The organism is Apibacter sp. HY039 (genome assembly GCF_004023655.1).
Classification (GTDB): Bacteria; Bacteroidota; Bacteroidia; order Flavobacteriales; family Weeksellaceae; genus Apibacter; species Apibacter raozihei.
Window position 1 is genome coordinate 519,044 of sequence record NZ_SAYM01000002.1, and the last position, 57,671, is coordinate 576,714.

General features: G+C 31.8%; 58 protein-coding genes (1 of these 58 cut by a window edge). 11 read left to right on the forward strand and 47 right to left on the reverse strand.

The features are described from left to right. The first annotated feature begins 12 nt into the window (after positions 1-12). Complete coding sequence (locus EQ921_RS06370) at positions 13-1,593, forward strand: SusD/RagB family nutrient-binding outer membrane lipoprotein (protein ID WP_128148726.1); 1,581 nt, start codon at positions 13-15, stop codon at positions 1,591-1,593. 84 nt (positions 1,594-1,677) lie between these two features. Here EQ921_RS06370 and EQ921_RS06375 read toward each other — a convergent pair whose 3' ends face one another. The 5 genes from EQ921_RS06375 to EQ921_RS06395 are packed head-to-tail and all read right to left on the reverse strand — an operon-like array spanning position 1,678 to position 5,483. Next, complete coding sequence (locus EQ921_RS06375; protein ID WP_128148728.1) at positions 1,678-2,208, reverse strand: adenine phosphoribosyltransferase; 531 nt, start codon at positions 2,206-2,208, stop codon at positions 1,678-1,680. Between the two features lie 28 nt (positions 2,209-2,236). Further along, entirely contained in the window at positions 2,237-3,382 is a 1,146-nt protein-coding gene (locus EQ921_RS06380; RefSeq protein ID WP_128331013.1) for a hypothetical protein, read from the reverse strand. 24 nt (positions 3,383-3,406) lie between these two features. Continuing rightward, the gene (locus EQ921_RS06385) at positions 3,407-4,231 is read right to left on the reverse strand and encodes a 3'(2'),5'-bisphosphate nucleotidase CysQ (RefSeq protein ID WP_128331014.1); all 825 of its coding nucleotides are present in this window, start codon (positions 4,229-4,231) and stop codon (positions 3,407-3,409) included. 9 nt (positions 4,232-4,240) lie between these two features. Then, a complete protein-coding gene (gene deoC, locus EQ921_RS06390; protein ID WP_128331015.1) occupies positions 4,241-4,984 on the reverse strand; it encodes a deoxyribose-phosphate aldolase in 744 nt (247 codons plus the stop codon). A 25-nt stretch (positions 4,985-5,009) separates the two neighbouring features. Then, positions 5,010-5,483: an Lrp/AsnC ligand binding domain-containing protein gene (locus EQ921_RS06395; protein WP_128148736.1), complete on the reverse strand. Its 474-nt coding sequence runs from the start codon at positions 5,481-5,483 to the stop codon at positions 5,010-5,012. 162 nt (positions 5,484-5,645) lie between these two features. Here EQ921_RS06395 and EQ921_RS06400 point away from each other — a divergent pair, with 162 nt between their 5' ends. Continuing rightward, complete coding sequence (locus EQ921_RS06400) at positions 5,646-6,716, forward strand: hypothetical protein (RefSeq protein WP_128331016.1); 1,071 nt, start codon at positions 5,646-5,648, stop codon at positions 6,714-6,716. 32 nt (positions 6,717-6,748) lie between these two features. Further along, entirely contained in the window at positions 6,749-7,720 is a 972-nt protein-coding gene (locus tag EQ921_RS06405) for a deoxyhypusine synthase family protein (RefSeq protein WP_128148740.1), read from the forward strand. A 35-nt stretch (positions 7,721-7,755) separates the two neighbouring features. Here the strand turns inward: EQ921_RS06405 and EQ921_RS06410 are convergent, their stop codons facing one another. The 9 genes from EQ921_RS06410 to EQ921_RS06450 form a co-directional block, all read right to left on the reverse strand. Next, a complete protein-coding gene (locus tag EQ921_RS06410) occupies positions 7,756-9,393 on the reverse strand; it encodes a hypothetical protein (protein ID WP_128331017.1) in 1,638 nt (545 codons plus the stop codon). Positions 9,394-9,447: 54 nt separating this feature from the next. Further along, positions 9,448-10,968, reverse strand: coding sequence for an NAD(P)/FAD-dependent oxidoreductase (locus EQ921_RS06415; RefSeq protein ID WP_128331018.1), 1,521 nt, complete (start codon positions 10,966-10,968; stop codon positions 9,448-9,450). Beyond that, positions 10,952-14,620 carry an MMPL family transporter gene (locus tag EQ921_RS06420; RefSeq protein WP_128331019.1) on the reverse strand — a complete coding sequence of 1,223 codons (3,669 nt, stop codon included), beginning with the start codon at positions 14,618-14,620 and terminating at the stop codon, positions 10,952-10,954. Before EQ921_RS06420 ends, EQ921_RS06415 begins: the two co-directional genes overlap by 17 nt. 63 nt (positions 14,621-14,683) lie before the next feature. Then, complete coding sequence (locus EQ921_RS06425) at positions 14,684-15,871, reverse strand: DUF2062 domain-containing protein (protein WP_128331020.1); 1,188 nt, start codon at positions 15,869-15,871, stop codon at positions 14,684-14,686. Positions 15,872-15,889: 18 nt separating this feature from the next. Further along, the gene (locus EQ921_RS06430; RefSeq protein ID WP_128148750.1) at positions 15,890-16,339 is read right to left on the reverse strand and encodes a hypothetical protein; all 450 of its coding nucleotides are present in this window, start codon (positions 16,337-16,339) and stop codon (positions 15,890-15,892) included. Next, a complete protein-coding gene (locus tag EQ921_RS06435; protein ID WP_255424445.1) occupies positions 16,336-16,746 on the reverse strand; it encodes a 3-hydroxyacyl-ACP dehydratase in 411 nt (136 codons plus the stop codon). The genes EQ921_RS06430 and EQ921_RS06435 overlap by 4 nt, the downstream gene beginning before the upstream one ends. 44 nt (positions 16,747-16,790) lie before the next feature. Beyond that, the gene (locus tag EQ921_RS06440) at positions 16,791-17,405 is read right to left on the reverse strand and encodes a hypothetical protein (protein WP_128331021.1); all 615 of its coding nucleotides are present in this window, start codon (positions 17,403-17,405) and stop codon (positions 16,791-16,793) included. Next, the gene (locus EQ921_RS06445; protein ID WP_128331022.1) at positions 17,386-18,018 is read right to left on the reverse strand and encodes an outer membrane lipoprotein carrier protein LolA; all 633 of its coding nucleotides are present in this window, start codon (positions 18,016-18,018) and stop codon (positions 17,386-17,388) included. The genes EQ921_RS06440 and EQ921_RS06445 overlap by 20 nt, the downstream gene beginning before the upstream one ends. A gap of 55 nt (positions 18,019-18,073) precedes the next feature. Further along, on the reverse strand, positions 18,074-18,442 hold the full coding sequence (locus tag EQ921_RS06450) for a helix-turn-helix domain-containing protein (RefSeq protein ID WP_128331023.1): 369 nt from the start codon (positions 18,440-18,442) through the stop codon (positions 18,074-18,076). 99 nt (positions 18,443-18,541) lie between these two features. On the opposite strand from EQ921_RS06450, the gene EQ921_RS06455 reads away from it, so the two are divergent. Next, positions 18,542-19,183 carry a peroxiredoxin-like family protein gene (locus tag EQ921_RS06455; RefSeq protein WP_128331024.1) on the forward strand — a complete coding sequence of 214 codons (642 nt, stop codon included), beginning with the start codon at positions 18,542-18,544 and terminating at the stop codon, positions 19,181-19,183. Positions 19,184-19,190: 7 nt separating this feature from the next. Here the strand turns inward: EQ921_RS06455 and EQ921_RS06460 are convergent, their stop codons facing one another. From EQ921_RS06460 to EQ921_RS06515, 12 genes are all read right to left on the reverse strand, one after another. Next, on the reverse strand, positions 19,191-19,946 hold the full coding sequence (locus EQ921_RS06460; RefSeq protein ID WP_128331025.1) for a polysaccharide deacetylase family protein: 756 nt from the start codon (positions 19,944-19,946) through the stop codon (positions 19,191-19,193). After that, a complete protein-coding gene (locus EQ921_RS06465; protein ID WP_128331026.1) occupies positions 19,943-21,001 on the reverse strand; it encodes a beta-ketoacyl synthase N-terminal-like domain-containing protein in 1,059 nt (352 codons plus the stop codon). The genes EQ921_RS06460 and EQ921_RS06465 overlap by 4 nt, the downstream gene beginning before the upstream one ends. A gap of 157 nt (positions 21,002-21,158) precedes the next feature. Then, on the reverse strand, positions 21,159-21,413 hold the full coding sequence (locus EQ921_RS06470) for a hypothetical protein (RefSeq protein ID WP_128331027.1): 255 nt from the start codon (positions 21,411-21,413) through the stop codon (positions 21,159-21,161). Between the two features lie 256 nt (positions 21,414-21,669). Next, entirely contained in the window at positions 21,670-21,924 is a 255-nt protein-coding gene (locus EQ921_RS06475; protein ID WP_128148766.1) for a hypothetical protein, read from the reverse strand. 334 nt (positions 21,925-22,258) lie between these two features. Continuing rightward, positions 22,259-22,513, reverse strand: coding sequence for a hypothetical protein (locus EQ921_RS06480; RefSeq protein ID WP_128148768.1), 255 nt, complete (start codon positions 22,511-22,513; stop codon positions 22,259-22,261). A gap of 219 nt (positions 22,514-22,732) precedes the next feature. Continuing rightward, positions 22,733-23,941 carry a beta-ketoacyl synthase gene (locus tag EQ921_RS06485; RefSeq protein ID WP_128331028.1) on the reverse strand — a complete coding sequence of 403 codons (1,209 nt, stop codon included), beginning with the start codon at positions 23,939-23,941 and terminating at the stop codon, positions 22,733-22,735. Further along, positions 23,942-24,196 carry a phosphopantetheine-binding protein gene (locus EQ921_RS06490; protein ID WP_370449501.1) on the reverse strand — a complete coding sequence of 85 codons (255 nt, stop codon included), beginning with the start codon at positions 24,194-24,196 and terminating at the stop codon, positions 23,942-23,944. After that, the gene (locus tag EQ921_RS06495; protein WP_128331030.1) at positions 24,193-24,810 is read right to left on the reverse strand and encodes a hypothetical protein; all 618 of its coding nucleotides are present in this window, start codon (positions 24,808-24,810) and stop codon (positions 24,193-24,195) included. Before EQ921_RS06495 ends, EQ921_RS06490 begins: the two co-directional genes overlap by 4 nt. Before the next feature lie 7 nt (positions 24,811-24,817). Beyond that, complete coding sequence (locus EQ921_RS06500) at positions 24,818-25,951, reverse strand: beta-ketoacyl synthase N-terminal-like domain-containing protein (RefSeq protein WP_128331031.1); 1,134 nt, start codon at positions 25,949-25,951, stop codon at positions 24,818-24,820. A gap of 123 nt (positions 25,952-26,074) precedes the next feature. Then, a complete protein-coding gene (locus tag EQ921_RS06505) occupies positions 26,075-26,491 on the reverse strand; it encodes a thioesterase family protein (protein WP_128331032.1) in 417 nt (138 codons plus the stop codon). 20 nt (positions 26,492-26,511) lie between these two features. After that, the gene (locus tag EQ921_RS06510; protein ID WP_128331033.1) at positions 26,512-27,804 is read right to left on the reverse strand and encodes an ABC transporter permease; all 1,293 of its coding nucleotides are present in this window, start codon (positions 27,802-27,804) and stop codon (positions 26,512-26,514) included. Beyond that, the gene (locus tag EQ921_RS06515; RefSeq protein ID WP_128331034.1) at positions 27,797-28,546 is read right to left on the reverse strand and encodes an ABC transporter ATP-binding protein; all 750 of its coding nucleotides are present in this window, start codon (positions 28,544-28,546) and stop codon (positions 27,797-27,799) included. Before EQ921_RS06515 ends, EQ921_RS06510 begins: the two co-directional genes overlap by 8 nt. A 314-nt stretch (positions 28,547-28,860) precedes the next feature. On the opposite strand from EQ921_RS06515, the gene EQ921_RS06520 reads away from it, so the two are divergent. Continuing rightward, entirely contained in the window at positions 28,861-30,195 is a 1,335-nt protein-coding gene (locus EQ921_RS06520; protein ID WP_128331035.1) for an NADP-specific glutamate dehydrogenase, read from the forward strand. 57 nt (positions 30,196-30,252) lie between these two features. Here EQ921_RS06520 and EQ921_RS06525 read toward each other — a convergent pair whose 3' ends face one another. The 15 genes from EQ921_RS06525 to hutH form a co-directional block, all read right to left on the reverse strand. Continuing rightward, positions 30,253-33,210 carry a PEP/pyruvate-binding domain-containing protein gene (locus EQ921_RS06525; RefSeq protein WP_128331036.1) on the reverse strand — a complete coding sequence of 986 codons (2,958 nt, stop codon included), beginning with the start codon at positions 33,208-33,210 and terminating at the stop codon, positions 30,253-30,255. A gap of 133 nt (positions 33,211-33,343) precedes the next feature. Further along, the gene (locus EQ921_RS06530) at positions 33,344-34,345 is read right to left on the reverse strand and encodes a BtrH N-terminal domain-containing protein (RefSeq protein WP_128331037.1); all 1,002 of its coding nucleotides are present in this window, start codon (positions 34,343-34,345) and stop codon (positions 33,344-33,346) included. Then, positions 34,342-34,761: a hypothetical protein gene (locus tag EQ921_RS06535; protein WP_128331038.1), complete on the reverse strand. Its 420-nt coding sequence runs from the start codon at positions 34,759-34,761 to the stop codon at positions 34,342-34,344. The genes EQ921_RS06530 and EQ921_RS06535 overlap by 4 nt, the downstream gene beginning before the upstream one ends. Beyond that, positions 34,761-35,213, reverse strand: a complete 453-nt coding sequence (locus EQ921_RS06540; protein WP_128331039.1) for a hypothetical protein — start codon at positions 35,211-35,213, stop codon at positions 34,761-34,763. Before EQ921_RS06540 ends, EQ921_RS06535 begins: the two co-directional genes overlap by 1 nt. Before the next feature lie 3 nt (positions 35,214-35,216). Further along, a complete protein-coding gene (locus tag EQ921_RS06545; RefSeq protein WP_128148795.1) occupies positions 35,217-35,645 on the reverse strand; it encodes a hypothetical protein in 429 nt (142 codons plus the stop codon). Between the two features lie 4 nt (positions 35,646-35,649). Next, complete coding sequence (locus tag EQ921_RS06550) at positions 35,650-36,783, reverse strand: beta-ketoacyl-ACP synthase III (RefSeq protein ID WP_128331040.1); 1,134 nt, start codon at positions 36,781-36,783, stop codon at positions 35,650-35,652. Beyond that, positions 36,783-37,706 (reverse strand): dialkylrecorsinol condensing enzyme DarA, encoded by a 924-nt coding sequence (locus tag EQ921_RS06555; RefSeq protein WP_128331041.1) that lies wholly within the window; start codon positions 37,704-37,706, stop codon positions 36,783-36,785. The genes EQ921_RS06550 and EQ921_RS06555 overlap by 1 nt, the downstream gene beginning before the upstream one ends. Before the next feature lie 6 nt (positions 37,707-37,712). Continuing rightward, entirely contained in the window at positions 37,713-38,576 is an 864-nt protein-coding gene (locus EQ921_RS06560; protein WP_128331042.1) for a lipid A biosynthesis acyltransferase, read from the reverse strand. Between the two features lie 11 nt (positions 38,577-38,587). Then, a complete protein-coding gene (locus EQ921_RS06565; protein ID WP_128153259.1) occupies positions 38,588-38,827 on the reverse strand; it encodes a phosphopantetheine-binding protein in 240 nt (79 codons plus the stop codon). Positions 38,828-39,034: 207 nt separating this feature from the next. Further along, positions 39,035-40,387 carry a hypothetical protein gene (locus EQ921_RS06570; RefSeq protein ID WP_128331043.1) on the reverse strand — a complete coding sequence of 451 codons (1,353 nt, stop codon included), beginning with the start codon at positions 40,385-40,387 and terminating at the stop codon, positions 39,035-39,037. Positions 40,388-40,405: 18 nt separating this feature from the next. Further along, on the reverse strand, positions 40,406-42,811 hold the full coding sequence (locus tag EQ921_RS06575) for a TonB-dependent receptor plug domain-containing protein (protein ID WP_128331044.1): 2,406 nt from the start codon (positions 42,809-42,811) through the stop codon (positions 40,406-40,408). Between the two features lie 411 nt (positions 42,812-43,222). Further along, positions 43,223-43,852 (reverse strand): hypothetical protein, encoded by a 630-nt coding sequence (locus EQ921_RS06580; protein ID WP_128331045.1) that lies wholly within the window; start codon positions 43,850-43,852, stop codon positions 43,223-43,225. Between the two features lie 53 nt (positions 43,853-43,905). Next, entirely contained in the window at positions 43,906-45,123 is a 1,218-nt protein-coding gene (locus EQ921_RS06585) for a beta-ketoacyl synthase (protein WP_128331046.1), read from the reverse strand. Further along, entirely contained in the window at positions 45,120-45,857 is a 738-nt protein-coding gene (fabG, locus tag EQ921_RS06590; RefSeq protein WP_128148813.1) for a 3-oxoacyl-ACP reductase FabG, read from the reverse strand. The genes EQ921_RS06585 and fabG overlap by 4 nt, the downstream gene beginning before the upstream one ends. Before the next feature lie 12 nt (positions 45,858-45,869). Further along, positions 45,870-47,387 (reverse strand): histidine ammonia-lyase, encoded by a 1,518-nt coding sequence (gene hutH, locus EQ921_RS06595; protein ID WP_128331047.1) that lies wholly within the window; start codon positions 47,385-47,387, stop codon positions 45,870-45,872. Between the two features lie 77 nt (positions 47,388-47,464). Here hutH and EQ921_RS06600 point away from each other — a divergent pair, with 77 nt between their 5' ends. From EQ921_RS06600 to EQ921_RS06615, 4 genes are all read left to right on the forward strand, one after another. Then, positions 47,465-48,703 carry an NAD(P)/FAD-dependent oxidoreductase gene (locus EQ921_RS06600; protein ID WP_128331048.1) on the forward strand — a complete coding sequence of 413 codons (1,239 nt, stop codon included), beginning with the start codon at positions 47,465-47,467 and terminating at the stop codon, positions 48,701-48,703. Positions 48,704-48,911: 208 nt separating this feature from the next. Continuing rightward, positions 48,912-50,393 carry a C45 family peptidase gene (locus EQ921_RS06605; RefSeq protein ID WP_255424451.1) on the forward strand — a complete coding sequence of 494 codons (1,482 nt, stop codon included), beginning with the start codon at positions 48,912-48,914 and terminating at the stop codon, positions 50,391-50,393. Continuing rightward, positions 50,393-51,694 carry a phenylacetate--CoA ligase family protein gene (locus tag EQ921_RS06610; protein ID WP_128331050.1) on the forward strand — a complete coding sequence of 434 codons (1,302 nt, stop codon included), beginning with the start codon at positions 50,393-50,395 and terminating at the stop codon, positions 51,692-51,694. Before EQ921_RS06605 ends, EQ921_RS06610 begins: the two co-directional genes overlap by 1 nt. An 11-nt stretch (positions 51,695-51,705) precedes the next feature. Continuing rightward, positions 51,706-52,290: a hypothetical protein gene (locus EQ921_RS06615; RefSeq protein ID WP_128331051.1), complete on the forward strand. Its 585-nt coding sequence runs from the start codon at positions 51,706-51,708 to the stop codon at positions 52,288-52,290. Between the two features lie 326 nt (positions 52,291-52,616). Here EQ921_RS06615 and EQ921_RS06620 read toward each other — a convergent pair whose 3' ends face one another. Continuing rightward, positions 52,617-53,234 carry a cysteine hydrolase family protein gene (locus tag EQ921_RS06620; RefSeq protein ID WP_255424446.1) on the reverse strand — a complete coding sequence of 206 codons (618 nt, stop codon included), beginning with the start codon at positions 53,232-53,234 and terminating at the stop codon, positions 52,617-52,619. Positions 53,235-53,390: 156 nt separating this feature from the next. Here EQ921_RS06620 and EQ921_RS06625 point away from each other — a divergent pair, with 156 nt between their 5' ends. Beyond that, the gene (locus EQ921_RS06625) at positions 53,391-53,732 is read left to right on the forward strand and encodes a helix-turn-helix domain-containing protein (RefSeq protein WP_128331053.1); all 342 of its coding nucleotides are present in this window, start codon (positions 53,391-53,393) and stop codon (positions 53,730-53,732) included. A 90-nt stretch (positions 53,733-53,822) separates the two neighbouring features. Here the strand turns inward: EQ921_RS06625 and EQ921_RS06630 are convergent, their stop codons facing one another. From EQ921_RS06630 to EQ921_RS06645, 4 genes are all read right to left on the reverse strand, one after another. Next, positions 53,823-54,368, reverse strand: a complete 546-nt coding sequence (locus tag EQ921_RS06630) for an RNA methyltransferase (protein WP_128331054.1) — start codon at positions 54,366-54,368, stop codon at positions 53,823-53,825. Positions 54,369-54,437: 69 nt separating this feature from the next. Next, on the reverse strand, positions 54,438-55,205 hold the full coding sequence (locus EQ921_RS06635) for a class I SAM-dependent methyltransferase (protein WP_128148830.1): 768 nt from the start codon (positions 55,203-55,205) through the stop codon (positions 54,438-54,440). A gap of 6 nt (positions 55,206-55,211) precedes the next feature. Continuing rightward, on the reverse strand, positions 55,212-56,030 hold the full coding sequence (gene map / locus EQ921_RS06640; protein ID WP_128148832.1) for a type I methionyl aminopeptidase: 819 nt from the start codon (positions 56,028-56,030) through the stop codon (positions 55,212-55,214). Further along, positions 56,027-56,470, reverse strand: a complete 444-nt coding sequence (locus EQ921_RS06645) for a BT0820 family HAD-type phosphatase (protein WP_370449502.1) — start codon at positions 56,468-56,470, stop codon at positions 56,027-56,029. The genes map and EQ921_RS06645 overlap by 4 nt, the downstream gene beginning before the upstream one ends. Before the next feature lie 266 nt (positions 56,471-56,736). On the opposite strand from EQ921_RS06645, the gene EQ921_RS06650 reads away from it, so the two are divergent. Then, on the forward strand, positions 56,737-57,270 hold the full coding sequence (locus EQ921_RS06650) for a DUF4136 domain-containing protein (protein ID WP_128148834.1): 534 nt from the start codon (positions 56,737-56,739) through the stop codon (positions 57,268-57,270). Between the two features lie 46 nt (positions 57,271-57,316). Here EQ921_RS06650 and EQ921_RS06655 read toward each other — a convergent pair whose 3' ends face one another. Beyond that, positions 57,317-57,671, reverse strand: the end of a protein-coding gene (locus EQ921_RS06655; protein WP_128331055.1) for an alpha/beta hydrolase. 710 nt of this gene lie beyond the right edge of the window; the window shows 355 of its 1,065 coding nt (coding positions 711-1,065); its start codon lies off the right edge, out of view; its stop codon occupies positions 57,317-57,319.

Sequence of the window (57,671 nt, forward strand, 5' to 3'; positions counted from 1 at the left end):
ACTTTATCTATCATGAAAAAAATAATTACATATATTACATCTATCGTAATGCTATCATGTACGATATCGTGCGATAATGATTTTGAAAATATTAATAAAAATCCAAATCAGCCTGAAAAAGTACCGGGCTACACAACATTTAGTTTCGGAACCCGATATTTCGTTGATAATACACGTGATGAATGGGGCTCTGGGCGTATGGTTCTGCCTTGGGTTCAATATTGGGCTCAAAACAATTATACAGAAGAAGATCGCTATCAATATAGAGAAGGTTCTAATTCCAATTTGTGGAAATCATACTACATGGCAGCTAATAATATAAAACAATCAATATTATTGGTTGAAGCAGATCCAGAAGCTAACTCTTTGTATGGTGCTCCCCAAAATCAAATTGCAGCAGCTAGAATTATGCTTAGCTACATATTTATGCAATTAACAGATACTTACGGGAATGTACCTTACTGGTCTTACGGAGGACGCGACAATTCTGATTTTCAAGCTCTTCAAGTAGCTTTGTATAAAACTCCCAAATTCGCAACTCAAGAAATTATTTATACAGATATATTGAAAGAGCTTAAAGAAGCTTCTTTACAATTAGATGTATCTAAAACTGTATCGACAGGAGATAACATTTATAAAGGAAATGCCTTGAAATGGAAAAAATTTGCGAACTCACTTCGTTTAAGGATAGCCAATAGACTTAAGGAGGTTCTTCCAGATGCACAAACAGAAATAAATAATGCGCTTAGTGAAGGAGTATTTACTTCTAATGATGATAACGCTATTCTTAGTTATGGTACATCAAGTCAAGATGCCAACCCTATGTGGTATGCGTATTTTGTAAATAATCGTACTGACTTTAATGTAGCTAATACTTTTGTAGATTTATTAAAAGGAAAATTAGGTAACTTTGGACCAGATCCTAGATTACAAAAATTTGTTTCTCCTAAATCTGCATCTATTACAGATGTTAAAAATAATTCATATACAAGTTCAACAAACGTTGACGATTATGAGGGAATGCCTTATGGTGTAAATAGTGCAATGGCAACAGAAGTATATACTGCATCTACCATTTCCTTTCCTAGCTACGATATTTTAAATATTAGCAGAGGAGAAGTTTTAATGGAGTATGCAGAAGTTCAATTTATTCTTTCTGAACTTACTGGATGGAGTGATTCTTATTATAAAGCAGGAGTACAAGCATCATTGGAAAAATGGGGAGTATCATCAGCGGATATCACTACGTACGTAAGTGCCTTACCAGCAGTATCTCAAGAAAACGTTTTAACTCAAAAATATATAGCTTTATATATGCAGCCTCATGAAGCTTGGGCTGAATATAGAAGAACAGGCTATCCTAAAACCTTACTACTACCCAATAAAACATATACTTTACCAGCGAATCCAACATATCCTACTGGAACTGTATATACCTTTACATCTTTGGTGTCAGGTATGACAGATTTGCCAACAAGGATACCTTATCCAACTCATTTAGCAACCCAAAATACGGTTAATTACAATGAAGCAATTAAACAAATGGGAGGTAACGATATGAAAACAGTCAAACTTATTTGGGATAAAAATTAATTCTCTTAGAAATTAATTTCATAAATAAAAAACCTGTTGCAATTGCAACAGGTTTTTTATTTTATAATCATAATCGAACTAAAGTTAATAGTCTAATATAACTTGGATATCATTTGTATATTTTAGTAGTTCTTCTTTTCCATTCAAAAATGACAAAGCAATTAAAAAACTAAACTGTGAAACTGTTCCCCCGCATTTTTCAATTAATTCAGCACAAGCCTGAGCTGTTCCTCCTGTGGCCAATACATCATCATGAACTAAGATCCTTTGTCCGGATTTGATGTAGCCTTCTTTTATCTCAATTTTAGCCTTTCCATATTCCAATTCATATTCCTGAGATACTACAGGCGGCGGTAACTTCCCCGCTTTTCTAACTAATATAAAAGGAACATTTAATTCTCTGGCTATTTGTATTCCGAATAAAAATCCCCGGCTTTCAATTCCACATACAGCATCCACTTTTCCCCGGCTGTAATCAGCAAACAATTGAATTACCTGAGTACATAATTCCGGATTTAAAAATAAAGGAGATATATCTTTATATCCTATTCCCTGTTTAGGGAAATCCTGAACTCTTGCAATATGATTATCAATTTCTTTAAGTAAGTCTTTCATTTAATATGTTTGTTTAACTTTTTCAAATTTATTTCCAGGAATCTTCCTTAATTTCTTTTGTTTCAGTATCGGTAATCAACCAATTATTTTCAACTTTTTTTAATGTAAAATTTTGCTTTAAAGATTTTACTTTTCCATGATTATCTTTGATCTGATACAGAGCAAAAATAATAACCTGTTCTTTAGATGATTTGATCATTTCAGCAGTCAGTAAATTAGTCTGTTCAATCGTTCCAAACCCATTAGACGTCGAAGCAAATTTTTCTTCTGAATCCCATTTAGGATTTTTAGTTAAAGCATACGCTTTTGAAAAATCTTTATTCCCAATATATTGAATAAAACTTTTCACATTATCTAAACTCACCTGAGTATTTAATTCATCTTCAATTGAAGTGCTTGCTTCTTTAGTTTTAGATAAATCAATTGGAATATTTATCAACCTTCCATATAAATATTTTTCTCCAGCATTAGTCTTAATTTCAACATCCACACTTGCATTGGATAGTTTCTCCTTATCAAACATTGAAAAAGGTATTTTCAACCCTTTTTTCTGTGAAGGATCTCCTACAATGGATGAATTAACCGTACGTTTAGTTACATACACTACAGTCCCATTATTTATAAAAGATATGGAAAAATCTAACGGCAAGTTGGAATAGACTACAGTCTGTCCTGAATCATCAAGTAATTCAGGATACAAAATAAAACCATCATTTGTATCGGACTCGTTACTAACGGAAGAAAATCGCAAATTTATTCGGGTTGCTGTCTCAATTTGTTTTAACTTCTTCTCTTCCTCAGATAAAGGTTTAATATCGTCTTCAAAGACAGAACTATCTAAAGTATTCATTGATGTGCTTGACCATGCAATTTTATTTTCTTTAGCTAATTCTTCTGCCAAATCGAAGATCTGATCTGCTTTCTTACCATTCAGTAAGTTATATAATTCATCCCAACGTTTCTTTTCATCCAGTTCTCGCGATGTTTTAAATTTATAAATAAGTTTAACCGCTTCTTGAATCTTATCTTGCTGTAGTATAGTGAGTTTTGAAGATATGGATTCTAAACTTTGATTAAATGTTTGTTGAGAAGATCCGTCTATAGCTGAATATTCTTTTTTGCATGCATACATCAAAAAGAATATTCCTAATAACAAACAAAATATTTTTTTCATATAATTAGAATTGATGTTAAGACATTATTTATTTTTAAGTATATAACCCGAAATTTTTAAATTTTCAGTATTTTTATAATTTACTGAATCTTTGGAATTATAATCAACTATTTCTAAACCTGCATATTTAGCTATGGCATGACCGCCAGCTATATCCCAGAAATTTACAGGACTTAACCGTGCATATTCCTGAGCCTTACCTTCTGCTACCCATGCAATTTTCACAGCACTTCCCATTTGTATCATCTTTGTATCAGCAAATTGATTTTTTAACTCTTGGTAATATTCCTCATCAACGTTACTAAAATGTGATCGACTTGTCAAAAAAATATATGGATTTTGCTTCAAATAAGGAGAGGGCTTTAAACAAACAGAATTGTTTAATAATTCATCAATAATCAAATCTTTTTCAAGTAATAAATTTAAATCTTCATATCTACCTTTCCATTTGTAACTCCCTACTCCATCTGCGGCAAAATAAAAAGAACCTAAAGAAGGGGCTGCTAAAACACCTAACATGGAAGTATCCGGAGTTATTAGACCTATTGATATACAATATTCATCTGTTTTGTTAACAAATTCTTTAGTTCCGTCAATAGGATCAACACACCAATACTGGCTCCATTTGCTTAATTGAGTATGAATTTCTTTTTCTCCCTCTTCACTAAGAATAGGAATATTTGTTTCTGATAAATATTTAAATATAATTTCTTGTGCTTTCAGATCAGCTGTTGTTACCGGTGAATTATCTTCTTTTAGGGTAACGGAAAAGCCATCTGCATATAGTTTTAACACCTCTTTAGAAGATTCAATTGCAGCTTTGACCGCAAGGTTCAATAAATTTTTCATTGAAAAATATTAGTATGAATTTGAACTACCTTCATTTTGCGATAATGCCTTAGCAGAAGAAGTACCTATTCGTTTTACTCCCATTTTTATCATCTTTACAGCCTCATCATAAGTTCTGACACCTCCTGCAGCTTTTACCGGTAAAGGTTGTGAATATTTTAGCATTATTTCTATTGCCGGAAATGTAGCTCCATTGGGTTTACCATCTTCCGTTTGATAGAAACCTGTTGACGATTTTATAAATATATTATTCCATTGGGATGAATCAAAATTTTCCTGTGCCCATTGTGACATTAAACTACATATTGACTGTATTTGTTCATCTGACAAAGCGGCTATTTCTATAATCCATTTAACTATTTTTGCTTCTTTCAAGCCTAATGAAGTTCCCTGTACAAATTCCTCTTTAACCAAATCTAAATCTCCATTTTTAAATGCTGTATAATTAATTACATAATCCAGCTCATCAGCTCCATCTTTTATCGCTTGTTTGGCTTCTTTTAATTTTGATTCAAGCAAATAAGTCCCTTCATGAAAACCTATAACAGTTCCAACTTGTACCTTTGAATTAGAATTAAGTATTAATTTTTTTACACGTTGCACATATTCAGGTCTGATCATAACCAGAAAAAAATGATTGCTAATAGCTTCTTCCGTAATTTTTTTTACTTCCTCCCAGGTTTGTTCACTTGTTAAACCGCTCTGAGCAGGTAGTTTCAAGTATGTTGAATCTAAATAACTTTTTATGTCCATGGTTATACAATTGATAATTTTTATATTATGGTTTAATTTGGCGAGAAATGCTTTGCTCTAAAGAAATAATGGTCTCTGTTCTCTCTATGCCTTTGATACCCTGAATTCCATTTCTAAGTACTCTCATAAGATGATCATTGTCTTTACATAAAATTTTAATGAAAATAGCGTAGTTACCTGTAGTAAAATGCGCTTCAATAATTTCAGGTATTTTTTTCATATCACTTACAGCATCTTTATAATTTGCCGATTTTTCTAAGAACACACCTACATAAGCAGTTGTTTTATATCCTAAAATTTTATAGTTCAAGGGTGTTATCGGGTCATTAATTATACCAGCTGTTTCAAGCTTTTTAATTCGTTGATGAATAGCGGTTGATGATACTCCTACTTCTTTAGCTATTTTAGAAACCGGAATTTTTGAATTTACCATTAAAGCGTTCAGAATTATTTTATCTATCCCATCTAACTCAATAGTATGTAAATCTGATATTCTCACTTTTTTTGGTAAAATTACAAATTGTTATTGAATGTAAAAACATTATAATTATCACATTTTCCTTAATTTACTGCTACTGTCTTGTATAAAAACTGTAGATTTTTTTATTTTGTGCTTCTATACAAAATAAGTACCTTTGAACCCTAAGAAAACTAAAAAAACATGCAGGACAACATGCTGAATCACCCGGGATTAATTACAATTTTCGCGGTTTCAATTATTATTATGCTACTCTTGGATTTGGGAGTCCTAAACAAAAAATCACATACTATTACTAATAAAGAAGCTGCAATTTGGTCTATTGTATGGATTTCGTTGGCAATGATTTTCAGCGGTGTAGTTTATTATGTCTTTAAAGAGGCAGATGGACATAAATTTGCGTTGGAAAAATTTTCACAATTTCAATCTGCCTATTGGATTGAAAAAGCTTTATCTGTAGACAATCTTTTTGTGTTTATCATGGTATTCGGCTTTTTCAAAATACCTAAACAATATCAGCATAAAATTTTATTCTGGGGTATTCTGGGTGCTCTCTTGTTTAGAGCTATATTCATTTTCCTTGGAGTAGAAATGATTAATCGTACCTATGTACCTCCTTTTTCAATCGGAAATCTTCATTTTGTTTTAGATAGTAAAAGTGCTGAACATGCGGATTTTGAAGGACTTCGCTTTTTCAGACCTAACGTTATATTAACCCTATTTGGAGTTTTCCTTATCTATGCTGGTATTCATTCATGGACTGCTAAAGATGAGGAGGAGGAAGCAGAAAAGAAAGATTTAAATGAAAGTTTCGGAGCTAAGTTTGTACGAAGATTTTTTAAAGTTTCTAAGGAAATGGACGGTGGTAAGTTTTTTACTATTAAAAATGGAATACGTATGGCTACCCCTCTTTTTACAGCTTTAGTCATTATAGAATTTACAGATTTAATATTTGCTGTCGATTCTATTCCTGCTATTTTTGCTATTGCTCCCAATGATCCGTTTATCTTATACACCTCTAATATATTTGCTATACTTGGACTGCGTTCCCTGTATTTTTTACTTGCAAATTTTATGTATATGTTCAGTAAACTTAAATATGGCCTTGCTATCATTTTGAGTTTTATAGGAATAAAAATGCTGATGGCTCCTATTATACATATACCTTCTTTAGTCTCTCTGGGAATTGTTGCTGGTGTACTGATTCTATCTGTAATAGCATCTTTAGCCTTTCCTGAAAAGAAAAATGCATAAATTAATTAATAATAAACAATCAACACTTAGATATGAGCAAACCAATTTCCGAATTTATTGAAAAATATTATTTACATTTTAATTCTGCTGCTTTAGTAGATGCAGCCAAAGGATATGTTGCACATCTTAAAGATGGTGGTAAAATGATGATCACCATGGGAGGTGCTATGAGTACTGCAGAATTAGGAAAAATTCTGGCAGAAATGATCAGACAGGATAAAGTAGCAATTATATCATGTACTGGGGCAAATCTTGAGGAAGACATAATGAACCTTGTTGCCCATTCTCATTATAAAAGAATTCCTAATTACAGAGATCTTACTCCTGAGCAGGAATGGGATTTACTTGAAAATCACCTGAATCGTGTTACGGATACCTGTATACCTGAAGAAGAAGCTTTTAGAAGATTACAACAACATATTGAAAAAATATGGAAAGATGCTGATGCTAAAGGAGAAAGATATTTTCCTCATGAGTATATGTATCAGATGCTACTATCCGGAGTTTTAGAGCAATATTACGAAATTGATCCTAAAAACAGCTGGATGTTAGCAGCAGCTGAAAAAAACTTACCTATTGTTGTTCCCGGCTGGGAAGACAGCACAATGGGAAATATTTTTGCTGCTTATGTAATTAAAGGTGAAGTGAAAGCATCAACCATGAAATCCGGAATTGAATATATGGCATATTTAACTGAATGGTACAGAAACAATTCATCCGGTAAAGGAGTAGGATTTTTCCAGATTGCAGGAGGTATTTCCGGAGATTTCCCTATATGCGTTGTGCCTATGATGTATCAGGATTTAGAATGGGAAGATGTTCCTTTCTGGAGCTATTTTTGTCAAATTTCTGATTCTACCACCAGTTACGGCTCTTATTCAGGAGCTGTTCCTAATGAAAAAATTACTTGGGGAAAATTAGCCATTGATACACCTAAATTTATCATTGAAAGTGATGCGACCATTGTAGCTCCACTTGTTTTCGCTTATGTTTTAGGAATGTAAAAATTTAAACATTTATAAAAAAAACGGCTCAAATTTTATTTTGAGCCATTTTTATAGTTATTAAGGATTGATAATAACTCAATTTTTTCTGTTTCAGACAACGGCTTACTATATATTCCACGTGAAATATCCGTTGAATCTATTTGTTGGGGAAATATACCCAGATTTAAGTAATAATTCAGTTTATGAAGAGTAAAAGCCGGCGCTGGAGTATCAAAGTTTAGCGAATAATCGGTAGACACATTAATGTCTAAGTTACCTATCTTTTTTCTTTCATATTTATTTAGTATAAATTTACCTGGTTTCCATAGATTTTCTTTTCTAAACCCGATTATTTTAAAACTTGGATTTAAATTTTGAATGACTGAAAAACTAAAAGTAACCATAAAAATTAATGCAGATGCATACACCAAACCCAAAGCAACTTTCCGATTAAAATTAATAGAGGTGATTAAGACAAATAGCAAAATAAAAACTCCATCTAACATAAATCTGTATTGTCCTGAAAAATTAAATATTAGAATAATTTTTGTAATAATTAAAATTCCGAGTGCTATTTCTGACTTTTTCCGTACTTTAAACATATAAAGAACATAAGCTATAATAACCAGGACAATAAGAATATGAATAACTGAACTAAAGTGCTTCAATACAAACCAATAATACAGTTTTTGATACAGTGTGAATGACTGGATTTCCTCTAAAGTAAATTTTGTGTGATACGTAAGTAAAGCTGCTATTTGATTGGAATAATCTAAAATTCTTGAATCCGGCATCCAAAAGGAAGATACTTTTAGTATCGTTACAGGAAAAAAGGGCAAAGAAGAAACGTATATATTTTTAACCAGATATAATGAAATTAAAAAAATAGGAATCAAAAAATACTTATAACTATACTTTCTGTTTTTTTGCATCAAATAGTTTATAAAAACCCAGGCCGGCAACCAAAAAGTTATTGGTTTTACAATAAAAAGAAAAGTAGATAAAACCAAAAAGAAAGGGTAATCCTGTGTACTTAATTTATTATATAACAACTCATTAGCGGTAATTAAACTAAATAAAAAAATCATTAAATCAGGAGATGGTGACTGTAAGAACATAAAGCTGATCGGAAGAAAAACCAAAAGCTTATAACTATCCCTTTCATACGCATACAATAAATAAATAAATGATACGAATATGTTTAATCTGCAAAAAGGATCAATGGTATCATCTAAACCTGCCTGTAATATATGAAAAAAAGAAACCTGACCAATACTCCAATCTATGTTGGCCATGCCCTTGATAATACCTAATTCATTTAACCAGTCAATTGTGGGAATATAATAACCAAAATGATCTAGTATAAATGGATATAAGCTTCCGATCATAAATAGTATTCCCAAAATTATAAAAAAATTAAATTTGAGTTTTAAGGCCTTTAATTTATGTACTACTTCTCTCCATTTGCTATAATAAGGAATTAATGAAATTAAAATCATTATTACTTCTAATTTTAAACCTAGCGGGACAAAAAAAGCTGATAGAGATAAAACGACGGCTAAGAATATAAGACCGGAAATAAGTGTTAAAGCAATACTCTCTGACTTAAATTTAAACAATATTAAACTCCACAATCCCCAGCCTAATACGGATATGAAAATAAGAATGAAGTAAATAATTTCTAACAGCATATTTAAGTTTTTGATTTATGAAACAAAAGTATTGATAATTAGTGTATATAAATTTCAATCAGAACTATTAATTTTATCCAATAAATAATCTTTGCCTATAAATTCACTACAGGTAAGAATACTACCTATAGCGACACCGTATATTCCATGAAGGCCTGTACTCTGCCCTGTTAAAAAAAGGTTTTTTAATTTTGTCTGAGGCAGTAAAAAAGATTGCATAGGATTGGATGCATCTTTAACAAACCCATACATTCCTCCTGAACTGGTTCCAATATAATCTCTGTAAGTTAAAGGAGTTGATGTATACGATCCTATAATTGAATCTTTTAATCCGGGAATCATCTGTTCTACCTCATCGAGCAATCTTTCAGCAAAGTTATTTTTAAACTTTTCATATTCTGGTCCTCTTTCTGACTTATTTGAAATAGTATTAAAAGAATTTTCCCATTGTTTCACCTCTTTAAAATGCATATAAGTCAGAATAGTCATTTCTTTTGCATAAGCTTCATTTTTTTCATCGGCACTAAATGATATCATATAACCTTCAGGCCAGCTATTTTCAGAATAATTTACTATTTCCCAGACTCTATCTTCATTTTTAAAATGATATTGGTTTGCATTTCTGTAAAGAATTGTCTCTGGCTTTAAAGTTAAAAATAAGCTAAAAGATGAGATGGTATCTTTATTTTCATTAATTCTTTTATAATATGATTTTTTAATAGAATCACCTTTAAATAAAGTTAAGAGTTGTCGGGCATCTATGCCGGATATGTAATTTTTAGAATAAATTTCCTTGTCATCACTAAGCTTAAGATACTCTACCTGAGTGTTTTTAATTACGATTTCTTCTACTTTTGTGTTTTTTATTAGTTTACCACCCAAATGACGTATATTTCTGGTCAATAGTTTAGCTATCTGACTTCCTCCCCTTCTACATCTCCAGGCACTATTCAAGTATGAATTAACTATTAATGCGTGAACATAAAAAGGTGTAGTATCTTTTTCACCTGCATATAAAAAATTAATGCCTGATAATACTGCTCTCAGTTTGGTATTTTGAGTAAGGGAATTGATTACCTCATCTGCTTTTTTTTCCATTAAAGATAAATTCTTATCCCAACAAAACTCTCTCTTTTCAAGATTATGCAATGGAAAGCAAAAGCAATAATATTCAATTAAATCTATATACTTTTCAAGAGCTTCTCTTTCTTCCGGAAAAAATTCAAGAAGATTTTTAACAAAATTATCCTTGCCTTGAGAATAGGGATATTGATTAGGATCTCCATCGAACGAAATAAAGTCAAAGGTTTCATCCATTTTCTTTAATTTCAATTCATTATAAATACCCAAATAAGAAAATATTTTATATAGATGCTCTCCTTTATCTAAACTTCCAATATAATGAACACCTGTATCAAATATTCGCTTATCTCTTGAAAAGGTCTGAAGATTGCCTCCGAACTGATTATTTTTTTCAATCACTACTACATTATAACCTTCCAGCAATAAAATGTTGGCACAGATTAATCCTCCTAACCCACTTCCTATAATAGCAAAATCATAATTTTTTTCCATCTTGCTTTCTTCTCATTATAAATATATCTTTTTCTTGAAGAACAATCTCAAAATTTTCCCAGCTATGATTTATTTCAGTACGTATTCCTATCAGCCATTCAACTGAATTAGGTATTCCCTTATCTAAAGGTATTCCCTTATCTGTAAAAATCAGAGTATTGTAAGATTCCCAATTATCCGGAATTTCATTGATGAAGTTAATCGGATACTTTTTTTGTGAATATGAATTTTCTATAATTTTCCTTTTTAATTCATCATCTTCTACTACTGATATTTTCCATGTTGGCGAACTATACAATAAGAGTAAGTCTAAAACGCACCAGCTATCAGTATAGTGAAAAGCTTTAACTTCATCAGGCAGATTTTCATAAATCTTTGTATAAAAATTTTTGTACCATTCATATTCTGTTTTAATAGCTTTCTTTATAGACGGCCCCTTATATAAATAGTTTAGAAAAAGCTTATTTCTAAAATAATCGGGTGATTCTAATGGAATTTTAAATTTTTTAAATTCACCTCTGAACCATTTCATAATATTTTTTGTTCTTTCTGAATAAGAATTTCCAAATGAACAATCCTTATACGATATTTTATCTAAATATCTGACCGTTATGGTGCCTGAATTTACCCATGTTTCTTTTTTGGGTAACCTGTCTGAATTTCCATGTATCATCACAGGCTGAATATCCATTTTTAATTTTTCTGCCAGATAAAACGCACCTTTGTGAAATCGACGAATTTTAGAATTATCAGAACGGGTTCCTTCAGGAAAAATAATTAAAGAATATCCCTGATGTATTTTTTCTTTTAAATCATTTAAATCTGTATCCAAATCTTTGCTTGTGGGAAAATATCCTGCGACACGGATAATTTTTCCAAAAAAACGTGAATTATAAATACGTTCATTAATCATAAATATTTGTCTGTAATCAAACATTCCCATAATGATGGTATCCAACTCAGAAGAATGGTTAGCTATGATAATAGTAGGCGTATCATACAATTTTTTTGAGAACCCCACAGATTTTACATTTACGCCAGGAAACATGAAAATTAACGTCCTGAAAATAGTTTTAAATATTTTAAATAAAAACGTATTTTTCTTTGTTTTTCTTTCCGGTAATAAGGGGGAAAATATAAAGGCTGCACTATTGAGCAGTAATGACATTAACAGGAAAAAGCCAAAGCCTAATATCCCTGTAACAAAATTTAATAATCTGAAAGGTGTATACCCTTTTTGTTGTGGTTTTAATAAAAGTACAGAAAATAGCCAGGGTTGTACAGTAAATGATATGAATACTACAACCAGTAACCCTATTAAGGGTATAATGGCAATGGATTTAATTGCCGGATGTTTGGCAAAGATAAGAACACCAAAGCAAAGTATGGTGGTTAATGCAGACATGATCACTCCTGATTTATACGTTTTCATTTGATTTTCACCGGTTGTATATTCTTCAAGTAAAGCCTGAGATATAAATATTGAGTAGTCTATACCTAAACCGAAAATTAAAGTGGTAATTATAATATTAAACGCATTGAACTGTATTCCAAAAATCCCCATAATGCCAAGAGTGACCATCCAGCCAATAAAGATGGGAATATTAGTAAGGAGCGTAATTTCAATACTTCTGAAATATATAAATACAGCGACAAAAACAACCAGAGTAGATATCCAGAACAAATCATTAAAATCTTGTTCCAGATTACCTAAAATATTCTCCTGTAAATTTTTTCTGTCTATAACTAAAACATTTTTATTAGTAGAAGATATTTCTTGAATTAACTTTTGGGAATTATCGTCTTTGATTTTAATCACTGTAGTTATCCCTGTTATTCCGGACTTGGAAGCAATAAAGTCATCTAAAAACAAATCTTTATACAACTGGTGGGACTCCTTAGACATTGGCTCATAATAAGTATCAAGAACATCATAAAAAGGCTGAAATGTTGTTTCTTTAAATCCTACTTTTTTTCCTTCGGAAATTAATAGTTGTTGTACTAATTTAATCTTGTCCGGGCTCCAGAAATTTTTCCAGTTTTGAATTCTTTCCTTTTGCTGCTCTTCAGATAGCAATAATCCGCCTATGGAGCTAAAGCTTAGAATTTCTTTTGAATCTTTTTTTTGTTTCAGTTGTTCATATAATTCATGATTTGTCTGCAAACTATTATCGTAGGTATTTCCATAAGAAACTACATAAATCGATTTTGAGGAGTAATCATTTAATTTATTTAAATTATCTTCTGCTAACTGCAAGTTTGCAGGCACATAATTTAGTGAGTTTAAATCATTATTGAATCCTACTTTATTAAAAGTAAAAAGACAAACTGTAATTACTAAAAAACAAGCCCCAAGCACATATTTATTTTGAGAAAAATCGTAAGCTGATAATCTATCAATAAATGTATTTTGTAATGTCTTTATTCTCTGCTGTGGTTTATATACCTGAGGTATAAATAGTAAGGCAAACAGAGCTGCTCCTAAAACACTAACAGCCGCAAATATTCCTAAGTCTTTTAATACATCCGAATGTAACAATAAAAGACATAAGAAGTCTACTGCTGTAAATATGGCACACATCAGTAAAGGGCTAACAATATCTTTAAAGAGTTTTTTAATATCTCCGCTACTTCTGTAGTGACTGAGAATATGAACAGAATAATCTAAGGTTATTCCTAATAAAACTGAACCTATGCCTATAGAAACTGCCGATATTGTCCCCTTCAGCAGATAAAGCACAGAAATTCCTAATAAACTACCAAATATTGCCGGAACAAATATGACTATGGGTATATATAGTTTTCTGTAAAAATAAACATAGAGAGTAAGCAGCAAAATTAAGGCTATGCCCATAGTCAACTGAATATCTTTTTTTATTTGTTGGGCATTGGCTACTGATACTGCCACAGCCCCGTAATATTCTGCTTTGGATTTATCCGTATATTTTTTGTTCAGTTTATTTACAATCTCATCCAGCAAATGAATAAATTCTGTATTTTTATCTGTTTCGCTTGCGGGCAACTTAGTAGTGATAAAAAGTAGCAGATTTTTCTTTTGTTTACTGATAACAAATCCGTCATCTAATTCAAAATTATCCACAACCTGAACTTGCTTTAATTTTTTGAGTCCCAGAAAAAGCATTCCGAGCGGATCCTTCCTTATCATCTGAGTAGTTACAAAACCACCGGGAGATAACAAGGAATGGTAACTTTCATTAATTTTGTTCTGAATAGGCTGCGTTGCTATTAATGAATCGAGATATTTGTAGTCTTGTTCATCCAAAAACAAAGGCAGATTTTCCTGAACAAAGTCCATCAACTCACCTATTTTATCTTCATTAATTCTAGTTTGTAATTTTTGAATATAATCCGCACAACTAATACGGGCTAATGAATCAAAATCTTTGGCGTAAGATTTTAAATCATCCGGATGATCACCTTCAATATTTATAATTAATTTATCTGAAAACCGTGCTGTTTCTAATACATTTTTTATTTCTTCCGATTTTCCATCAGCTGGTAGTAGTCTTGTAATATCTTCTTCAAACTTTATTTTACTAGCAAATAAGATCAAAAGTCCTGTTAAAAGTGCAGTAAGTGAATAAAACAGGCCCTTTCTTTTAGAAAAGAAATCGTACAGTAAATTAAACATTTTCAAAAAAATTAGTTTTGCAATATAATTTATATTAACGAATTGTACTAACCGTACACTTGTTTAGTTATGGGTCTGTATAAAATTTTTACTTTTTTTATTATCTAATATGAAATATGTAACAACTCCAGCTAAAAAAGAGCAGATAATACTAAAAATTATACTACCAACAATGTATTCTAAAATATGATTACCAGCAGTATTGGAATAAGAATCAAAATCATCCCATTTAAATTCCATTTCTTTATTTCCCAATAAAAAATTACCTGTTGCACATCCAGCATATACAATAAATGGAATTAAAGGTGGCAGGCTTATATTCGAAAAAGCAAAGGCAATAAACTTATTAAGCCGAAACATAACAGCTAAAAAAATAGCGGTCACTGCATGAAATCCCCAAAGTGGAGATAGACCTATCAAAATGCCTAAAGCTACCGAAAAAGATTTTTTTAAGGGAGTATCCTGACTATGTAACAAATCTTCAAAAAAAAAGCGTTTAAATCCTTTATTCTTAAATTTCCTCAAGTAATCTCTAGGCTTTATATAAAGCAATGATATTATTACTAATACCGTATTAAGTAAAGATATACGACTAAAATCCATATAGGGTCTGAAATGTGAGACTCTTTCCGTTTCGTCATACAAAACTTTTATGGGAATATTCTTCACTTTAATACCATTCCATGAAGCGCGTACAATTATTTCAATTTCAAACTCGTATTTTGAGGTATAGCATTTTATGCTTTTGAGCTTTTTAATGGGGTAAATTCTAAAACCGGACTGAGTATCGGATAATTTCACCCCTGTTTCAAACCAGTACCAGAAGTTTGAAATTTTATTACCTGAACTACTACATTTAGGCACTCCTTCCTGATCCATGTTTCTTGCGCCTATAAGAAGAGCTTCCCCGTTAGTAAGGATTTCGTTAACAAATGAAGGAATATCATCAGGATAATGCTGCCCGTCAGAATCAATTGTAAACGCAAAATCAAATCCCAGTTCAACTGCTTTGGAAAAACCACTTTTCAGAGCCTCGCCTTTTCCTTTATTAATCGTGTGTTCAATTATTTCTAATCCCTCATACGATTGAAGTATTTGAGTAGTTAAATCCGTAGAACCATCATTAACTATAATAATATCTTTTGTGTATTGAAGTGTTCCTTCAATGACTCTTGAAAGTGTATTACAATTATTGTAAGTAGGAATTACAACACATGCATTTATGCTGTGCAGACAGTTGTTGTGTTCCAAGGCATTTAGTTTTAAATTTTATTTTAAGGTTTCCAGCATTTTTTTAAGCTGAGCATCATTCACACTCGTGATTTTTTTCTTTATAAAATCCTTATCTTCATCAATATTTTGATTATAACCGGCAATTTTAGGTAGATTTTGCTGAATAGTCAAACGTACAAAACGGGCTTCTATATCATTAGGATGAGCTTTAATGTAAGATTCAATCCATGCTCTTCCATTTTTTATCTGTCCTTTTTTCTTTAGTAAAGGCTCATATCTTGCCAAAAGCATATACGCAGCTCCTTTGTAAGCCATTAAAACAGTACCGTTAGATTGTTGCACAGATTTTAGACTATTAAAAAATGCATCTGCTTTTTCTTCTGAATCTACAGCTGTTCTGTAAGACTCTCGAACTTCTGACACTGAAGGCTGAGCTGAAAGGAAAAGAGAAAATATTGAAAATAATGTTAATAAATACGTTTTCATAATTTTTTGTTATAGATTCCACTAAATTTTAAAGCAACAGTTTCTTCAAAATAAGTTACGCTTTTTAGTGAAATGTTATTATCTTCTTCCTTAATGTCAAAATCCATTCCAATTTTAGAATTTTCTTCCGGATTGATAATTGCCATAAATTTTATATTCTCAGCAGTTTGCAATTGTAAAGAGACGTTTAAGTAACCTTCTGTTACTTCTTTTATAATCTGCATCATGCATACACCCGGAGTTACAGGGTGCCCGGGAAAGTGTCCTTCAAAAATTTTGTGTTCTTTATTCAGACTTATACGTACTGTAAATTTATTTTTTTCAATTTCTGAAAAATGTTCAATTTCATAAAAATTTTCCAAAAGTGAATTCTTCAGCTCTATCATACGTTCAAAATATTTCGGCAAATGTAATTATTTTTCAATCATTTTTTCAATTGAGATTTACTATCCTAATTCTCAAGTACTTTTAAATTAATTTGTAACTTAACAGCATTATGCGTTATCTCAACATCCGGGAAATCTGACTTATTATAAACAAAATCCAGGCTTATTTTTGATTTTTTCTTTGATGCATAAACTGTTTTCTCTAAATTATCTGATTGTTTTGAAATATAATAGTATATGCTTTTATTTTCAAGCAATGATTCATATACAGTATATTCTTTATATTCATATTGATTTACAACGTTAGTGTTTTGATTTAGTAATAGTAAAAAATCGCGCTTCAATACGTTTAAGATTATTTTTCTATTAAGTTGTTCTATAGCATAATTTAGTTTTAGCTGTTCCTTAATTAATTCAAAATCGATAAGTTTAGCGCCTATTTCAGTAAGTACTGCTACCCGATAATGTTCTTCATTTATTTTTTTTATCGCTAAAATTCCACTGAGATCATGATCGTAAATATTAATATTTATTCTAAATACTTTTTCGATGTTTTTATCTGTTAAATAATTAGGCGTATATGTTTCAACGATTGTATTAACTTTTGTAAATGACTGATTATAAGAACTGCAAGAACCCATTACCAGTAAAAGTAAATAACTAAAAATTAAATTTCGCATCGGAAATAGTATTATTTTTTTTCTGATTACTAAATGTAATAATTGTATAATCTTCAGTAGGTTCTGTAACTTTAATTGTATTTACTAAATACGTATTTCCGCTAAGACCTATTTCCACCTGTTTTATATATTTTTTAATATTTTTATCTTTTGGAACCATAACTACTTGGTAGTGTTCTGAAACTTTATAATAATTTATTTGAAATTTACTTTCATCGAAAATGTTTTTACCTTGTATGGTTCCGGAAATTACCTTACTGAGCTCTTTTAGCATTTCACTTGATGACATATTCATTTCTTTTTTCTTGCCATTATCATTTATATGCATTTTGTTATTTTTCAAAATCATATAATAATTATAGGGTGAGGAATATTCCCATCGTACATTGCCTGACTTAAAATAAAGTTTCCCTGATGACTTTATGTCTTTTTCCATAAAATCCATATGCTTAACCTGAGAAAAATTAGATTCTAAAGAACTAATTTTTGATGAATAATTCTCGACATTGATTTTTAATGCTTTAATTTCCGAAGAGGTCAAAGCTTTTTTCTGCCCTAACATACACGTAGAAATTAATAAAAGAACCACTATTAGTTTGTTATGATTTCTCATGATATAACAATTAAATGAAGTTTAATTTATGCAAAAATATGTTTTTAAATTTGATTCAACTTAAAGCCTGAGAATTTTGAATTTTAATTATAGTTTTTTTCTCTATTAATAATTTCCCCCAATTGTTTAATTGCCAAAGAACTTTAACTAATTCTTCTCCCAGTTCTGTAAGCGTATATTCAACTCTTGGTGGTAATTCATTAAAGTTTTGTTTTTTTATGAGACCATCTTCCAACATTTCTTTTAACTGCTGATTTAGTACTCTTCTATCCACGTTCATAATACCTCTCAAAAATTCACTGGGTCTTTTTTTGCCTTCATTCATCTGCCATAAGATTGGGATTTTCCATTTTCCGCTTATTGTATTTACTGCAAATTCCAAAGGGCAAACTTTATTTTGTATAGCAGGTGTCTTTTTATTCATAATATTGACTTATAAATCCCTAAGGGATAAAAATATGCGTTATTGTGCATCATTTAATTTTTTTGAATTTTTGCATTCGTTAGCTAAAAACTCTTACGTATGTCAAAGTTAAAAAAACAATTAGAAAAATTAAATGCAGAACTGGTAAAACAGCTTCCTCAAGAAATTCAAAATGCATTTCAACGTTCAATTCTTGATTTGAAAGAAAAAAGTCTGGAGTGGAAATTCTTGAAAAAAGGAAAGAAAATTCCTTTTTTCAATTTAGATTCTACATTAGGCAAACCCATAAATTCTAACAAGATATTTAAAGAATATGACAAGCTTATACTGGTCTTTTTTAGAGGGAGCTGGTGTCCGTATTGTAATCTTGAATTAAAAGCATTAGATGAGCTTATTCCATTAATAAAAAATAAAAATTCATTGCTTTTGGGTATCTCTCCTCAAAATATAAATCAAAGTCTGGATATTCAAAAAAAACTTCAATTAAGTTTTGATATTTTAATTGATAAAGGAAATGTTTATGCAAGTCTGCTGGGTATTTCATTTTCTGTACAAGATTTTGTAATTCCCTATTACAACCAACTGGGTATTTACTTTTCAGATTATAATGAACAATCTTGTAATCTTCTCCCTATTCCCGCAGTTTTTATAATTAATAAAAATCATGAAATTATATATTCTTATGTAAATCCTGATTATACGGAAAGGATAAATCCTGAGGATATACTTCTAAATTTATAGAAGATGGCTAACCTTTTAAATCTGATGTTTCATTTATAGTCACAAATTGGTAACCCAGAGACAAAAAATAGGGAATAATTATTTCCAGAATAGGAATAGTTCGGGAGTGAGAATCATGAAGTAAAAGGATACTTCCATTTTTTGTCTTATTTTTTATTTTATCAGTGATTATTTTTATTGGCTGTGATAGGGTATCGTAAGGCCTGACCGACCATCCAACAACTGTAAGGTTCATTTTTTTTACAGCGTGAGCCAGATGAGGGGTTGTTATTCCGTAAGGAGGTCGAAAAATAGACTTTTTCTCTCCTGTAATTTTTGCAATTTCCTCCTGAGTTAGCCTTAATTCTTCTGTCCAGCCTGAGGATAGTTTAAAATCAATATATTGGGAATGAGTATAACTATGATTTGCTATGGCATGGCCATCTGCAACAATCGTTTTTGCAATTTCTGGATATAATTTTAAATTTTTGCCTACACAAAAAAAAGTGGCTTTGCAATTGTATTTTTTTAACAATTTTAAAACTCTTAAGGTAAAATCCGGATTAGGACCGTCATCAAAAGTTATTGCAATTTCTTTTTTACCATCTGTTTTAAGCTTATGAAATCCTTTGATAAAAAAATTAGTCTGAATACAGGTTATCCCTATTACAATCAGGCTAATTTCAATTACTAAAAAAAATGCTCCCCACAGAATAGGTATAATTTTTAACCAACAAGCCAAAAAAGTAAATAAAACCAGAGACAGAATTATTCCGAATTTCATTTTTCTAATAATAATAAACTATGATTTTTATTTTCTTTTTGATGATAGATTAAAATGGTCTTTACCTCATTGACATCTTTCTGATTTAACTTAATTATTTGCGGAATCTGTTGTTTTTTTAATATTTGAGCTGCCATCCAAAATGCAAAAGCAGATGAAGAATCATTTTCTCCAAAAACATGTTTATACCCCAACTGTAAATTGTTTTTAAACAAATTTTGCGCTACTTTATTATAACTATTTGTGTCCTCTTTATCTCCATTGTATCCTAACATAACTGCATCAATATCCTCTACTTCGCGTCCGTTTCTATTTAAAAAAACAGAAATAAATTCTGTTATGTTCACAGGATTGTAATTTTTTTCAACATCTATAATTTTTGCATAGGTTTTCTCGGTAGGTTTATCTGAAATAATTGAAAATGTTGCTCCTTCTGAATATATGGTCCCCCGGGTTTGAGATTTTAAAAGCCTGGATAGCTCCTGATCACTTTTTTTTAAAAATCCTGCTTTATCAAAAAACAAACTGAATTTATCTGCATTTTCATCAACACTTCCTACTAGAACTGATTGTTCTCCTCTTTCCGAAATATATAGACAAGCATCCAACAATGCAGAATCAAACGAAGTTGTTCCATCTGTATATGTCATATTATAATTCTTACAGCCTATAGATAGGGCTACTGCGGCGGCAGCCATATTATGAGTAGATTGAATAAAAGGTGTTGGATTTATAGATTGTTCATGATCTTCCAGCATAGATTCAATAAATTTTTCAGAATCCCGCTGGCATCCTAAACCCGTACCGGTTATAATAGCATCAGGGTTTTTAACCCCTGCTTCTTCCATAGCTTTATTAGCTGCATACGACGCCATTTTTATACTTTTTCCCATACGTCTTAATTGCATAGGTGGAATAATTTCTTTATAGTTGGGTTCTACAGCATTGATCACACTTGTATTGGAATAATCATTTATCGGCTCTAAGAAATATCCTTCCTGATATGTCGGCTGAATAGATATACAACCTAAACCATTTATATATATGGGAATCATAGCATTCTTTATGTTACAGACTATTTAAAGAACAAAAATACACAAATAAAAAAGATTTAAAACTTATTGAAGAAACTAAAGTCATTCGTTTATCTAAATAAAAAAGCATAAAAACCTATTCAGGCTTTTATGCTAAAAAAAAATATTATACTTTAGCTTACGAAGCTACTGTATGCATGCGCGGATACCAAACTGTACATAATATACCTTCACTAGCTACTCTAGGGTGTGCACAGTTATTTGTCTGGAATTTTGAACATTTCAGACAATCATCATCAGGATGAGCTACTGCTTTAAATTCAAAAGAGTTACATACCTGATTTTCTCCTACTCCAATCTCTTTTACTGAACATAATTGACCTTTCAACAAATGTTCACAATTTCCACAACAGTCTGCTAACTTTAAATCCATAATTTTAATTTTTTAACTAAAACAAAATTAGAGATAAAATCAATAAGATTAATTCTAAATAACTCAAAACCATTAATTTGTAATTAGAATAAATTTAAATAAAATTGGAAACTCTTTAATTTCATAAACATTATATACTATATAGAATAGTTATAAAACATTCTTTAATTTGCCTATAGCACTATACCAATTGAAAATAAAAAAGCATAAAAACCTATATAGGCTTTTATGCTCAAAAAAAATATTATACTTTAGCTTACGAAGCTACTGTATTCGCACGCGGATACCAAACTGTACATAATATCCCTTCACTTGCTTCTGTAGGGTGTGCACAGTTTTTAGTCTGGAATTTTGAACATTTCAGACAATCATCATCAGGATGAGCTACTGCTTTAAATTCAAAAGAGTTACATACCTGATTCTCTCCTACAGCAATCTCTTTCACTGAACATAATTGACCTTTCATCAAATGTTCACAATTTCCACAACAGTCTGCTAACTTTAAATCCATAATTTTAATTTTTTAACTGAGACAAAATTAGAGATAAAATCAATAAGATTAATTCTAAATAACTCAAAACCACTAATTTGTAATTAGAATAAATTTAAATAAAGAAAGCTTTTTTATAGAAACTTCTAAAAATAAGATAAATACTGAAAATTTAACTTTTTACTTTAAATTGAGTTGATGCTCAATATATAATCTGACACATGTAAGATTATTAAAAATAAAAACATTGATAACTCTACAGATAAGCTTCCTTAAATTATAGCGTTTTTTTAAAAACAAAAAGCACAAAAGCCAATATTGGCTTTTGTGCTCAAAAAAAATATTATACTTTAGCTTATGAAGCTACTGTATGCATGCGTGGATACCAAACTGTACACAAGATACCTTCACTGGCTTCTTTTGGGTGTGCACAATTGTTTGTCTGGAATTTTGAACATTTCAGACAATCATCATCAGGATGAGCTACTGCTTTAAATTCAAAAGAGTTACATACCTGATTTTCTCCTACTCCAATCTCTTTAACTGAACATAACTGACCTTTCATCAAATGTTCACAATTTCCACAACAGTTTGCTAACTTTAAATCCATAATTTTAATTTTTTAACTGAGACAAAATTAGAGATAAAATCAATAAGATTAATTCTAAATAACTCAAAACCACTAATTTGTAATTAGAATAAATTTAAATAAAGAAAGCTTTTTTATAGAAACTTCTAAAAATAAGATAAATACGAAAATATCTAAATATTTAAGTTAAATTATTGACTTTACAATTACAATAGATGTATTAAAACTAGATTTGTACGCTTAATGTCCTGAAATTAACAATGAAGTACAATTTCCACCAAATCCTAATGAATTTGATAAAATATGTTGAAGTTTTGCAGACTGTAGCTTCAAACATGGAATAATATCCAATTCTTTTATTTTATTTTCAAAATTCAGATTGGGATATATAATCTGATTTTGTAAAGCTAAAACAGAAAAAACAGCTTCTATAGCTCCAGCAGCAGCTAATGTATGTCCGGTGAATGCTTTAGTAGAACTAAAAGGAGGTACTTTTTCTTTTCCTCCGAATATTCTGAGTATGGCTTTCCCTTCCGTTAAATCATTATTAGGAGTAGCTGTTCCATGAACATTAATATAATCAACCTGCTCACTTTTTAGCCCTGAAGTCTCCAAAGCTTTATTCATGGCTAAGAAAGCTCCTTCACCGTCCTCAGATGATGCAGTTTGATGAAATGCATCATTAGCATTTCCGTACCCTGAAATATATGCCAAGGGAACATTTCCTGTTTTTTTTAGTGAAAATTCAGATTCTAATACCAGATAAGCTGCCGCCTCACCTAAATTCAAACCTTTTCTGTTTTCATCAAAAGGTTTGCAAAGTTCATCCGAAAAAATCATTAATGAATTGAATCCGTTAAGGGTAAATTTTGAAAGAGCATCAGCTCCACCAACGATTACCCTGTCCAATTTACCTGAAGCCAACATACGGGCTCCGAGCATTATAGCATTGGCTGCGGATGAACAAGCAGTACTTAGAGTAGTGATAAATCCTGTAATCCCTAAATAATCCGCCAGTTGTTCTGTATGATATCCACAATGATGAGTAGGAATATATTTGAGGTGCTCATCAGATATTAAATATTCATTATAATATTTTTCAGAAGCGTCCATACCTCCTACTGTGGTAGCTGATATGAGTCCGGTCGATATTTGATCAGCAGAATTAATGTTAGCAGATTTGCAAGCTTCCTGAGCGGCCATTAACGCTAATAGCGAAGTACGGGTAAAGGGTTTCTCGGGTTGTAATCCTAAAAGCGAGTACAACTGTTCGTTAGTATATTTAACCTCTCCTGCCAATAATTTACCTTGATAATAAGTTTCAAGAAATTGTATGTCTCCGATTCCAGATTTCTCATTTATCAGAGCATTGTAATTCTCCTGAACATTATTTCCTATGGCTGAAATAATACCGGCTCCTGTAATTGCTATTTTTTTAATCGGCTGCATTTATTTTGTCCTGTGCTCTTCGATATAATCAGACATGGTTTGAATAGTATGAAATATCTTACGCCCAGCTTTAGGATCAGCTAATTTAATTCCATACGTTTTATCTAGTAATACAATAAGTTCAAGAGCATCTATAGAGTCTAATCCTAATCCGTCCCCGAACAGAGGTGTATCATCCTGGATATCTTCGGGAGTTATGTCTTCAAGATTTAATTGAGTGATAATTTTATTTTTTAATTCTTCTTTAAGTATCATAATTTCTGTTTATATAATTCTAAAATTTGCTCTTTACTATGTAAATATTTTCCTTTTTTTTCCACCAGATATAAAAAAATATCAAAACTTTCTTCTGTAACTTCAACCCAGCCGCTCAGTATTTTTTCAGCTTTACCAGAGGCTAGTATTTGTTCATTATATTTTGTTAAAAAACCGGCATTAAAGGAGTCAAAGATATAAAAAATATTTTCACTGTGAAGTTTATGCCTTATGCTAATTTCTCCCATAAGAATATTAGGCAAAGTATATACAAAAACAGAGGGGCTTGCAAGCGCATCCTCTTCTCTGTAAATCATTTGTGCATGTTTGGAGTCTGAAACTCCACTGGATGAGAAATTTGAAATGATTAGAGGAACATTTTGGCCTGTAATGGGTTGTTTTTCTACAATAAATTCCGTTGCTAAAAACGAACCTTTACAAAGTAGATCCATTTTATGAAATTTAGGATATTCTAAGGATTGATAACGATACAATTCTTTAAAAAAATCTGATGTTGAAACAGATTTCTCTACACTAAAACGTATTTCACTATCACATATAACTTTATTATTCCTAATCAGGCAATAGGTACTTATTCGATGTGTATTTTCCATTTCAATACTAGGAATTATATTTTGTAAATAAAGTTGCTATATTACTTCCACCAAAGCCTGAAGCTGTTTTCAGAAAGGATTTTATATTTGATTCTGAATTCTCTTTGATAATATTAAGAGCCTGAGAAGTTCCTTGCTGGAAATAACCCATTGATTTAATAAGCATTTGATTATGTAAAGAATGGATGCTTAAAATGGTTTCCAGTATTCCGCTAGCCCCCAATGTATGCCCATAGTATCCTTTAAAACTATTTACCGGTATATCTAAAAGGTTTGCTCTTCCAAAAGCTATTGATTCCATTTCATCATTATACAGGGTTGCTGTTCCATGAGCCGAGATAAATCCAGGATCTGGATTTTCAGAATCTTTAAAAGCCTGTTCGATACTTCTGTATAATCCTTCTCCCGTTCTTGAGGGACCCGATATATGATTGGCATCGTTAAAAGATCCTACTCCCTCAATTAAAAAAGCTCCTTCTTTCGGCTTTTTGCTTAAATATACAGAAGCTACTGCTTCCCCTAAGGTTACGCCGGAACGATCACTATCAAAAGGTCGGCAAGGTTCTGGACTCACTGCCTGGAATGAAGAAAATCCGGAAAATATAAACTTGGAAATTTCATCAGCTCCTATCACAATAGCTCTTTCATACTGAGGACTCTGAAGTAAATCTCTGGCTACTGAAATTGCCAACGAGCCTGATATGCAGGCATTGGAAATAATAACTACGGAATTCCGATGCTTAAAATAATCTTGAATCACCTGACCCATAACTGATAAATACACTCTCTCTCCCGGAAATTGAGTATTCCTTCCCTGTAATGAAATATTACCTTTGGTGCTGGAAAGAATCAGTAAGGTTTTGTCATCTAAAGGTATTGAATTGCTTTCGATAAGTGTCTGAATGGAATATATAATTAGATTTTCCAGTCTTGTAAATTTATCTGAATTTTTAATCCCTTTTTTTATTTCAGACACTGTTTCTTCGTCTATCAAAGAGGAATAAAAAGAAGTCTCATGAATATCCGGACTGTGATGCAATTGAATTCCGGATTCGTTGTGCATAATCCTTGAGAAATTTTCCAGGGATGTATTCCCCAACGGGGATATTATGTGATCTCCTGTAATAAAAACGTCTTCCATAAAAATATTTCTATCAGCAAATTTACAATTATTGTTTATGATATATTTAAATACGATTCCAGATATCAGAAAGGTTTTTGTGGTTTATGTACATACAGATAATTGAATCTGACTTTCCGGTTTTCAACTATTCTCCAAATTATAATTCTTTTTCCAATTTTCAAAGAATATCGGATTATTTAGTTGCAGTTCCCCTTGAAGATCTGTAAATACCTGAATGGTCTTACCTGTTGCAATCAGTCCTCTGTCAGGATGTGAAATTATATATTCAAATATTATTTTTGCAGCAGATGTATTTACAAAACGTGTTTCTATATTTACTGTATCTCCGTATTTTAAAGATTGTTTATAATCGCACTGACAATGAACTACAGGTATAATCACCCCGTTTTTTTTGACATCCATATAGGTTATGCCATATTTTTTACCGAAAGATTCTCTTCCTATTTCAAAATAAGTAACATAATGTCCGTGCCATACAATGCCTAAAGAATCAACTTCGTTAAATCGTATGGTAAAATTTGTAATATCTTTTAGCATAAACTTTTTTTTACATATGTTTAGATAGAATTCCTCTTATTATTGTAAAATACTGACAACCATAATGTCAAAATGAAAAAAGATAATAAAAACAATAAGTTCGGATAGACCTGAAGCAATGAACTATTTCTTAATATAATATCATAAAAAGAAGACAATCCCCAATTCATTGGAGTTAACACAGAGATTTTCTGCATAAATTCCGGCATAATGAAGGTAGGTACCCATACACCACCCAGTGCCGCTAAAATAATTACCAATATGGCTGCAAAAGGAGCTGTCTGCTCCTGAGTACGGGCTATAGTTCCTATTAGTATACCTAGTCCTATCGCTGATAGGCCTGAACAAAGTGCTATGATAAACATTTCGATAAGTCTGTTTCCTGTATCAAAAGGAATTAGTCCCAAATATGGAAAAATAAAAATTCCGATTAAAAGCATTAATGAAAATTGAAGCAGACAAATCAGGCTATAAGTTATTATTTTACCTGTTAATATTAGTGTATAGGAAACAGGACTGGTTCTTAACCTTATAAAAGTTCCTGAATTTTTTTCTTTGACTATATTACTTGCCAGGGGTATAATAATAAAAAATATTCCGAATAACGACCAGGCAGGTACGTTATGTTGTACGGCATTAGGTATAACCGCGTCTTTTCCTTGCTGAGCAATAATTTCTTTAAAAGAGAGCAGAGAATTATTGGATAGTTCCTGAGCAACATTAATATCCATTTTCTCCTGAAAAATTTCATAAACCTTGCTTGATTCTATTTCGGCAACCATTTTGTCTATAGTGTTTTTAACCGAATTTCTGAAAGTTTGTCCTGCTGCCGGATCAAAATATATGACAATTTCCTGGGGTTTCCATTTTTGTTGATTTTCAACCTCAGTATTTTCTTGGTTGCTTTCTTCTCCTGTAAATTGCTCTAATATTTTATCTACATTCTCTTCAACTCTGGTGTTAATTTGTTTACTCAATCCTGCAGGAACAATTATTGCTATCTGAAATTTTCCTTCACTCACCCAGGTACGAGCCTGATGCTCGGTAAGCATCTTCCCGTTGTCAGAGCTGACAATTTCAAAAAAACTGGAGCTCTTTAAATCCCGTTCTATTATTTTAGCAATATCGCCTTTATCATTATCTACTAATATTATAGGCATTTTAGCTTCTCCTACAGCTTTAAAGGTGCTATTTTGTATAAGGGTTACAATAACAATTAAAATTGAAGGCATGATAAACAAAACTGCTAAACCACCCCAGTCTCTAATTAACAGAAGTAATTCTTTTATTACTGATGCTACAAGCTTACGCATAATCCCTTAATTCTTTACCTGTAAGATTTATAAATACATTCTCCAGATTTTCAGCTCCATCAACACTTTCAATTAATTGTTTCGGTGTGCCTTGTGCTATAATTTTACCCAAATCAATAATAGCAATCTGAGAACAAAAATTTTGAGCTTCGTTTAAATGGTGAGAAGTATATATAATTGTTGCTCCTTCCTTATTTAAACGCTTTAAATAATTCATAATAGACTCTTTTGACTGTACATCTACCCCTACCGTTGGTTCATCTAAAAAAATAATTTCCGGTTTATGTAAAATGCCTGATAAAATATTGATCCGTCTTTTCATTCCACCAGAAAATGTACGAATTTGCTTATGAGCAAATTCTGATAAGCCAACTTCATTTAACCCTTCATTAATTCTAAATTTTAATTCATGAGAAGGAATTCCGAAAAGACTTCCGAAATAAGTAAGATTTTCATAGGCAGTAAGAGTTGGATACAATGCATATTCTTGAGGAACCACTCCTATAAAGTTCTGAATTTTCCTTGCATCTTTTTTATATGATAATCCATTTAACAGAACCGTTCCTGAAGTAGGGTTTAACAACCCACAAAGAATTGATATAAGTGTAGTTTTCCCAGCTCCGTTAGGCCCTAATAATCCATAAACCTGATGCCTTTTGATAGTCAGGTTTAAATTATTTATAGTGAAATATTGATTCCCTTTAAAAATTTTATGTAAACTGTTGACTTCAATTATAGGCATGTTGCAAAATTAGAAAATTATATGATATTACAGCTGGTCTTTCTTTTCATTGCTATTAGTTTTTAAAACTAAACACATATAACTGATTATAAGTAAATTAAATAAAATAATCCTGAAAACCTTTTTTTATTTGTTATCATATAAAACGAAATAAAAGCTTATTTTTTATTTTTTCTATCGTTATTATTTAAAAAATACTTTCTTAAATTCTAAAATTAAACTAAATTTATATCTAGATTATGTTATCTGACTTCCAAGTTAGTGTGCAAATAAGAAAAATCATTCTATCAACCTAAATCATACGTAAAACATCAATGAAAACACCACAAGTATTAGATAATCTAAAACGCAGGTTCCCTAATGAACCTGAATATCTTCAGGCTGTAAAAGAAGTTTTGGAATCAATAGAAAATGTTTATAACCAACATCCTGAATTTGAAAAGACAAACCTGATTGAAAGACTTTGTATTCCTGAAAGAATATTTACATTCAGAGTTACCTGGGTAGATGATAAAGGACAAGTAATAACTAATATGGGATACAGGGTACAGCATAATAATGCGATAGGTCCTTATAAGGGTGGGCTTAGATTTCACTCTTCCGTTAACCTTTCCATACTTAAATTTTTAGCTTTTGAACAAACTTTCAAAAATGCGCTAACTACTTTACCTATGGGAGGCGGTAAAGGTGGATCTGATTTTAATCCCAAGGGTAAATCTAATACTGAAATAATGAGATTCTGCCAGGCTTTTGTGACAGAACTCTGGAGGCATATTGGTCCTGATACGGATGTTCCTGCCGGTGATATTGGTGTAGGTGGACGGGAAGTTGCTTATATGTTTGGTATGTATAAAAAATTAGCCCGTGAGTTTACTGGTACTTTTACCGGTAAAGGATTAACTTTTGGAGGTTCGTTAATACGACCCGAAGCTACAGGCTACGGAAATGTTTATTTTCTTCTTGAAATGCTGAAAACCAAAAATATAAGTATTAAAGGGAAAAAATGTCTTGTTTCCGGATCTGGAAATGTTGCTCTTTATACGTGTGAAAAACTCATTGAATTGGGTGCTATCCCTGTAACACTTTCTGATTCTAACGGATATATTTACGATCCGGATGGAATAACAACTGAAAAATTAGAATTCGTGAAGGAATTGAAAGAAATTTACAGAGGCAGGATACGTGAATATGCTGAAAAGTATAATTGTAAATATGTCGATGGCGGAAGACCTTGGAATGAAAAAGCGGATATAGCCCTTCCTTCTGCTACTCAGAATGAATTAAACGGAGATGATGCGGTTGCTCTTATTTCTAATGGAGTACTGGCAGTTTCTGAAGGAGCAAATATGCCTTCTACTCCTGATGCTGTAGAAGTTTTCCTTGAAGCAAAAATTTTATATGCTCCGGGAAAAGCAGCTAACGCCGGAGGAGTTTCTGTTTCCGGACTTGAAATGTCTCAAAACTCAGAAAGGCTGAGCTGGTCACAGGAAGAAGTTGATAATAAACTTAAAAAAATTATGTCTGATATACATGAAAGTTGTGTCAAATATGGACAGGAAGATGATGGTTTTATTAATTACGTAAACGGAGCTAATATAGCCGGATTTATGAAAGTTGCCAAGGCCATGATCGCACAAGGAATTGTTTAACTATATTGATCCGATTTATTAAAAGATAAAAAGGCAGTTTAAAAACTGCCTTTTTTATTATTCCGGTTTCAATACAAGACCGCATTTTTTCTTGCCGTTGGTTTTAATAATAATAGGCTGATTAAATCGAATGTGCCTTATAAACTGTGATTCGAAAATGGCTGGCTGTTCATTCAGATATTTTTCGTCGAAAGTTCCTTCTCCTTCGTGATATGAATTGATAGTATAGTATCCTACTCCAAACGAGGTAAGATTCTGAAAAAAATGAGTTCCCTGACTGGGTTCAATACGGTAATTTTCCAATCCGGATTCAACGAGAAGCCTTGCATTGGTTACGTAAGACCATTTTATAGGAATTCCTAGCCAGGGATCGCTACTTCCCCATCTTCCGGGACCAACCAGCACATATCCTCTGTCTCCTTCCGTAAAATCTTTGTTTAGTTTTTCAATTTCGTAGGCTATCTGTTGATTATTGGATGCATTAAATCCTTCGGACTTGACATATATTATATCATACACATCATCTACAATACCATTTCCTAAAGCATTATTTGAGGTTAAAATAGTTTGCTGTTCGGGAATCTGAGACAAATCTTCATTCATAACTTCTTTGTTATGAACAATAGGGCGTATCTGTAAGAGATAAAAAGCAGCTTTTTCTTTATCTAATATATTTACAGCAAACTCTATTTCTATATCTCTTCCCATTTCTTCTTTTGTAATTTTAAGAATTTTTTGCAGCATGATAGATAATGGAAAAAGTTCGTGTTGTAAAATGCCGGCACAGGATATAATTTTTCTTCCTCCTTCATAAAATCCATCATAAATAATTTGCTCCATAGGTTCATATGTAGATACTACATATCTTAATGAACCGTCACCGATTGCTTCCTTTATATTTAATTTGAGAAGATTAAAGCCGTCATTAATCGTGAATTCACTATCAATATCTTCCATATTAAGCGCATAGAACTGCCTCTGGGTTTCTTTTAAAGCAAAATCTACAGTACTTAACTGAAGAATGTTATTAGGGTGATAGGGAGAGAATCTAAGTGTTGTCCCTCCATCAACAATATATTTTCCTAACCCGAATGCGATGTTTACAATGCCTTCCTCAGCTTTTTCATAATCAATGGGATAAAAATTTAATGAGCGAGTAACTCCTGATAGTGTTGGATAAAATTTATTTCCAAATTGACTTCCAACTACTTCTTGCAAAACAATAGCCATTTTCTCTTCATCAATAACATTGTGTGTTGCTGTCATATATGCTTTACTGTCTTTATAAAACACGGATGCATACACTGATTTGACTGCATCTTTTACCAGCTGCAACATTTTCCCTCTGTCTTCAAGGTTGGGAACCATATAAGTTGAATAAATTCCTGCAAATGGCTGATAGTAAGAATCTTCAAGCAAACTTGAGGAACGAACTGCCAATGGTGTTTTGATAGCATTAAAAAATGCCAGAAAATCTTCATCTAATCTTTCCGGTAATTCTCCTTTTAGAAAATGATGCAGTATTTCCTGATCTTCAGCATCTGAAAGCGCAATGGAATATAATTTATTCTTTTCCATAAACTCATCAAATATATCCGTACACAATACTACTGTTTTAGGAATTGTTACGGGAAAATTGGAATACTCATTCAGTTCCAGATGGGTTTTGATTATATTTCCTAAAAAAGCCAATCCTCTTCCTTTTCCTCCTAAAGATCCGTCTCCGATACGTGCATATTCAGAATATTCGTCAAACCGATCTTTATCAAAAACAGCAATTACTCCTGTATTTTTCATTCTACGATATTCAATGATTGAATAGTATATCAGCTGACGAGCATCATCAAGACTCGTGTTTTCTATATTAATCCTTCTCAACATTTCCGCAATAGGGAAAATAGCTATGGAATAAAGAAACCTTGAAAAATGATTATGCGACATATGATACTTCAATGAATCATCCGGAATCTGCATAATCGTTCGTTGTAAGTCTTTTAAACTTCTTAATCTGTAAATTTCTTCTTTTGTTTGAGGATTAATAATTACAAAGTCTCCAAAACCTAGTTGCTCTACAATTTTTTCTCTCAGATCATGAGGATAGCTTTTGGAATTTTTATCTATAAAGTAACAATTTAACTTTTGTGCATATTCTATATTAGTTGGATCCGATGAATTGAAAATGATAGGCAAAAACTGGTCTTGCTCTCGTATCCACTTTGCTAAATAATAGCCTGCCAGTTTTTCTTTCACTCCCTCCCGTTTATAACTCATATCGGTAATAACTCCCAGCATATTGCCTTTATACTGTTCGTATATCTGGCTGGCTTCTTCGTAACTTCTTGCTAACAAAATTTTAGGTCTTCCTCTCATCCTAAGCATTTTCTGGTGCTCATTCAATGCTTCTTTTGAAAACTCCTTAGATTCTTCTAAAACTATTTGAAATAAAGAGGCTAATGCTGAGGAATAAAATCTAACGGAGTCTTCCACCAGCAATATAACCTGCACTCCTACTGTCTGTACGTCATGTTCCACGTTCATAGAGTCTTCTATAAGCTTGATTATAGCTAAAAGTAAGTTGGAATTCCCCAACCAGCTAAAAACATAATCAACAAAACTTAAATCTGCTACTGATAAACGCTTAGATACTTCTTTAGAAAAAGCAGTTAAAACTACCATAGGTATTTCAGGGTAATTTTCTTTGATATGACGGGCGGTTCCAAACATATCAATATCATCCATATTAGGCATAAAAATAACCAGTTCGTACCTATTATCTTTGAGATTCTCAAATGCTTCTTCTTCTGTAGACACTTGAGTAAACCTTGGTGGATATCTTAAATTAAGAGATGTGTACTCATCAAATATCTGCTCGTCTATTCTACCATCTTCTTCGAGAATAAACAGATCATACTTTATAGCAATCAAAAGTATATTGAAGATTCTTTTGGTCATTAAACTGGCAAAAGAGATATCTTTAAATTGAAATCTTTTCAGATCCTGTGCCGTATTTTGCATATTGAATTTGGATTAAGTAAGTATCTGCATTTTTCTTAATAAATGAAGAAAGATACAAATTTATGTAAAACCAAGCTTCAAACGAAAGCTATAAAATTTAAGGTAGAATTCAGAGAAGTTAATTGAGTACAATTTAAAGACGTATTATGGTCTTTAATTTTTTAAAAAAAGCTTCTTCTCTGTAGGATAAATTCATTAATTGCTTAGATAATTCTTCATACATGGAACTTCCGGTAGTTCGGTTTTTATATACACGTGAAATATTTAAGGCAAAATCTCTCCATTCATCTCCAATTTCAGTCATTTCTTTAGACATTTCTTTTAGTTCCGGTTTCTTTAATACTGAAGATGCTTCTTGTAAAAAGGCTGCATAGATATACCGAAAACCACCTCCTCCGGTGCCTATTTCCTCCTGCATTCTGATTAACTGCCCTAAATAATGATTGGTTTTTTTAATACCAATACTATTAGGCCATTTTTTTATATTTTTTGCTACCCACCTCATAGCTCTAACCCCTACTATGGGTACTGGAGCCAACATATCATTGCAGGTTTGTTTAATTCCTTTAATGATAGCCTGTTCTAAATTTATTTTTTCAGGAATGTAAGTCAGGTAGTACATATGTCCTTTAGGTGGAAGCGCTCCTTTTGCAAATCTCACTTTTTCCAGTTCTTTTTCTGTTAGCTCTACCGGATATTCAATTACAGGATCGCTGATTAAATATTTATCTTTTTCTTTTCCGTAAACTACAAGATTATGAGCATTAAAGTGAAATCTATATTCATCCGGAAAATATACCAGGTTGAAAACTCCTACCTGCAGGCCAACAGGAATTTTATTTTCAAGCATAATATCCAATGTTGACTGAGCTTTTTGTGGCGAGGAAAATTTTTTCCTTTCTATTTTAAATCCTAACCTTTTTGAAAGTCTTTTAAAAATAAATCCGGGCATAGGCCTGTAACTGAATCCAGGGGCATGATTTACTCTTAAAAAAGGTAAATAAACAAAAAATAAACCGGATCCTATTCCAAAAGCCATAGGTTCTGATATATTAACTCCTTTATTTTTTAATAGATTGGACGCTACTCCATTTTCGCAATGGGCCGATTGATGATGTTCAAACTCTAGTTTCATTGTTGTAATCCCGGATATTTTGAAATGTCTTTTAGTTGTTCTATGTTTATACCAAAAGCTTCGGCATACTTTTGAAGTGTTTTAGTCTTTAATTTATAAAAATTCGCGGGCTTCATATGTCTTTTGACAAACCAACTCCATATATGTGTATAGCTGGACAAAATAGATACATCCATTTTATTAACTTCCATATAGTAGGCAATAGGACTTAATTCTCCTGCTAAAACTTTAGACCTGGCATCCTCTACTCTTTCTTTTATTAAATCCATGGACTCATCCTGAGCCAAGGTTTTTGCTTCCCAGCCAGTACTTAAAACCGTAGTATATTTTCCCTCCTCATCTACAGCATAATATAAATCTTTTATATTGCTTTTGACTAAATTTCCTTCATCTTGGGGTACTTGTTCTTTTTTCATTAGGATTGAGTTTGTACTAACATTTTCATTTCAGATTCAAAAACTTTTTGTTTCCCTTTGTAACTAAAACCTTTAACATCTATGATTTTCAGTTCCGGAGATTTAAACACCAAATCCACTACAGTTGTTGTAATGAGTTTTTCACCTATTTCCGGTAAGTCCATAATTGACAATTTTTTTATTGAACTGATGAAACCTAAAGTTTTTTCTTCATCCTGAAAATCAGTATTATTTATATCAGCAAAAAGTGCTTTCAAAAAGACAAAACTGGTCTGTGCCATATTTTCAATAAGTCCTGTTTCCTGAAGCTTACCTTCTGTTACGAAAATACAATCTTTTTTTATTTGATAAGAAGTTTTTATCTCAAACCCTTTAATACTTAAAATTTCATCAAGCATTATAATGGGAGCCCTATGCGGGATATATTCTTCTATTTTATCAAAATCGTTCATAAATCAGTTAGACTGTACAAGTCTCATTTCTCCTTGTGCTATTATTTTATCATTATAAATTACTTCTGCACTGACAATGACAACTCCTAATATTTCATTGAGCTTGGTAATATGAGTCTTAATAGATGTGCCGGATAATGGAAGTGCATATACATGTAATTTCCTAATTGAGCCAATATAACCCTCCGGGGCCGGAACTCCATTTTTGTAAAATTCATATCCCATATGCATCGCAGTTGTCTGAGCCATATTTTCAATCAAACCACTTTCTTCTAAGTAGCCCGCCTGATTAACAAATATATGATCCTGAGGAATGAAAAAGACAGAGGTAGCATCTTCTTCTGAATAATTCAGAAGCTCATCAACTAACAATACTGGCTCACGCTGAGGTATTAATTTTTTTATATTATCTTTAGTAACTAATGCTTCCATACTTTTAGCAAACTTCTAGTAAAGCATTTACATATGAAAAACGTCCACTTTCCGGAACCGCTAATATAATTTTATCTCCTTTCTTTAAAGTACCGGAATTAACCAGCTCTTCCAATTGCAGATAACTGGATGCTGCTCCTACATTACCTACTTTATTGAGATTAATAAACCATTTATCTTCTGGAATTTCAAGTCCCAGATTCGCCAGCTCTTCATATAATTTATCTTTAAAGTAAAACGAAGAAATATGTGGTAAAAAATATGTGATTTCTTCTTTGTTAAATGAGTGTTTTTCAAAAGCTTTTTTTACACTCAACGCTCCTTTTTGAATAACGTTACTATTTAATATTTTAATATCTTGTTTTAAAGAAAAAACAGATTCGTCCAACCATATTTTAGGATCCATATCGCTCCATGGCTTAAGAGTTCCGTCTTCATTTTTTAATGCTCCGGCATACATACATGTTTCCAATTCATTTGCATAGGAAATAGCATGAATCCATTTTATTTTTAATGGAGTTTTTCCGTTAGGCTTGTTTTCCAGAAGAACTGCGCCGGCACCATCAGAAAGCATCCATCGTAAAAAATCTTTTTCAAAAGCAATAATAGGATTTTCTTCTAATGGAGTTAAATTTTCGATTTCAGGATTAAATTTTTCGGCTTTCATCCAGGAGGAAAGTTTTTCAGAGCCGACACAAACTGCATTTTCGGTATTCCCGGATAAAACGGAAAGGTAACCAAATTTTAATGCATTCATTCCTGAAGTACAAATTCCTGCTGCAGAGTTTATTTCTACATTATGTTTAAACATCCCATGTATCATACTGGCATGTGAGGGTAATAATTGATCCGGAGTAGAACTTCCGCAAGATAATAGTTCTATATCTTCCTCTTTAACAGCACCTGAATTTATTAAGTTTTTGATTGCTTCAAACGCCAACTCTGCATTACTATGGGAAGGAGTCCCATCTTCTGCAATTGCATAATATCTGGTTGTAATTTTATTATTTCTTAAAACTATTGATTTAGCTTTAGAAGGTTTTCCGTTAATATATCCAAGTTTTTCTTCCATCCTGTCGTTAGTAATCGGTTCATTAGGTAAGAACTTACTAACTGCAGTTATGTATACTTCATTCATTATTTCAAAATTACAGATTTATAATAGTTAACGCTTTTCTTAAATAGAAAATATGTAGGCAAATATATTAAATTAAATAGTAATGTAACTACAGGAGCTATTCCCCACAGGGCTATTAAAAGATAATAATAAAATACTTTTAACCAGGGTTCTCTGGATTTTTGTCCTGGCCCTCCTTTTTTTATAATAAAACGTGCCCATTTTGAAAATAGAAATGTTCCTCTTTTCTCAATAAAAACGAGAAGAGGTTTTACATGAACTGCTCCTTTCGATAAAAGTTGTTCCTGAAGATGATTCCATTTTCCTTTTTTTAGAGAATCAAGTATTGATTCTCCAAATTTATCAGACTCATTTATATCTTTATCAGGTACACCCGGCTTAGGAAAAATACCCAGATAAGAAGTTTTCTCTCCTTTAAATAACCAATGTAAAAGCGTAATGAGACTTACATGATTGTTTTGCCTGTCAGTAAACACTATATTCCCTACAAGTTTTGCTTTCAGATTTACCAGTTGCAGTTTCATTTTTTCTTGTGCCATTACCCACATATTCCTACAGCCAATAATGGTGATGACCTTGGTATTTTCAAATAACTTTTTAGCCTGATGGCTTTTTAAAAAAGAAATAACCGGAAGTGAAACAGATAAAAACCATATTTGATAGCTGAGTATGATTAGATCGTAACGGTCAGATAAAATATCATTTTCATGAGTATCCAACTCCATAGGGATTTGTAAAAAAGTCTCTGGAAATACATCAAAAAACTCATTTTTTGTCCAAGGAAAAGGAAATTTATGTACGGGCTTAATCTGGTAATAGGTTAATTTTACTTCAGCATCTTTGGTTAAAGGCTTGACAATATTATCTACTATATCTTTTTGCTGACCTGTTTGCGAATAATATACTATTAAAACGTTTTTCATTTTTTGTTATTTCCAAAAATTATAATAATTAAACCATTGTAACGGATATTTTTCCAGCATTCCTTCAATATTATGAATATATGATTCTAAAAGTCCCTGTGCATCTCTGTTTTTAAATTCAGCTTTTCTTGCATAGAAATGATAATGTTTATTTTTTTCTCTCATTACATAAACAAATAAAACCGGACATTGCAATCTGGAACTGATAAGAAACGGACCTGCAGGGAATTTTGCAGTTTGTCCTAAAAAATCAGCTTCCAATGTCTTGTTTCCTGGAAAGTAACGATCTCCTGTAAAACATATGATTTCTTCATTACTTAAAACTTCGTTAATTCTGAATATATGAGACATATCATTTTGTACGACAATAAAATCAATTTTAGGTTTAGCGGTGACACTTTCCAAATATTTTTTTATAGCTTTTCTTTCTTCGTCTGTAGTGACCAAATGAATTTTCTTTTCAAATTCATCCATAAAATGCTGAGAAACTTCAAAGTTACCTATATGAGCACTGATCATCACCCCTCCTTTTTGTTCCTGTGCTAGTTGATGTATTAATTCAATTCCATCAAACTCATACGTAAATTTATTTTCAAGGCCTGAAGTAATAGCAACTTTATCTATAAGGGTTTGTCCAAAAACATAGTTGTTCCGGTAGGTATTTACTATACTATTTAGGAAGGTGTTTTTTCTACGGAAACGAAAATATTTGTATATTTCTCTGGTTTGCCTGTAATTGAACAGGCAATAGTATAATGATACAAAAAATAATAAGAAATATGCGGAATTTAATCCTATTTTTTTTATTATAAATGTAAAAATCTTATATCCTGTTACGGTACCTTTTGATTTTCCTTCCCATTCTGCCATGGTAGGGGGCTTTATAATCGGTTCTCAATCAATGAATAAAAATCTTCAAAAGTATTTACACCTTCAAAATCCTTTTTTTCTAATTTCACTCCGAATTTATTTTTTATTGCAACTACTAAATCCACAAAGTCTAAACTATCAAGCTCCAACGTTGTTTTAAGTTCTGCTTCAGGTTTTATCAAATCCGAATCAACTTCGAATTCTTGGACTAAAAGCTCATTGGTAACTTTTATGATATCCTCTTTTGTAATGGTATTCATTTTATTATATTAACAACTGATTTATCTGCAAAAGTACATAATTTGTCTCTTTTAACCAATCAAAAATATTTTATATTATACTAAAGTTTGAGAAATAGATAATTTTATAACACATATTTCAGTATCGCTGATTATTAAAACATAAAAAAATCCCTCAAAGATTTAATCTTTGAGGGATTTTTATAACATAATGTATTATTAAAAAGCTCCGATAAATTGAGCTCCGGCTCTATTTTTCAGTTTTGCTCCTTTAGTTACAGCTCCTGTGTTTCTGTCTATCACATAAATATTTCCGTCTTTTCCAACGGGAGATATAGCTACATAGACTTTACCTCCGTGTGCTAAAATTCCTTGGTGTTGAAAGAAATACATATCAACATCATAAGGTAAATCAACCTGAACTGCAGTTTTTGCATTTAAATCTATACGTGCTAAATAGCTCTGAGGATTATTAGTCAATGTTGAAACAGCTGCCCCATTATGAGAGTACATTAAATAGGCAATTCCGTTCCCTGCGTATTTCCATGTTTCTACAGTTACTCCCTGAACGCCTAAGGCTGTATCTAAATTAAACACATAGGAATCATCGTATTCATTGCTTTGATTTATTTTCAAGATGTGTCCTCCATCCTGATCTCTCGATGTAGCCTGGTATACATTACCATCATCAGATAAGAAACTGTTTAAACTTCTGTATCCTGAAGTATCTCCATGACTGATGGTTGAAGTAATAACTTTAGGATTTGTTAACGAAGGGTAATCAAGAATTATGGTTTTTGAACCTAATTTTGCATAAGTAGTATTATCGACTTGTCCGGTTGCCGGATTTATTTTTCTCATCCAGGTTCCTATGTATAATTTATTACCTGCTCCGTTTAACGCCGGTGAGTCCATTCTGAAAACATAGTGTCCCAAAACTTCTTCTGCAGAAGTTAATGGTACTTCAAAGGAAACATTTGTCTTAATTTGAGGATTTTGTAAGTCAATAGCAACTGTTGTTACTGTACCTCTTGTGTATTGATAAACTTTATTATCATATTTATTAGTAACTCCTGAAATATTATTAGCGATTCCCGTTCTATCGTTGTCGTATAATTTACCCCAACGAGGCGCGCTAGTTACGTAGGGTTCTATATTTACTGATGTTCCTTCCTGAACAAAGTTGGATCCCCCTCCGATTTTATATCTGCTGAATATACCTCCGTTATCTCCGGTATAAGGCAAAGCATATAATGTATTTCCATCGGTAGATGTATATAATCTTGAAGTTCTTTGCGAGGGTACTATAAACCCGTTATCAAAGATACTGATTTCTTTTTCAGGATTTTTAGCATCTTCTTCACTTAACGAATATATAACCATTCCTCCGTTTCCATCTCCGGGAACAGTACCTTGTAATGAACCTGCAATGGTAATCCAACGATTATTATCACTGCCGGGAGTTCCTCCATTATTTTCGGAGATGTCGTCACTGCTACAATTAATCATTGTACCAGATATAATGCCCGCTACTAACGCTAGTCTCAGGCTTTTTATAATTCCTTTTTTCATATTTTTTTTGATTTTTATTTATAATAAATAGTTTAATTTAACATAAAAAGCTCTTCCGGGTTTCTGTACGGCAAAATTGTCAAAGGCCTGCTTATCAAAAATATTTTTAGCATCCAGACTAATCATAAAATGCTGGTTTGGAAATTTGTATGTAATTCCCACATCGTGTATATTTTGACTAGGCACTTTAAAATGATCGGCTCCTTGCAATTTTTCTATCAAGAGGCTATTAAATTCTCCAACAAATCGAAAGTTATAATAAAGAATAAGTCTTGAACCTTTACTTAGTATATTTTTAAAACTATACTGAGCATTTGTATTCATAGTAAAATAGGGTTCGTTGGGTAATTGTTCTTTATAAGTATAAGTTTCTTTTTTATTATTCATAAAAGATTTGAATCTAGATAGATTAAAAAATAATCTTAAATTGTCTTTATATGAATAATTAAATTCTAAATCAATTCCTCTGGACATTGTTTTCAATTGATTTTTACTTTGATATGTTTCCTGAACCGATATATTTTTTGTAATTTCAAACTCGTAAATCCGGTCTCTGGTGTCTCTGATAAATCCGTTTACTGAAATTCCTGCTTTATGAAATTTACCAATTTCATACGGTCCGGCTTTAAAGCCCAGATTGTAATTATTACTTTTTTCCGGTTTTAAGTAAAAGTTTTCCTGTTTATTGTCTGCAACATTTCCAAAAACCTCTCCTTCGCTAGGCATCCTGATAGCTTTTTCAGCTGAAGCCATAATCATTATTGAATTTGAAATTAAATAAGATGCCGCAAATCCATAGCCATTTTCATTGACGTCTGACTGATCTTTCTTCAAAACTCTTACATCCTGATTCAATTCATTTTTGACAGCTATTGGCTTAGTCCTTTCAATTGATTGCATGTAATACTTACCAAATAGCGAGGTTTTAAGCTTTTCTTCAAAAGCTGTTAACTCATAAGATAGTGCAAAATTATTTTTGGTAATTTTATTACTCTCATTGTATAAATTTTCTACTACAGCTCGTAACTCATCATTATCTTTTCTATTCTGATGAAAAAATAAATAATTAAATGAAAAACTGTGATGATTGTTTATTTTATATGAAACTCCTGCATTTGCACTGGCTGATTTTCTATCAATATGATTGATGGTAGCGGTTCCCTGCTGGGCTCCGTAAGAGGAACGGACCGGCCTGCCATTCAAATCTATAATGGGTTTTCCATTCCAGTTATATGCCAGTCTATTGGTATCACTTAATAATTGTTTTCTTTCCGTATAAATAGCTCTGAAATTTATATCTAAGCCTGAAGTTAAGAAATCTTTTTTATTATATGCAATACTGGCTATGTGTGCATTTCTTTTTGCATATCTTCCCATATAAGCGCGGTTCATAAACCTACCATGCTGAATTTCATTATAATCAAAACTATTACTGTATCCGATTAAAAATTTATCTGCCCACTTCGTTTTTGTTACTCCTATTTCCGTAATACTTCCGTAGGAATAGTATGCATCATTGAATCTTCTAGCCTTAATATATTCTATAGTACCGTTGGGATTTGTATTGTATATACTTCTTCCCCATACTTTATAATCATTGTCTGAATAATTATAAAACATGGAAGTTTTGAAAGTAAAACCGGATTTAGCTCTGTAGTTGGCTGAAAAATTTGCCTGTGTGGTATTAAAAGAACCATACGACAACGATGCACTTAAATTGTTTCGATAATAATTTTTTAAGACAATGTTAATAGCTCCCCCCAAGGCATCGTTTGCCAAATAACCAGGCACTACTCCTTTAAACACTTCTACACGTTCTATCATTGCCGGAGGGATACTGTTAAGACTGAACGAACCTCCATATGTTTCCATCGGTAATCCGTCTATAAATACTTTTATAGAGTTGCCGGTCATTCCATTAATATTAAACTGATAGTTTGATCCCAGCCCTCCATCCTGACGTATTCTTACACCCACTGATTGATCTAAAAGTTCCAGTGTTTGTGTATTTCTTTCAGATGCTTCTTTTGTTTCAATCACATTGACGGCAAAGCCTTTTTTTTCCAATTCAGATTTAACCGATCTGATTTTTGATACTTTTATAGTTTCTAGGGTAACTTCTTTATTTAGAGTAATAGTAGGATCAAATTCTATATTTTGATTATTTATTTTAACCTGAAACTCCTGTGTTTTATTTTTTTCTTTAACGATTAGGACATAGTTACCCGATTCTAAATTAAAAAACTGATATTTCCCCTCCTCATTTGTTTGAGAATTTATTATTTTGTTTGAGTGTTTGAGATTTATTTCTGTATTGCTGACAGGTTTAAAATTCTCATCATATACATATCCGGAAATAGAGTACTGAGCATATAGAACAACAGAAAAAAGAAAAAAAGACCATTGAGCTAGTTTCTTAAACATTTGTTAAATTTTTTTCAAAAATAATTTTTATTTAGAATAAATACAAATAAAACCTCATTTTATATAAACTCTTGTGTATAATTACCGAAACCAACTTATTTTAAACAATTAATAATCAAATTATTATCTCAAATATGCGCTAATAAAACAGACTGATAAATCTTATCTAAACAGATACTAATAATGAGAAAAAATTATGTTCCTAACAGGATTAACTTATTCGTTTTGGTTAATAAAAGCATAAAAAAAGAGAGTCTAAGACTCTCTTTTTTTATGCTTTTATTTTACTATTTATTTCTCTTCAGAAGCTAGTTTGGTATATTCTAAAATTAAATATCCCAGATTTCTCCAATCCGCTGATTCTAAAGGATATTTATTCATAAATTCTTTGCAATCACCAAATAACTCATTTTAGTAATCATTAAAATCTTTTTTCTCTAACCAATATACCTTGTCCCCTTTTTTCACATAATAAGATTTAGTAACTCCTCCTCCTATAGTGGGACCACCTCCGAAAGAAACACCACCTGTTTCTTTTGCCATTGGATCTCCATATACTTCTATTATGCTGCTGAATTCTGGATTAATCAACTGCATAAGATATTCTTTTTTCTCTTTTTTATTTTTTATAGAGACTTCCTGATTTTTTATATAGATATATCCCTGAGATACTATTTTATTCAAACTTTTTCTTCCATAATTATTCACATTTCCAAAAAAAGACTGCATTTTTAACGATTTTTGAAATCCAGAAGGATATAGATACATTTCAGAAATTTGTTCTGCTGTAAACTTTTCCTTTTTTTTGGAAATACTATCTTCTATTTCAATTGATAAAATCAAACCACTTTTTTGTTTAATTCCTGTTTTATACCCTTGTATAATTCTTCCGTCTTTTAAAGTAACCGTAGATATTTTTTTTGAAGAAAAAGCAGTATAAACTGATTCGAAGAGATCTTTTCCCATCTCTAATTTTAATTCTCTATCTGCTTTTTTCTTAGCCTCTTTTTTTCTCTTTGGTCTGAGCAATAAAAGAAACACTCGTAATTGTTGTTAGCACTAAGGCAATAAATAATTTTTTTTCATATATATATTTAATTAATTTTATTCATAATAATTGCTGAATTGGTTCCACCAAATCCGAAGGAATTTGATAAAAAGGTGTCAAATTCAGCATCAATAGTTTTTTTCACTAAATTTAAGTTCTTGGCAGTTTCATCTACCTCTTGCAGGTTTATATTGGGAGCAATAAAATTATTTTGCATCATTATAAGTGAGTAAACTAGCTCACTGGTTCCTGCCATCCAGCATTCGTGACCAGTCATAGATTTTGTTGAACTTACCCACGGGCTGTTTCCGAAAAGAGAATCAATTGCCCGAGCTTCATTAGCATCACCAACAATTGTAGAAGTTGCATGAGCGTTTATATACATAATATCTTCAATCTTTTTGCCGGAATCTTCTACAGCCATTTGCATTGCTCTTCTGGGCCCGTCAACGTTAGGTGATGAAATATGATCTCCATTGGATGAAAATCCATAGCCTGTAACTTCCCCTAAAATAGGGGCTCCACGCTTTATTGCAGAATCATAGCTTTCTAAAATCAGTGTAGCTCCCCCACCACTGGGAACCAATCCATCTCTTAAACGATCAAAGGGTCTGGATGCTTTTTCTGGTTCCTGTTCCTGTGTGGAGAACACGCCTAAACCGTCAAAACTACACATAGCATAGGGATTAACCTCCTGAGCTCCTCCACAAATTATAACATCCTGCAATCCTTGCTTTATAAACATATAGCCCAATCCAACAGAATGTGAACCACTTGCACAGGCCGCACTTATAGTCATGTTAATTCCTTTGATTTTAAACAAAGTAGATAAATTCATGGTTATGGTTGAATTCATTGACTTAAATATAGCTCCGGAACCAACCATAGTCGTATCTTTTGCTTCTCTTATTAAATCAATTGATTCAATCACTGCCTGGGCAACGCTATCGTTACCATATAAAATACCCACTTCATTTTTTTCAAAAAAGTCTAAATCTATCCCGGCATATTGCAATGCTTCTATGGTTGCCTGATAAGCATATTCACCTTCCTGTCCTAAACTTATTCTCTGCCTTCTATTTAATACATTCTTTAAATCCGGTTTTTCAACTATTCCGGTTAAACCGGATCGATAACCAAATTCTTTCCTTTCCTGAGAAAATCTTATTCCAGAGCTTCCCTTATATAAAGATTCTTTTACTTCATGCAAATTTTTCCCTAAACAGGAATAAATTCCCATTCCGGTAACCACTACCCTTCTCATGAATAGATTCCTCCGTTAATGTTAATAACTTCCCCAGTTATATACGCTGCTTTTTCAGAAGCTAAAAAACAAACTAAGTCGGCTACTTCTTCAGCTTTGCCAAAACGATTCATGGGAATCATTTTTTTAAGCTCATTTTCATCAAGTTCGCTGGTCATATCTGTTTCAATGAATCCTGGAGCCACAGCATTAACGGTAATTTTTCGTTTAGCAACTTCTTGTGCCAATGCTTTTGTTGCTGCTACCAAGGCTCCTTTAGCTGCTGAATAATTTACTTGTCCGGCAGTTCCTTTAACTCCTGAAACAGATACTATGTTGATAATACGACCATACCGGTTTCTAACCAATCTTTCTATCAATGTTCTGGTAACATTATAAAAGCCATTTAAGCTTGTATTAATGACTTGGTCCCAAGCTTCATTTTCCATCCACACAAATAAACCATCTGCTGTAATTCCCGCATTGTTAATTATGGTTTCAACCACAGCTTCCGGATTTTCCTTTTGCCAGCTTTCCAAAACCGATAATGTTTGTTCCCTGTTAGAAACGTCAAAAGGTATTAATTCTGCAAAACCACCGAATTCTTCAATTCTACGTTTGGTATCTTCCGCCTCGGACTGGTTAGAACGATAATTGATCAGCACAGAATATTTTAATTCTTTTGCTAATTTCAGGCATATTTCTTTTCCTATCCCACGGGAACCTCCTGTAACTAAGGCATACTTCGTTTTCATAGAACTGTTTTATTATTTCTTTAGATATTCTTTAATTTTCATCAGCGGTTCACTCAAAATATCATCCTGATCAAATTTTGGTACTATTTTTCTAATTTCAGTGTATAATTTTTTTCCTTTCTCCGAAATTTCATCTTCATATTTTAGATAATCTACTGCCTGAATAAGTGTCAAAACATAAATTGAAAGCACTTCGTAAGTATTATCTATTACTTTTTCAGTTAACAAGGCTGCATTTGTTCCCATGCTTACTATATCCTGATTATCTTTATTGTTAGGAATACTGTGTGTGTATATAGGCGTAGCGAGCGTTTGGTTTTCAGCAGTAGTAGATGTTGCTGTAAATTGGGCGGCCTGCATTCCAAAATTAAGACCTAAAGTACCTAAATTAACAAATGCTGGTAATATCTCATTAAGCGATGGGTTTAATAAGTAATTCAATTGTCTTTCCAGCAACATACTTAATTTAGTTATACAAATTCTTAATTTGTCCATTTCTAAAGAAACATAATCTCCATGAAAATTTCCACCATGATAAACATTTCGTGTATTTATGTCTACAATGGGATTATCATTTGCTGAATTTACTTCATTAATCAAAATAGTCTCTACCTGATTAATTGTGTCTTGTATAGGCCCTAATATTTGCGGTACACAACGTAAAGAATAGTATTCCTGAACTTTTTCTTTAAAAACAGATTCATTTCTATTTCCTGTATATAAGTGGTCTTCTCTTTTTCTTATTAATTTACTATCTGAAACAATTCCTCTGATTTCTTTAGCTATATTTTGTTGCCCCTGATGTTTTTTTACTCCATTCAATTCTTCTGAAAAATGGTCATCAAATGCTTGCACTATTTCATTAATTAAAGCTGAGGTAAGAATACTCCAATTCAACAATTTTTTAGCATACCAGATATTGACCAATCCTATACCGGTCATTACAGAAGTTCCGTTAATCAATGCCAATCCTTCTCGTAAATGAATTTCTATGGGCTGAATATTTTCTTTTTTGAAAACAACTTGTGCATCAGTAATTTCTCCTTTATACCAAAGTTTACCCTCTCCTATCAGCCCTAAAGCCAAATGTGCCAGCTGGACTAAATCTCCGCTAGCTCCTACACCTCCATGCTTATGTATGACAGGATATATTTCCTTATTAATAAATTCTTTCATCAGATTTATTACTGAAATATGGACTCCTGAATTTCCTAATGATAAAGTTTGTAAACGTGCCAGTAACACAGCGCGGGCATAAACAGGGGATAAAATTTCACCCATTCCCGCAGAGTGGCTTCTAATCAGATTATACTGTAATTGCAATTGATCCTTTTCACTGATACGATATTGGGCCATAGGACCAAAACCTGTATTTACTCCGTAGATGATTTTATTTTTCGCAAACTCTTTTAAAAAAGAAAAACTATTCTCTATTCTCTCCAATGTACTGTTTTCCAATTCAATTCCTTCATTATAAAGAACAACCGATTCAAAACTATCAAAAGAAATCAGGTCAGAAATTTTTACCATAGTAATTTATCATTAAAATATAAGTTCGCAAAGTTAGTTATTTTTATAAATTTGTCATTGAATTAGCAAAACTAATCATGAAAAAAGAAACTGTAGATGTTCTTATTATCGGTGCCGGTCCTTCCGGTGCTGTTTCTGCCGGAATTCTGGCTAAGAACGGAATCAACTTCAAAATTGTTGATAAAGAAAGATTTCCGAGATTTGTTATAGGTGAAAGTTTACTTCCGCGGAGTATGGAACACTTTGAGGAAGCTGGTTTGTTGGATGACCTTATGAAATATGGATTTGAAAAGAAAATCGGTGCTCGCTTCCTTCGTGGGGAAGATGTATGCTGGTTTAAATTCAATGATAAATTTACAGATGGCTGGGATTGGACATGGCAAATACCTAGGGCCGAATTTGATAAAGCTATTACTGATTCTTTGGAATCTAAGGGGATCAAAATAGACTTTGAAACCAAAGTAGAAAGTATTACGTTTAATGGTTCTGAATCTCTATCTGTTATTAGCGATGCTCAGGGAAATAAAACAGAAGTTCACGCAAAATTCATAATTGATGCCAGTGGATATGGCAGAGTTTTACCTGAAATTGAAAATCTGGAAGCCCCTTCTGTTCTCGCTCCTAAAACTTCTATGTTTGTTCATGTTAAAGACAGTAACAAACCCGAGGGTATAGAAGGCCCCACCATTACTTTTGATGTGTTGGAACTTGAGCACTGGTTTTGGATGATTCCTTTTTCAAATGGAATAACTTCTTTAGGACTAGTTGCTCCGTCGGATTATTTCCCAAAGAATGATAGCTATGATAAAGAGTCGTTTTTCAGAGATATAATCAGAAGAAGTTCATATTATAAGGACAGATTTGAAGATGTTGAATTTGTCTTCGAACCAAAACAAATCATCGGCTATTCAAAATCTGTAAAAAAACTTTATGGCAATGGCTATGTTCTTACTGGTAACAGTTCGGAATTTCTTGATCCGGTTTTTTCTTCAGGTGTATGCTTTGCGACAGAATCCGGAAGCCTTGCCGCAAAACTTATATCCAAGCAGTTAAAAGGTGATGTTGTTGACTGGGAAAAAGAATATTCTGAACATATTGCCTGGGGTGTCGATGTTTTTCGTTCTTACATTCAGGACTGGTATTCCGGAGACTTGCAGGAATTTTTCTTTCATAAAGAAGAAAACCCTGAAGTCAGAAGAAAAGTTTGTTCCGTTTTAGCCGGATATGTATGGGACAAAAATAATCCGTTCGTTTCCAAACATAATCGTGCTGTAAAGGCTATTGCCAATATGATACGGGAAGGTAAAAACAGTTAATACTAAATTTCAGACTATTAAATATATAAAAACATATAAAATAGTTCAGTGGCTAATCACCGGAAGTTTAGCCACTCTCTTTTTTTCTTGTTCTGTACAAAAATTACCCGATTATGAAAAGTATCCTTCATTAGTAAATGATAGAATAAAAATTACGGATGACTTTTACAAATCCGGAAACAATATTCTTAAAAAAAATACTCAGGGAATCTGGGAATTATACACGGAAGGAAATCCTTTAGAAAGAGGGCTGGCAAATGGGATACTGACTCAAGAGCTAACATATAATCAGGAAAAAATCTTTACAGATAAAATCAAAGAATTTATTCCTTCTCCCTTTTATCAAAAAATACTTAAAAAATTTGTTCTTTTTTTCAACAGGGAACTGTATAAAAATGTACCTGAAGAGTATTTAATTGAACTTTATGGGATGTCTAAATATGCTTCTGAAGATTTTAATTTTATTGCTAAACCTTATTGGAGAATGTTATATTTTCATGCAGCTCATGATATTGGACATTCTTTACAGGATTTGGCTTTAGTGGGTTGTACCTCATTCGCTGCATGGGGTGATAAAACTGCTGATGGTAAATTACTTATCGGACGTAATTTTGATTTTTATGTTAATGATAGCTTTAATAAAAACAAAGTTATTGCTTTTGTGAGTCCTGATCGGGGATATAAATACGCTATGGTGACCTGGCCGGGTATGATAGGGGCAGTATCCGGCATGAACATGAAAGGACTAACGGTTACTATTAATGCTGGAAAATCCGGAATTCCTTTTAAAGCAAAAACTCCTATTTCTTTTGTAACTAAAGAAATATTACAATACGCTAAAAATATTGAGGAAGCTATTCAAATTGCTAAAAACAGAGAAGTTTTTGTTGCCGAATCAATTCTGGTTGGAAGTAGTGAGGATAATAGAGCGGTGACTATTGAAGTTTCTCCTAATAAATTTGGAGTTTACGAAACAGACAATACTGATTTTTTAATCTGTGCCAACCATTTTCAAAGCAATGAATACAAAGAAGATAAACGCAATCGTAAACAAATTGCTGAAAGTCACTCTATGTATCGGTTTAATAAAATGAAAGAGCTGCTAACTTCTGCACCTTTATTGACTCCTTCTGCAGGAGCAGAGATTCTAAGAAATAAACAAGGATTAAACGAATTGCCTTTAGGAATGGGTAATGAAAAGGCTATTAATCAGCTATTGTCTCATCATGGAATATTATTTCAGCCAGATAAAAAGATTTTATGGGTGTCTGCAAATCCTTATCAATTAGGAGAATTTGTAGCGTATGATTTAAATAAGGTTTTTAGTACTTTTCCTTTACAAAAAGAAATATCTAATTTATCTGAAACAGATTTAAATATAGCTGAGGATCCTTTTCTGTATTCTTTACCCTATTCTCAATATGAAGAATACAGAATACAGAGCCGCCATCTAATCACAAAATTTAATAAAAACCGTACAGTCAGCAACGAATATTTAAACTCCTATCTTAGTTTAAACCCTGAGTATTGGGAAAGTTATTTTAATGTGGCTGAATATTATTTCAGACATAAAAATTTTTCTAAGGCATTATTTTATTATAATTTAGCTTTAACAAAAGAAATTTCGACAATACCTGCTCAAACAAAAATTAAGGATCGTATCCTAAAATGTGAAAAGAAATTGCACTAATGAAATCAACACCCATAGATCGAACCAGTTTAGAAAAAATTAAAGAATTTCAGGAAAAAAGGTTGAAAGAACAACTGGAGTATGTAAACAAGTTTTCACCTTATTATTCTAAACTCTTTAAAAACCACTCGATTGACATTTCTGAAATTAAAAGGATTGAAGATTTAGTATATATTCCGGTTACAACAAAAAAAGAATTACAGGCAAATAACCATGATTTTTTTTGTGTTTCCCCTGATAAAATTATAGACTATGTTACTACTTCCGGCACTTCCGGAGATCCGGTTTTATGTATTTCTACAGAAAAAGATTTACATCGGATTGCTTTAAACGAGTCATTATCGTATGAAGAAGCCGGATTATCCAATCAGGATATTATTCAGCTTACTACCACTCTTGATCGTAGATTTATGGCCGGAATTGCATATTTTTTAGGTGCTCAGCAGTCTGGAATAGGAGTCATTCGTGTAGGTTCAGGTGTTCCAGAACTTCAATGGGATACCATTCAAAAGATTAAACCTACCGTACTTGTTTGTGTTCCTTCATTTTTATTAAAAATGATTGAATTTGCAGAGGAAAATTCTATAGATTTTATCAATTCCAGTGTGAAGAAAGCAATCTGCATCGGCGAACCTATCCGAAATCCTGATTTAACCCTGAATGTGTTAGCAAAAAAAATAACTTCTCAATGGAATATCCGTTTGTATTCTACCTATGCATCTACAGAAATGGCAACTGCTTTTACAGAATGTGAATACGGAAAAGGCGGACATCATCATCCGGAATTGGTTATAACAGAATTTCTTGATGAAAACAATCAACCTGTACCCGAAGGCGAACCTGGAGAGTTGACCATCACCCATTTGCAAACGGAAGGTATGCCATTAGTACGTTTTAAAACCGGCGACATCATTCAACCGTTTTATGAAAAGTGTGAATGTGGAAGAGTTTCTTTGCGGGTAGGACCGGTCATTGGCAGAAAAAATCAAATGATTAAATATAAAGGAACAACTCTTTATCCCCCTTCGATGTTTAATTTGCTTAACGATTTTGAAGATATTTGTAATTACGTGGTTGAAATTTCTTCTAACGATATTAATGAAGATGAAATTTTAATAAAAATTGGCGTTAAAAATGCTTCAGAAAATTTATTATCTAAAGTTAAAGATCATTTCAGAGCAAAATTAAGGGTTAGCCCCAGAATTAAATTCATGTCTACTGAAGAAATTGAATTATTAAAAAATCCACCAAATTCCAGAAAAACCAGATTATTAATTGATAAACGAAATTCAGTGATTTAAAAACTTATATCATGTACAAAAAAACTATCTACTCATTATTTTCTCTATTTATAACACTCTTGATCAATGCTCAAAAAATGGAAGTATTATCCGGTGATTTTAATTTCTTAAAAAATGTAAAAGAGATTAATGTTGTCTTTGATTATTCAGACGTTACTTTTTATAGGAAAAAAATGCCTGAGAGCCAATATATACAGTTACGTAGTGATCAGGTGGAGGCTAAAGAAACTACTGAGAATTGGCAGCAAACCTGGAACGAATACAAAGAAATAAAATTTCCTGATAAGTTTTTCGCCAGTGCTAACAAGTATATCGAACCTAATACAATTACATTTACTAAAAACAGCCAGAGTCCGTATACTTTAATTATTAAGACCATTTGGATAAGACCTGGCTCAGCAATATTACAAGCCTTAGTAAGTACTACCCTGCATTTTGTAGAAACTAATAATCCTTCAAAAGAGCTTTTAGTTATTTCTAGTAAAGAAGCACCAGGAAAGAGTTATGCAATCCACAGAAATATTATAATTTCGGAAGGTTATGCTATGACTGGTAAGAAACTGGCTAATCTTTTGAATAAAAAAATTAAACCTTAGTTTTTTACTGGCTGTTTGCATAAATAAAGACACCAAATTTCTTATAAATTATTACTATTAAAACAATTTTTAGTAAAAAAATTATTAACGGTTTTTATTAATTTGATTCCTAAAACATAATTATATATTTTTACATTTAAGAGTTTTTGTGTTTTATAAAAAATGAGCTATTTTATCCCATAAAACCTTACATTGATCATATAAGGTTTTATGAGAGGCCATTCAAGATTTACAATTTGGTTTATCTAAGAGAAAATTTATTAGTTTGAAACATTTCGCTTTTCTGGAATAATTTTCATGATTTATGCTCAATTTATATATTTGGTTTAGTATGTTTTGATTTTTGACAAAAACTCTTGTGTATTTTCTATAGATGAATAATAATATCTTAAAGCTGCCAAAAATGCTATTTGTACATTATTTGAAGTTACAGTAGCCCCATCAACTGACAGATCTTTGGTTGCACAAGCATCACTAATGATCGTACAATTAAAATTATAATCTTTTGCAGCTCTTACTGTAGCATCAATACACATATGTGTCATCATTCCGCAGATAACTAAATCAGTGATATTTTGAGCTTTCAGGTATTCTAACAGTTCTGTATTTATAAAGCTATTAGGGTAATTTTTAATAATTACCTTTTCCTGTGCAAGTGGTGCTACGTTTTCATGAATCTCTGCACCTTTGGTATTGGGAATAAAAAATGTTGAACCACTTCGTAAGGAAAAATGTTTTATATGTATCACGGGTATAGAGTCCTGTCTAAATTTGTTTAGAATCTTTTTAGCATTTAAACTTGCTTCAAGTGAGCCTGATAATGGATTTGCTCCTCCTTCAAAATAATCATTCTGAATATCTATAATCAGTAACGCTTGTTTTGAGTTTTTTCGCTGTCCATTAATTTGAATTAGCCCAGTAAAAAATATAATCAAAAGCCACACTAAAATATTTTTCTTTTTCATATTTAAACTATTTAGATTGTTAGTATGGGGTAAAAGTAAAACTTATATATATTTGTGTCAAGTATATACATTTTTGTATACTACATACTTTATTGTATGTAATATTGATTATTAATAACTTAAATAATTAAAAAAATGGATAATAATTCAAAAAAAGAAATTTGTGTTCTTGATTTTGCCTTTCAACGTATAGGTGGTAAATATAAAGGACGAATTCTATGGGCTTTACATAAACATAATGTGATGAGATATGGTGAATTAAGACGTAATATATCTGGTATTACAACTAAAATGTTAACTCAAACTTTACGTGAGCTAGAAATGGATATGTTAATTCACAGAGAAATGTATCCTCAGGTTCCACCCAAAGTAGAATATACACTTACTGAAGAGGGAAAAGAATTAATCCCTTTTATAAAGTTTCTTGTTGAATGGGGTTATAAAAAAATGTTAGCATTTAAATTATCAGAAAAATAATTTTTCAATAAGAGCCTGAATTGTAAGAATTTGTTTGCTTTTGATTTTATAAATTTTTATTTTGAATTTAAGCTTTGGCAAATATGCTGCTTATGAGAAAGCTTTATACCACTCCCATAAGATAATTCCTGTACAAACACTTACATTCAGAGAGTGTTTGGTTCCTGATTGAGGAATTTCAACAAAAACATCAATCTCTTGCAATATATTTTCACTAATTCCTTCTACTTCATTCCCCATTATAATTGCAAATTTTTTACTGGTATCAATCTTATAGTCTTGCAGTAGGGTACTCCCTTTTACCTGTTCAATTCCAACGATAAGGTATCCCTCATTTTTTAGCGATTTAATCAATTCCGATATGCTTTCCAAATGCTGCCAATATACACTTTCTGTTGCTCCCAAAGCAGTTTTTTGTATTTCTCTGTGAGGGGGAGTTGGGGTGATTCCACATAAGTAAATTTTTTCCATAGAAAAAGCATCTGAGGTACGGAAGACGGAACCTACATTGTGCATGGAACGTACATTATCTAATAAAATTACTACGGGAATTTTATCACTTTCTTTAAATTCTTCTACGGATTTTCGATTAAGGGCTTCCAGTTTTAACTTTTCTGGTTTTTGAAACAAATTCATATTGGTATTTATTTAACTCAACAATTTTAAGTTAGTAGCTGATTTTTGTAAATGGGAAAAGGATCTCTTTTATTTTTTTCTAACTACTGGTAAAATTTCATTATGTGAAAGAGAGTACCTTTTGAATACTTCAGGAGACAAGGTTTCATAATATTTTACTTGTTCTACTTCAAAACCGGCTTTTTCCAAACGTTTGAAATAATCCAACCCGTACCAGCGAACATGATCATACTGTCCAAAGTGTTTTTTTCGCTCCTCTTTTTCAGTAATTGAAAAATCTTCATACGTTTTTTCTTCATTATATCTCATGGGAACCTGAAATATTCCCCATCCTCCCGGTTTCATTACTCTGTATAATTCAGACATTGCTTTGGAATCGTCCTCAATATGTTCTAATACATGATTACAAAATACTACATCAAATTCATCATCTTTAAATGGTAAATCCAATATGTCTGCTTTGACGTCCACAATAGGGGAATATAAATCAGCTGTGGTATATTGCAAATTTTTTAATTCTTTAAACCGCTTTAAAAAGCATTGTTCGGGTGCTATACTTAGTACATTAAGATTTGCGGTAAAGAAATCTGTATCATTTTTCAGATATAGCCACATAAGTCTATGCCGTTCTAATGATAAGGTTCCGGGAGCCAATACGTTATCCCTGACCTTACCATATCCGTAAGGTAAAAATTTTCTATACGATTTCCCGTCTATAGGGTCGGTAAATTTATTTCCTCTGTAAAAAACGGATATTAACGGTGCCAGAATGTAGCTGAATTTAATAAGTATTGGCCTTGGAATTAAATTCAAAAAAAATTTAAATATACTTTTCATTTAAATTTATGAAAGAGTAGGTTTAAATAAAAATTCTTCTTCTTCGTCTGAGGTTATTCCCTGAGCTTCATAAATATATTTATAGGTGCTTAATAGCTTGGGTAAACCATCTACTACAGCAACATCATGTTCAAAGTGACAAGAAGGCTTATTATCCTGTGTAGTTACCGTCCATCCGTCATTGTGAAACTTAACTTTGTAAGTACCCAGATTAATCATAGGCTCAATAGCAATAACCAAACCCTCTTCTATTTTCGGACCGCTTCCCTTTCGTCCATAATTTGGAACCTGCGGGTCTTCATGCATGTCTTTTCCTAAACCATGACCAACCAATTCTCTTACCACTCCGTACCCTGCATTTTCACACATAAGCTGAATAGCAAAACTAATATCTCCTATCCGATTACCTGCTTTGCATTTTTTTATTCCAGCATAAAGACTTTTTTTGGTAATATCCATCATTTTTTTTACCTCATCAGAAATTTCACCTACTGAAAATGTATAGGCCTGATCTCCATAGAATCCATTAATCAAAGCACCACAATCTATAGAAATTATCTCTCCTTCCTCTAAAGGTTTATTATTAGGTATTCCGTGCACAACCTGCTCATTTGGAGACATGCAAAGTGTGTTAGGAAAATCATACATTCCTAAAAAACCGGGAATTGCACCGTGATCTCTAATATATTCTTCAGCAAGTTTATCTAAATGCAAGGTGGTTACACCTGGCTTTACTTCTTTAGCCAACATTCCCAATGTTTTGGAAACCAATTGAGCACTTTCGTACATCAACTCTATTTCTTCTTTTGTTTTTAATTTTATCATGATCCGAATACTCGTGAAAAAAATCCTTTTTTACTTTTAGTTTTTCTTTTTGAATATGGAATAATTTCTCTTCCTTCTACTCCAAATTCTATTTTTTCCCGAATTATTTCATAAACTTCTCCCCAACCCGGAAAACCTCCTAGGTTTCTGTCATCTATGAAATAATCTGCATTAATTTTTCTACTTTGTCCTTCACTATCAAAGACTTCCCCTTCAAAGCTTGAATTAACAGCATAAAACTCAATTCCGTTTTTTTTGCAAAACTCTACTGCTTCATTAAGTCTGTTTCCATGCCGATAAGTCCAAAGTATAAGACGATACCCTCTTTCCTGAAGTTTTTTCATAGTATCAAACGCAAAAATTAAAGGTTTTCCTATTTCAGGATATCTATCTTCTACTATGGTTCCGTCGAAATCTACTGCAATGATCTTATTATTCATAATAAAAAAATTAATATTTATGGTATTAAAAATTATTTGCAAAGTTATACAATTTCACTCATCTTTCCTTCATATAAGACCTTGATTTTTATACGATCATCAAATACAATTGAAAAGTAACGGTTGTTTAATTATGAATTTATATAAAATCATGAAAATATTTAATTATACTGCGGTTCTTTTTTTATAAAAAAAATAATATAAATTTATCAACTTTGGTATAATATTAGATATTTTTTTTACATTAAAATTTTAATTTTTTAACTATGAAACTAAAACTTTTATTGATAAGCGGTATGTGTTTATTACTTGCAAGTTGTGCTATCAGTACATCTTATGATTATGATAAAACTGCTGATTTCTCCCAATATAAAACATTTAGTATTTATCAGGAAGGAATTGATCAGTTAAAATTGAATGATTTAGATAAAAATCGTATTGTAAGAGCACTTGTCGGACAATTAAAAGCGAAAGGTTTATCTGAATCTGCTGATGGGGATTTAAAAGTAAATGTTTTAGCTTCCTCGAAAAAAGTCATCAATGTAGATAACAATCCTTATTGGGGAGGTCCCTGGGGATGGGGATATGGCTGGTCTAGTTCCAGCACAGTATATGAAACACGAGAAGGAAAACTTACTGTTCATTTGGTAGACTCTAAGAAAAATATTTTGGTATGGGAAGGTATTGCTGAAGGTTTTGATGTTAACAATATAGCTAACAAAGAAGATCAAATAAATAAAGCTATACAGAAAGTATTTACTTATTACCCTCCTAAAGAAAAGAAAAATTCTTATTATTAAAATAAAAAAATCTCAAAATTTAAATTTTGAGATTTTTTTTTTACTGTTATCTATTATTCCTTATTATCAACTCAATTTCTTTAGTTTTATCTGATTGCTTTTTATTTAAAAGGTTGTAATCCAAAATTTTTTGGGCACCTTCAAATTCTTTGACAGACAATGCATATTCAGCCAGATTATTTATTAAGGTTTCAGAAGGTATAAATTTATACCCCAGCTGCTCAGATAAATGATCGTAGGTTATCTTAATCAATTCCGGATTTTCGGGTATTTTTTTTACAGGTAAAGTAATTCCTTGAAAATTAAACTTTAAAGCATCGTACATACCCGGTAAAATTACAGTCCCATGATCTTCCTCAGCATAATATTTCCATTTACTCCTTAATCCATTACTTTTATAC

Bases quoted from the DNA above. Each gene is read 5' to 3' on its own strand.
- EQ921_RS06370 (WP_128148726.1), top strand. From the start codon at position 13: ATGAAAAAAATAATTACATATATTACATCTATCGTAATGCTATCATGT.
- EQ921_RS06375 (WP_128148728.1), bottom strand. From the start codon at position 2,208: ATGAAAGACTTACTTAAAGAAATTGATAATCATATTGCAAGAGTTCAG.
- EQ921_RS06380 (WP_128331013.1), bottom strand. From the start codon at position 3,382: ATGAAAAAAATATTTTGTTTGTTATTAGGAATATTCTTTTTGATGTAT.
- EQ921_RS06385 (WP_128331014.1), bottom strand. From the start codon at position 4,231: ATGAAAAATTTATTGAACCTTGCGGTCAAAGCTGCAATTGAATCTTCT.
- deoC (WP_128331015.1), bottom strand. From the start codon at position 4,984: ATGGACATAAAAAGTTATTTAGATTCAACATACTTGAAACTACCTGCT.
- EQ921_RS06400 (WP_128331016.1), top strand. From the start codon at position 5,646: ATGCAGGACAACATGCTGAATCACCCGGGATTAATTACAATTTTCGCG.
- EQ921_RS06405 (WP_128148740.1), top strand. From the start codon at position 6,749: ATGAGCAAACCAATTTCCGAATTTATTGAAAAATATTATTTACATTTT.
- EQ921_RS06410 (WP_128331017.1), bottom strand. From the start codon at position 9,393: ATGCTGTTAGAAATTATTTACTTCATTCTTATTTTCATATCCGTATTA.
- EQ921_RS06415 (WP_128331018.1), bottom strand. From the start codon at position 10,968: ATGGAAAAAAATTATGATTTTGCTATTATAGGAAGTGGGTTAGGAGGA.
- EQ921_RS06420 (WP_128331019.1), bottom strand. From the start codon at position 14,620: ATGTTTAATTTACTGTACGATTTCTTTTCTAAAAGAAAGGGCCTGTTT.
- EQ921_RS06430 (WP_128148750.1), bottom strand. From the start codon at position 16,339: ATGAAAACGTATTTATTAACATTATTTTCAATATTTTCTCTTTTCCTT.
- EQ921_RS06440 (WP_128331021.1), bottom strand. From the start codon at position 17,405: ATGCGAAATTTAATTTTTAGTTATTTACTTTTACTGGTAATGGGTTCT.
- EQ921_RS06445 (WP_128331022.1), bottom strand. From the start codon at position 18,018: ATGAGAAATCATAACAAACTAATAGTGGTTCTTTTATTAATTTCTACG.
- EQ921_RS06450 (WP_128331023.1), bottom strand. From the start codon at position 18,442: ATGAATAAAAAGACACCTGCTATACAAAATAAAGTTTGCCCTTTGGAA.
- EQ921_RS06455 (WP_128331024.1), top strand. From the start codon at position 18,542: ATGTCAAAGTTAAAAAAACAATTAGAAAAATTAAATGCAGAACTGGTA.
- EQ921_RS06460 (WP_128331025.1), bottom strand. From the start codon at position 19,946: ATGAAATTCGGAATAATTCTGTCTCTGGTTTTATTTACTTTTTTGGCT.
- EQ921_RS06465 (WP_128331026.1), bottom strand. From the start codon at position 21,001: ATGATTCCCATATATATAAATGGTTTAGGTTGTATATCTATTCAGCCG.
- EQ921_RS06470 (WP_128331027.1), bottom strand. From the start codon at position 21,413: ATGGATTTAAAGTTAGCAGACTGTTGTGGAAATTGTGAACATTTGTTG.
- EQ921_RS06475 (WP_128148766.1), bottom strand. From the start codon at position 21,924: ATGGATTTAAAGTTAGCAGACTGTTGTGGAAATTGTGAACATTTGATG.
- EQ921_RS06480 (WP_128148768.1), bottom strand. From the start codon at position 22,513: ATGGATTTAAAGTTAGCAAACTGTTGTGGAAATTGTGAACATTTGATG.
- EQ921_RS06485 (WP_128331028.1), bottom strand. From the start codon at position 23,941: ATGCAGCCGATTAAAAAAATAGCAATTACAGGAGCCGGTATTATTTCA.
- EQ921_RS06490 (WP_370449501.1), bottom strand. From the start codon at position 24,196: ATGATACTTAAAGAAGAATTAAAAAATAAAATTATCACTCAATTAAAT.
- EQ921_RS06495 (WP_128331030.1), bottom strand. From the start codon at position 24,810: ATGGAAAATACACATCGAATAAGTACCTATTGCCTGATTAGGAATAAT.
- EQ921_RS06500 (WP_128331031.1), bottom strand. From the start codon at position 25,951: ATGGAAGACGTTTTTATTACAGGAGATCACATAATATCCCCGTTGGGG.
- EQ921_RS06505 (WP_128331032.1), bottom strand. From the start codon at position 26,491: ATGCTAAAAGATATTACAAATTTTACCATACGATTTAACGAAGTTGAT.
- EQ921_RS06510 (WP_128331033.1), bottom strand. From the start codon at position 27,804: ATGCGTAAGCTTGTAGCATCAGTAATAAAAGAATTACTTCTGTTAATT.
- EQ921_RS06515 (WP_128331034.1), bottom strand. From the start codon at position 28,546: ATGCCTATAATTGAAGTCAACAGTTTACATAAAATTTTTAAAGGGAAT.
- EQ921_RS06520 (WP_128331035.1), top strand. From the start codon at position 28,861: ATGAAAACACCACAAGTATTAGATAATCTAAAACGCAGGTTCCCTAAT.
- EQ921_RS06525 (WP_128331036.1), bottom strand. From the start codon at position 33,210: ATGCAAAATACGGCACAGGATCTGAAAAGATTTCAATTTAAAGATATC.
- EQ921_RS06530 (WP_128331037.1), bottom strand. From the start codon at position 34,345: ATGAAACTAGAGTTTGAACATCATCAATCGGCCCATTGCGAAAATGGA.
- EQ921_RS06535 (WP_128331038.1), bottom strand. From the start codon at position 34,761: ATGAAAAAAGAACAAGTACCCCAAGATGAAGGAAATTTAGTCAAAAGC.
- EQ921_RS06540 (WP_128331039.1), bottom strand. From the start codon at position 35,213: ATGAACGATTTTGATAAAATAGAAGAATATATCCCGCATAGGGCTCCC.
- EQ921_RS06545 (WP_128148795.1), bottom strand. From the start codon at position 35,645: ATGGAAGCATTAGTTACTAAAGATAATATAAAAAAATTAATACCTCAG.
- EQ921_RS06550 (WP_128331040.1), bottom strand. From the start codon at position 36,783: ATGAATGAAGTATACATAACTGCAGTTAGTAAGTTCTTACCTAATGAA.
- EQ921_RS06555 (WP_128331041.1), bottom strand. From the start codon at position 37,706: ATGAAAAACGTTTTAATAGTATATTATTCGCAAACAGGTCAGCAAAAA.
- EQ921_RS06560 (WP_128331042.1), bottom strand. From the start codon at position 38,576: ATGGCAGAATGGGAAGGAAAATCAAAAGGTACCGTAACAGGATATAAG.
- EQ921_RS06570 (WP_128331043.1), bottom strand. From the start codon at position 40,387: ATGAAAAAAGGAATTATAAAAAGCCTGAGACTAGCGTTAGTAGCGGGC.
- EQ921_RS06575 (WP_128331044.1), bottom strand. From the start codon at position 42,811: ATGTTTAAGAAACTAGCTCAATGGTCTTTTTTTCTTTTTTCTGTTGTT.
- EQ921_RS06585 (WP_128331046.1), bottom strand. From the start codon at position 45,123: ATGAGAAGGGTAGTGGTTACCGGAATGGGAATTTATTCCTGTTTAGGG.
- fabG (WP_128148813.1), bottom strand. From the start codon at position 45,857: ATGAAAACGAAGTATGCCTTAGTTACAGGAGGTTCCCGTGGGATAGGA.
- hutH (WP_128331047.1), bottom strand. From the start codon at position 47,387: ATGGTAAAAATTTCTGACCTGATTTCTTTTGATAGTTTTGAATCGGTT.
- EQ921_RS06600 (WP_128331048.1), top strand. From the start codon at position 47,465: ATGAAAAAAGAAACTGTAGATGTTCTTATTATCGGTGCCGGTCCTTCC.
- EQ921_RS06610 (WP_128331050.1), top strand. From the start codon at position 50,393: ATGAAATCAACACCCATAGATCGAACCAGTTTAGAAAAAATTAAAGAA.
- EQ921_RS06615 (WP_128331051.1), top strand. From the start codon at position 51,706: ATGTACAAAAAAACTATCTACTCATTATTTTCTCTATTTATAACACTC.
- EQ921_RS06625 (WP_128331053.1), top strand. From the start codon at position 53,391: ATGGATAATAATTCAAAAAAAGAAATTTGTGTTCTTGATTTTGCCTTT.
- EQ921_RS06630 (WP_128331054.1), bottom strand. From the start codon at position 54,368: ATGAATTTGTTTCAAAAACCAGAAAAGTTAAAACTGGAAGCCCTTAAT.
- EQ921_RS06635 (WP_128148830.1), bottom strand. From the start codon at position 55,205: ATGAAAAGTATATTTAAATTTTTTTTGAATTTAATTCCAAGGCCAATA.
- map (WP_128148832.1), bottom strand. From the start codon at position 56,030: ATGATAAAATTAAAAACAAAAGAAGAAATAGAGTTGATGTACGAAAGT.
- EQ921_RS06645 (WP_370449502.1), bottom strand. From the start codon at position 56,470: ATGAATAATAAGATCATTGCAGTAGATTTCGACGGAACCATAGTAGAA.
- EQ921_RS06650 (WP_128148834.1), top strand. From the start codon at position 56,737: ATGAAACTAAAACTTTTATTGATAAGCGGTATGTGTTTATTACTTGCA.